This window comes from Danxiaibacter flavus (genome assembly GCF_041060425.1).
Taxonomy (GTDB): Bacteria; Bacteroidota; Bacteroidia; order Chitinophagales; family Chitinophagaceae; genus Danxiaibacter; species Danxiaibacter flavus.
On record NZ_JAULBC010000001.1, the window covers coordinates 336,800 to 394,470 of the forward strand.

The 57,671-nt window shown below is 40.6% G+C and carries 50 protein-coding genes and 1 other RNA gene (2 of these 51 running past the window's edge); 28 read left to right on the forward strand and 23 right to left on the reverse strand.

The window, feature by feature from the left end; translation table 11 throughout:
* Positions 1-382, forward strand: the 3' portion of a protein-coding gene (gene ade, locus QTN47_RS01340; protein ID WP_369327504.1) for an adenine deaminase. Its footprint begins 1,250 nt before the window's first position; the window shows 382 of its 1,632 coding nt (coding positions 1,251-1,632); its start codon lies beyond the left edge, outside the window; it ends in the stop codon at positions 380-382.
* Between the two features lie 11 nt (positions 383-393).
* On the opposite strand, the gene QTN47_RS01345 is transcribed toward ade, so the two are convergent.
* Complete coding sequence (locus QTN47_RS01345) at positions 394-816, reverse strand: FxLYD domain-containing protein (RefSeq protein ID WP_369327505.1); 423 nt, start codon at positions 814-816, stop codon at positions 394-396.
* Positions 817-978: 162 nt separating this feature from the next.
* Positions 979-2,070: an anhydro-N-acetylmuramic acid kinase gene (locus QTN47_RS01350; protein WP_369327506.1), complete on the reverse strand. Its 1,092-nt coding sequence runs from the start codon at positions 2,068-2,070 to the stop codon at positions 979-981.
* A gap of 403 nt (positions 2,071-2,473) precedes the next feature.
* Between QTN47_RS01350 and upp the strand changes: the two genes are divergently transcribed.
* From upp to QTN47_RS01365, 3 genes are all read left to right on the forward strand, one after another.
* Entirely contained in the window at positions 2,474-3,127 is a 654-nt protein-coding gene (gene upp, locus QTN47_RS01355; RefSeq protein ID WP_369327507.1) for a uracil phosphoribosyltransferase, read from the forward strand.
* A gap of 70 nt (positions 3,128-3,197) precedes the next feature.
* Complete coding sequence (locus QTN47_RS01360) at positions 3,198-4,208, forward strand: PorP/SprF family type IX secretion system membrane protein (RefSeq protein WP_369327508.1); 1,011 nt, start codon at positions 3,198-3,200, stop codon at positions 4,206-4,208.
* 64 nt (positions 4,209-4,272) lie between these two features.
* Complete coding sequence (locus QTN47_RS01365; RefSeq protein WP_369327509.1) at positions 4,273-4,746, forward strand: nucleoside deaminase; 474 nt, start codon at positions 4,273-4,275, stop codon at positions 4,744-4,746.
* Positions 4,747-4,959: 213 nt separating this feature from the next.
* Here the strand turns inward: QTN47_RS01365 and QTN47_RS01370 are convergent, their stop codons facing one another.
* From QTN47_RS01370 to QTN47_RS01390, 5 genes are all read right to left on the reverse strand, one after another.
* Complete coding sequence (locus tag QTN47_RS01370) at positions 4,960-5,781, reverse strand: sugar phosphate isomerase/epimerase family protein (protein WP_369327510.1); 822 nt, start codon at positions 5,779-5,781, stop codon at positions 4,960-4,962.
* Between the two features lie 147 nt (positions 5,782-5,928).
* A complete protein-coding gene (locus QTN47_RS01375) occupies positions 5,929-6,417 on the reverse strand; it encodes a bestrophin family protein (protein ID WP_369327511.1) in 489 nt (162 codons plus the stop codon).
* A complete protein-coding gene (locus QTN47_RS01380) occupies positions 6,417-6,809 on the reverse strand; it encodes a bestrophin family protein (RefSeq protein WP_369327512.1) in 393 nt (130 codons plus the stop codon). The genes QTN47_RS01375 and QTN47_RS01380 overlap by 1 nt, the downstream gene beginning before the upstream one ends.
* A 29-nt stretch (positions 6,810-6,838) precedes the next feature.
* A complete protein-coding gene (locus QTN47_RS01385; RefSeq protein WP_369327513.1) occupies positions 6,839-7,711 on the reverse strand; it encodes a fructosamine kinase family protein in 873 nt (290 codons plus the stop codon).
* A gap of 36 nt (positions 7,712-7,747) precedes the next feature.
* Entirely contained in the window at positions 7,748-8,572 is an 825-nt protein-coding gene (locus QTN47_RS01390) for an RHS repeat domain-containing protein (protein ID WP_369327514.1), read from the reverse strand.
* Positions 8,573-8,687: 115 nt separating this feature from the next.
* Between QTN47_RS01390 and QTN47_RS01395 the strand changes: the two genes are divergently transcribed.
* From QTN47_RS01395 to QTN47_RS01410, 4 genes are all read left to right on the forward strand, one after another.
* On the forward strand, positions 8,688-9,803 hold the full coding sequence (locus QTN47_RS01395) for a DUF3667 domain-containing protein (RefSeq protein WP_369327515.1): 1,116 nt from the start codon (positions 8,688-8,690) through the stop codon (positions 9,801-9,803).
* A 13-nt stretch (positions 9,804-9,816) separates the two neighbouring features.
* Positions 9,817-10,590 carry a nucleoside triphosphate pyrophosphohydrolase gene (gene mazG / locus QTN47_RS01400; RefSeq protein ID WP_369327516.1) on the forward strand — a complete coding sequence of 258 codons (774 nt, stop codon included), beginning with the start codon at positions 9,817-9,819 and terminating at the stop codon, positions 10,588-10,590.
* On the forward strand, positions 10,587-14,360 hold the full coding sequence (locus QTN47_RS01405) for a sensor histidine kinase (RefSeq protein WP_369327517.1): 3,774 nt from the start codon (positions 10,587-10,589) through the stop codon (positions 14,358-14,360). Before mazG ends, QTN47_RS01405 begins: the two co-directional genes overlap by 4 nt.
* Before the next feature lie 119 nt (positions 14,361-14,479).
* Positions 14,480-15,612 (forward strand): IS630 family transposase gene (locus QTN47_RS01410; protein ID WP_369327518.1). Its coding sequence is split into 2 segments (ribosomal slippage): positions 14,480-14,897 and positions 14,897-15,612, totalling 1,134 coding nucleotides; the frame shifts between segments, so codons are not numbered across the junction.
* A 119-nt stretch (positions 15,613-15,731) separates the two neighbouring features.
* On the opposite strand, the gene QTN47_RS01415 is transcribed toward QTN47_RS01410, so the two are convergent.
* From QTN47_RS01415 to rplU, 6 genes are all read right to left on the reverse strand, one after another.
* Positions 15,732-17,408 carry a DNA polymerase/3'-5' exonuclease PolX gene (locus tag QTN47_RS01415; protein ID WP_369327519.1) on the reverse strand — a complete coding sequence of 559 codons (1,677 nt, stop codon included), beginning with the start codon at positions 17,406-17,408 and terminating at the stop codon, positions 15,732-15,734.
* 173 nt (positions 17,409-17,581) lie between these two features.
* Positions 17,582-17,746 (reverse strand): hypothetical protein, encoded by a 165-nt coding sequence (locus tag QTN47_RS01420; protein WP_369327520.1) that lies wholly within the window; start codon positions 17,744-17,746, stop codon positions 17,582-17,584.
* Positions 17,743-18,201 carry a DUF6934 family protein gene (locus QTN47_RS01425; RefSeq protein ID WP_369327521.1) on the reverse strand — a complete coding sequence of 153 codons (459 nt, stop codon included), beginning with the start codon at positions 18,199-18,201 and terminating at the stop codon, positions 17,743-17,745. The genes QTN47_RS01420 and QTN47_RS01425 overlap by 4 nt, the downstream gene beginning before the upstream one ends.
* 413 nt (positions 18,202-18,614) lie before the next feature.
* Positions 18,615-18,842: a hypothetical protein gene (locus QTN47_RS01430; protein ID WP_369327522.1), complete on the reverse strand. Its 228-nt coding sequence runs from the start codon at positions 18,840-18,842 to the stop codon at positions 18,615-18,617.
* Between the two features lie 76 nt (positions 18,843-18,918).
* The gene (gene rpmA, locus QTN47_RS01435) at positions 18,919-19,185 is read right to left on the reverse strand and encodes a 50S ribosomal protein L27 (RefSeq protein ID WP_369327523.1); all 267 of its coding nucleotides are present in this window, start codon (positions 19,183-19,185) and stop codon (positions 18,919-18,921) included.
* Between the two features lie 44 nt (positions 19,186-19,229).
* Positions 19,230-19,535: a 50S ribosomal protein L21 gene (gene rplU, locus QTN47_RS01440; RefSeq protein ID WP_369327524.1), complete on the reverse strand. Its 306-nt coding sequence runs from the start codon at positions 19,533-19,535 to the stop codon at positions 19,230-19,232.
* Positions 19,536-19,910: 375 nt separating this feature from the next.
* Here rplU and QTN47_RS01445 point away from each other — a divergent pair, with 375 nt between their 5' ends.
* From QTN47_RS01445 to rseP, 5 genes are all read left to right on the forward strand, one after another.
* Positions 19,911-21,407 carry a GH3 auxin-responsive promoter family protein gene (locus QTN47_RS01445; RefSeq protein ID WP_369327525.1) on the forward strand — a complete coding sequence of 499 codons (1,497 nt, stop codon included), beginning with the start codon at positions 19,911-19,913 and terminating at the stop codon, positions 21,405-21,407.
* A 195-nt stretch (positions 21,408-21,602) separates the two neighbouring features.
* Positions 21,603-22,922, forward strand: coding sequence for a M16 family metallopeptidase (locus tag QTN47_RS01450; RefSeq protein ID WP_369327526.1), 1,320 nt, complete (start codon positions 21,603-21,605; stop codon positions 22,920-22,922).
* Positions 22,923-22,954: 32 nt separating this feature from the next.
* Entirely contained in the window at positions 22,955-25,036 is a 2,082-nt protein-coding gene (locus QTN47_RS01455; protein WP_369327527.1) for an insulinase family protein, read from the forward strand.
* 149 nt (positions 25,037-25,185) lie between these two features.
* Positions 25,186-26,340, forward strand: coding sequence for a 1-deoxy-D-xylulose-5-phosphate reductoisomerase (locus QTN47_RS01460; RefSeq protein WP_369327528.1), 1,155 nt, complete (start codon positions 25,186-25,188; stop codon positions 26,338-26,340).
* 132 nt (positions 26,341-26,472) lie between these two features.
* Positions 26,473-27,822 carry an RIP metalloprotease RseP gene (rseP, locus tag QTN47_RS01465; protein ID WP_369327529.1) on the forward strand — a complete coding sequence of 450 codons (1,350 nt, stop codon included), beginning with the start codon at positions 26,473-26,475 and terminating at the stop codon, positions 27,820-27,822.
* Between the two features lie 281 nt (positions 27,823-28,103).
* Here the strand turns inward: rseP and QTN47_RS01470 are convergent, their stop codons facing one another.
* Positions 28,104-29,903, reverse strand: a complete 1,800-nt coding sequence (locus QTN47_RS01470; RefSeq protein WP_369327530.1) for a MutS-related protein — start codon at positions 29,901-29,903, stop codon at positions 28,104-28,106.
* Positions 29,904-30,200: 297 nt separating this feature from the next.
* On the opposite strand from QTN47_RS01470, the gene ssrA reads away from it, so the two are divergent.
* The 4 genes from ssrA (at position 30,201) to QTN47_RS01490 (ending at position 33,380) form a co-directional block, all read left to right on the forward strand.
* Positions 30,201-30,576, forward strand: a transfer-messenger RNA (tmRNA) gene (gene ssrA, locus QTN47_RS01475).
* A 72-nt stretch (positions 30,577-30,648) separates the two neighbouring features.
* A complete protein-coding gene (locus QTN47_RS01480; protein WP_369327531.1) occupies positions 30,649-30,831 on the forward strand; it encodes a hypothetical protein in 183 nt (60 codons plus the stop codon).
* 347 nt (positions 30,832-31,178) lie between these two features.
* Entirely contained in the window at positions 31,179-32,543 is a 1,365-nt protein-coding gene (locus QTN47_RS01485) for an FAD-binding protein (RefSeq protein WP_369327532.1), read from the forward strand.
* A gap of 318 nt (positions 32,544-32,861) precedes the next feature.
* On the forward strand, positions 32,862-33,380 hold the full coding sequence (locus tag QTN47_RS01490) for a hypothetical protein (RefSeq protein WP_369327533.1): 519 nt from the start codon (positions 32,862-32,864) through the stop codon (positions 33,378-33,380).
* A 114-nt stretch (positions 33,381-33,494) separates the two neighbouring features.
* On the opposite strand, the gene QTN47_RS01495 is transcribed toward QTN47_RS01490, so the two are convergent.
* The 3 genes from QTN47_RS01495 to QTN47_RS01505 all read right to left on the reverse strand — a co-directional run bounded on the left by QTN47_RS01495 (position 33,495) and on the right by QTN47_RS01505 (position 38,343).
* Entirely contained in the window at positions 33,495-34,109 is a 615-nt protein-coding gene (locus QTN47_RS01495) for an HD domain-containing protein (protein ID WP_369327534.1), read from the reverse strand.
* 93 nt (positions 34,110-34,202) lie between these two features.
* The gene (locus QTN47_RS01500; RefSeq protein ID WP_369327535.1) at positions 34,203-34,865 is read right to left on the reverse strand and encodes a DinB family protein; all 663 of its coding nucleotides are present in this window, start codon (positions 34,863-34,865) and stop codon (positions 34,203-34,205) included.
* Between the two features lie 367 nt (positions 34,866-35,232).
* On the reverse strand, positions 35,233-38,343 hold the full coding sequence (locus QTN47_RS01505; RefSeq protein ID WP_369327536.1) for a T9SS type A sorting domain-containing protein: 3,111 nt from the start codon (positions 38,341-38,343) through the stop codon (positions 35,233-35,235).
* Between the two features lie 248 nt (positions 38,344-38,591).
* On the opposite strand from QTN47_RS01505, the gene QTN47_RS01510 reads away from it, so the two are divergent.
* The 3 genes from QTN47_RS01510 to QTN47_RS01520 all read left to right on the forward strand — a co-directional run bounded on the left by QTN47_RS01510 (position 38,592) and on the right by QTN47_RS01520 (position 42,727).
* A complete protein-coding gene (locus tag QTN47_RS01510; protein ID WP_369327537.1) occupies positions 38,592-39,893 on the forward strand; it encodes an amylo-alpha-1,6-glucosidase in 1,302 nt (433 codons plus the stop codon).
* A gap of 135 nt (positions 39,894-40,028) precedes the next feature.
* Positions 40,029-41,735 (forward strand): HAD-IIB family hydrolase, encoded by a 1,707-nt coding sequence (locus QTN47_RS01515; RefSeq protein ID WP_369327538.1) that lies wholly within the window; start codon positions 40,029-40,031, stop codon positions 41,733-41,735.
* Between the two features lie 47 nt (positions 41,736-41,782).
* Complete coding sequence (locus QTN47_RS01520; protein WP_369327539.1) at positions 41,783-42,727, forward strand: nitrilase family protein; 945 nt, start codon at positions 41,783-41,785, stop codon at positions 42,725-42,727.
* Positions 42,728-42,865: 138 nt separating this feature from the next.
* Here QTN47_RS01520 and QTN47_RS01525 read toward each other — a convergent pair whose 3' ends face one another.
* From QTN47_RS01525 to QTN47_RS01535, 3 genes are all read right to left on the reverse strand, one after another.
* A complete protein-coding gene (locus QTN47_RS01525; RefSeq protein WP_369327540.1) occupies positions 42,866-43,969 on the reverse strand; it encodes a Fic family protein in 1,104 nt (367 codons plus the stop codon).
* A gap of 100 nt (positions 43,970-44,069) precedes the next feature.
* Entirely contained in the window at positions 44,070-44,453 is a 384-nt protein-coding gene (locus QTN47_RS01530; RefSeq protein WP_369327541.1) for a DUF3037 domain-containing protein, read from the reverse strand.
* Positions 44,431-45,228 (reverse strand): HipA family kinase, encoded by a 798-nt coding sequence (locus tag QTN47_RS01535; RefSeq protein WP_369327542.1) that lies wholly within the window; start codon positions 45,226-45,228, stop codon positions 44,431-44,433. Before QTN47_RS01535 ends, QTN47_RS01530 begins: the two co-directional genes overlap by 23 nt.
* A gap of 382 nt (positions 45,229-45,610) precedes the next feature.
* On the opposite strand from QTN47_RS01535, the gene QTN47_RS01540 reads away from it, so the two are divergent.
* The 3 genes from QTN47_RS01540 to QTN47_RS01550 all read left to right on the forward strand — a co-directional run bounded on the left by QTN47_RS01540 (position 45,611) and on the right by QTN47_RS01550 (position 49,369).
* Complete coding sequence (locus QTN47_RS01540) at positions 45,611-46,597, forward strand: ABC transporter ATP-binding protein (protein ID WP_369327543.1); 987 nt, start codon at positions 45,611-45,613, stop codon at positions 46,595-46,597.
* Positions 46,598-46,983: 386 nt separating this feature from the next.
* Complete coding sequence (locus QTN47_RS01545; RefSeq protein WP_369327544.1) at positions 46,984-48,630, forward strand: T9SS type A sorting domain-containing protein; 1,647 nt, start codon at positions 46,984-46,986, stop codon at positions 48,628-48,630.
* 241 nt (positions 48,631-48,871) lie between these two features.
* A complete protein-coding gene (locus QTN47_RS01550; protein ID WP_369327545.1) occupies positions 48,872-49,369 on the forward strand; it encodes a DinB family protein in 498 nt (165 codons plus the stop codon).
* Between the two features lie 129 nt (positions 49,370-49,498).
* On the opposite strand, the gene QTN47_RS28010 is transcribed toward QTN47_RS01550, so the two are convergent.
* Complete coding sequence (locus tag QTN47_RS28010) at positions 49,499-49,729, reverse strand: DUF6265 family protein (protein WP_500683527.1); 231 nt, start codon at positions 49,727-49,729, stop codon at positions 49,499-49,501.
* 139 nt (positions 49,730-49,868) lie between these two features.
* On the opposite strand from QTN47_RS28010, the gene QTN47_RS01555 reads away from it, so the two are divergent.
* The 4 genes from QTN47_RS01555 (at position 49,869) to QTN47_RS01570 (ending at position 55,613) form a co-directional block, all read left to right on the forward strand.
* Positions 49,869-50,228, forward strand: a complete 360-nt coding sequence (locus tag QTN47_RS01555; RefSeq protein WP_369327546.1) for a BlaI/MecI/CopY family transcriptional regulator — start codon at positions 49,869-49,871, stop codon at positions 50,226-50,228.
* 10 nt (positions 50,229-50,238) lie between these two features.
* Positions 50,239-51,618, forward strand: a complete 1,380-nt coding sequence (locus tag QTN47_RS01560; protein ID WP_369327547.1) for a M56 family metallopeptidase — start codon at positions 50,239-50,241, stop codon at positions 51,616-51,618.
* A gap of 178 nt (positions 51,619-51,796) precedes the next feature.
* Positions 51,797-55,186, forward strand: coding sequence for a glycosyltransferase family 117 protein (locus QTN47_RS01565; protein ID WP_369327548.1), 3,390 nt, complete (start codon positions 51,797-51,799; stop codon positions 55,184-55,186).
* Between the two features lie 190 nt (positions 55,187-55,376).
* On the forward strand, positions 55,377-55,613 hold the full coding sequence (locus tag QTN47_RS01570) for a hypothetical protein (RefSeq protein ID WP_369327550.1): 237 nt from the start codon (positions 55,377-55,379) through the stop codon (positions 55,611-55,613).
* Positions 55,614-55,622: 9 nt separating this feature from the next.
* On the opposite strand, the gene QTN47_RS01575 is transcribed toward QTN47_RS01570, so the two are convergent.
* On the reverse strand, positions 55,623-56,309 hold the full coding sequence (locus QTN47_RS01575; protein WP_369327551.1) for a DUF1345 domain-containing protein: 687 nt from the start codon (positions 56,307-56,309) through the stop codon (positions 55,623-55,625).
* A gap of 66 nt (positions 56,310-56,375) precedes the next feature.
* Entirely contained in the window at positions 56,376-56,957 is a 582-nt protein-coding gene (locus QTN47_RS01580; RefSeq protein WP_369327552.1) for a pentapeptide repeat-containing protein, read from the reverse strand.
* A gap of 296 nt (positions 56,958-57,253) precedes the next feature.
* Between QTN47_RS01580 and QTN47_RS01585 the strand changes: the two genes are divergently transcribed.
* Positions 57,254-57,671: the 5' end (the start) of a TIM-barrel domain-containing protein gene (locus QTN47_RS01585; protein ID WP_369327553.1), read on the forward strand. The gene runs 2,447 nt beyond the window's last position; 418 of the gene's 2,865 nt are visible here — the first part of the coding sequence; its start codon is at positions 57,254-57,256; the stop codon falls past the right edge of the window.

Consider the following 57,671-nt stretch of genomic DNA (forward strand, 5'->3'; position numbering starts at 1 on the left):
TAAGAATTTCGGAATAAAACAGGGTGCGATCGCATCAAGTGTGGCGCATGATAGTCACAATGTAATTGCTGTTGGGGCTGATGATGAGTCTTTGGTCCGGGCTGTAAACCTGGTCGTAAAAGAAAAAGGCGGGCTTAGTTGTGTGTCTGAAAATGCCGAGAAAATACTGCCGTTACCGGTAGCGGGCTTGATGACCACAGATGATGGCTACAGCGTTGCTGAAGCTTACACATCACTTGATAATATGGCTAAAATTACCTTGGGTTCAACCCTGGCATCGCCTTATATGACATTAAGCTTTATGGCTCTTTTAGTTATTCCGCATTTAAAGTTGAGTGATAAAGGCCTGTTTGATGGGGATACTTTCAGCTTTGTTAACTAAGTAAAGTGTCGTTATTTCTTTTCTTCTGCAGCTGCACTCATAATACTCAGCGCAACGCTGTCGGTGCCTTTTGGAGTGCCATAACGCGCTTTAAATTTCATGGATTGTCCGGCTGGTAATAACTTTCCATACACATCTTCATGGTTGGCTACCAATGCTCCTGCTTTGTTGTAAAAGAGCATTTTTACCCGGATGTTTTTATAGCCGGTAACCGTTGCTTTGTTCATTATTGTTCCTTTCACCACTGTTTGGCCAAACAGGTTGCGCCGGTCATCCCCTGCAATCTGCAAGAAGTTTACAGGATTTTTTTGTTCCTTTTTCGCCAGGCTTTCCTTTTGTTGTGCATAAACCTGGTCCTCAGTAGAGTCGGCGTTTTTGCAACTATAAAAAAAGGTGATTATTGATAAAAACAGCAGAGCTGGAATTCGCTTCATGAATGATGGGAGTTTAAATAAAGATAAGGCGGAAAGAGCGTAAGATGTGTAAGACATGTAAGACCGTAAGATAGTAAGACAGTAAGATGGGGGGAAGAAAAAGGGTTCTGGAGGTTGTGGCCTTTCAAAACCCTGGAGAAGTTAAAATGTACATTATCTGAATTAAGCTTCCTGGCCGATCCATACTGCGCCGCCGATGCTGTCACGGGTGGCACCGGTAACCGAACTCAGCGTAGTGTTTTCTTCACGCCATCTCAATATTCCCAGGAGCGCCATAATCAATGCTTCTTTGTATTGAATTGTCAGTTCATCCGGAACAATCACTTTTATGTTTAACGGACTTAATACTGCAGAAAGTCTGTTTACCAGGAAAGTATTAAATGCTCCTCCGCCGGTAACAAGGAGTTGTTTTTCAGATGAAGGCTGATGTAAGCCATTCAGGCTGTATGCGACCTGCTGAGCTATGTGCTCGGTATATGTTCTGAGCGCATCAGGAGTTGAAAGGCCAAACGACTCTACCAATGGGTAAATAACGTCTGTTCCAAATGTGTTAGCAAGCGATTTGGGGTATGATTTCTTATAATACTCCTGGTTGTTTAGTGCCGTAAGAAGAGGTGTATGAATTGCTCCGGCAGCTGCCATCGCGCCATTTTCGTCAAATTCTTTTCCTTCTTTCGTGGCAAGCATATTCAAAATACGGTTGGCTGCACAGACATCAAAAGCAACTGTCCCGGATTCTTTTTTTACTGAGATATTGGAGATTCCGCCGATGTTTAGCAAATAATCATAGTCGGTAAATAGCAATTTCTCACCCATGGGAACGATCGGCGCGCCCTGACCATTTAGCGCAACGTCCATCGATCGAAGGTCGCTTACGACATTGATACCAGTTAACGCGGCAATCACTGATCCGTCTCCCAATTGTGCCGTTAATCCCAGTTCTGGTTCGTGGAAGGTGGTATGACCGTGTGAAGCTACCAACTGAATGCGATGATGCAGATGATTGGTTTCGACAAATTCATTAATCGAGGTGGCAATATATTTCCCAAGATCTTTATGTAACAGCAGATAGTCTCTTGCATTCAGCGAAGTGGCGTTTTGTAATCTTTCTTTCAGTTCCAGTGCGAATGGATAACAATGCGCTTTTTTTATCTCATAACTCCATTTTCCGCCGCTATCATCAAGTTCGGTGAAAGCTACATCAAGCCCGTCAATAGAAGAACCGCTCATTATGCCAATTACTCTGTAAACCATATTCAAATATTTATAACTCAAATAATATTGCTGTGCGATCTCGTTATTGTAATTTCCTGCTCTGCATCAGCAATTACGCCGCAAAGGAAAACTATAATGTTTAAAGTTTAGATATAATGTTTTAAACCATTTTTTCCTGCGTTCAGAAAATTGTACCGATCAACTATTTTTTTTGAAGGGTTGAGGAATTTTTAACCAAAAAAACTGACTGATGAGGATCACTGAATTGCCAGCTTAAACAATTAAATTCCAACGGGCTGCAACAGCTTTTTAAAGGCTCTTTTTGTTGCAGGGAGAGCAAACTGGTCCCGGGTGTTAAAAAAAGCTATTTGGCAGGGTTCCAGATGGTCGTTTTTTTCTTTTCTGACTTATCGCTTACCATTATTCCGCTTATCTTAGCGGCATGGTAATCAACCTTAGCGACGAGCATAGCCTGGTTAGCAACTGGGTGAGCGAATTAAGAAATGTTGAAATTCAAACCGATCGCATGCGTTTCAGGCGTAATCTTGAGCGCATAGGAGAGGTAGCCGCTTATGAAATAAGCAAAACGCTCGCGTGGAAAGAGGAAGAAGTACAAACGCCATTGGGCGCTCATACAGCTAAGGTATTGCTGGAACAACCGGTAATTGCGACAATTTTACGCGCAGGATTACCGTTACACAACGGAGTTCTCAATTATTTCGACAAGGCAGACAATGCTTTTGTATCAGCATACCGCAAACACCATCGTGATGGTTCGTTCGATATCAATCTTGAATACTTGAGCTCTCCTGCGATAGAAGGGCGTGTGTTGATAATAAGTGATCCGATGCTGGCTACCGGCGCATCCCTGGTTAAAACTATTGAAGCCATAAAAAACGAAGGTGAACCCGCCGAAATTCACGTTGTAGTGGCTATTGCCTGCACTGTGGGCATTGAGTATGTGCACCGCGAAGCTGGCGAGGAAATTAAGATCTGGTGTGGAGATATTGATGATGAACTGACAGCCAAAGGCTATATTGTTCCCGGATTGGGAGATGCGGGTGATCTTGCCTTCGGCCCTAAAAATCAGTTCTAATTAAGATCTTTTTCCTAATTTTAGCGACCATAGTTTTTGTCTATATTTACAATATCCAAGAATAACTCAAATGAGAAAAGTTGCATTTTTATTATGTACATTCATTTGCATTAAATGGAGTTTTGCTCAGGACCCGCATTTTTCTCAGTTCTACGCATCCCCATTAACCCTTAATCCCGCTTTCACCGGAAAATTTGAGGGTGCTTTTCGTGTTGCAGGGAATTACAGAAATCAATGGCCCACAATAAACAGGGCTTACCAGACATCCACCGTTTCAGCAGATTTTCATTTGCTGCCAAATGTGCTTAGCTACCGGGATACCTGGGGTGTTGGTGTAATGGGGTTCACTGATAAGAGTTCTGCCGGTGCACTCAATTTCAATTATTTTTCTGTTTCAACAGCCTTTCACAAAGGGTTGGATGAAGACGGTTACCATCAGTTGGGACTAGGATTCCAGGCCACTTATGCCAATATGATTATTAACACATCGCAGTTAAAGTTTGAAGATCAGCTTACATCAAACGGATTTACGGGTGTTACCCAGGAAATGTTTAATGGAATGAGCCTTAAGAAAAACTACATGGATGTGAATGCCGGTGTATTGTACACTGCGAGTACCACCGATAAAAATAATTTTTATGCCGGTGTGAGCATGTATCACATTACCCGTCCCAAACAACAATTCACCACCGGGCCACTGTATTTGCTTGATCCGCGGATTACCGTACATGGTGGAGGATACGTACCTTTTGGGTTCAATAATACGTTCCATTTTAGTGGGTTGTATAGCAGCCAGGGAGGTGCAAGTGAAACTGTAATTGGTGGTTCGGTTCAGTTCCCTGTTAGTGAAGAGGGTGTAGAAAAGCCGACCAGCTTTTATGCCGGCGCATGGATGCGGTTGAAAGATGCCCTGATCCCCTATATCGGGTTAGAATACAGTGATTTTAGACTGGGTGTAACTTATGATATAAATGTATCAAGCCTGAAAACAGCTTCACAGAGCAGGGGAGGAATTGAAATATCTCTGATTTACATAAACAGACCTTCCGGTTCCAAAGGAATACCCTGTCCTAAATTCTAGTAAAGTACAAACCGTCTGCCCGGAAGATTCACTACTTGGATCTATCATTAAATCGTATGATTGTATGACGAGAGAAGAACAATTCATGCAGGAAGCTGTGCGTATTGGAATTGAAGGTATGCGCAATGGTCTTGGTGGTCCTTTTGGCTGTGTAATAGTAAAAGGCAATGAAATAATAGGCAGAGGTTGCAATACGGTGTTGTTATCCAATGATCCAACCTCTCATGCTGAAATTGTTGCTATTCGCGATGCTTGCAATGCGTTACAGGATTTTCAGTTGACAGATTGTGAACTTTATACGTCTTGTGAACCATGCCCTATGTGCCTTGGTGCCATTTATTGGGCCCGGCCTCAAAAAGTTTATTACGCATGTTCCCGCGGAGATGCTGCAGATGCAGGGTTTGATGACTCATTCATTTATGATGAGATTGCAAAAGAAACGGACTCCCGCAAAATACCTATGATACCTTTAAATGCGTCTACGTCCAAGCAGATGTTTGAGGAATGGAAATCTTTGGAAAATAAAAGGCTTTACTAGCAGCATTTTTGAGCCTCTCTCTGTATACTTCTGTATTTCCTCCTATGAAATAATAAGTACCGTTACACAGAGCCACTGAGAAGACACGGAGCAGCACAGAGAATAGGTTCAGATCTTTCTAAATCAGTCGAGATCTCTTAATAGTAGGAGCGTTTTTCTGGAGTTCGATGGTTTTATTAAATCCGCATTTTCTGAAAATAAGATGTGTACGGCTTATTGTTGAAGCAGGTATCTTTCCGCTAATAATTCCTTCATGTAATAATTGATTTCAAATTGATCAGCCACTGGCTTATTGCTGAACGGCAAAACCGGCATGTATGGTGGAGGTCCGAATTCTGTAGTGATGGTAAATACCGGTGCTTCCTGTTTTTTGCGATTTTCAATAATCAGATCCCACCAATTGAGAAAGCGACCAAGCGCGCCGGCCCACTCCAGAGCCCTTGGGTCGGGAACCTGCGGTCCCTCTTCATAACCAACTCTTGCATGAATATGTCTCGTCCGGTTAATAGTTTCAGTAACTGTATGGGAGAAATTTTCAAGATAGCTTTCGGTTACACAAACCCAGTGAGAAAGATCTGCCGTTATGGAAAAGTCATTCCTTGCTTCAAAATATTTTTCAGTCGCCGGAGGGCTGTATGCAAAACGTCCCCGGTGCGTCTCGTGTGCAATTGTAATGTTATGCTTATAGGAAAATTCTGATGCTATATCAATCAATTGAAGATTTTCCTCAAACGTAAAAAAGTCACGGCCCGTGTGCGAATTGATCATAAAAGGATTCCCTTCCGCACTCAGGTTGAGATAATGAATAAATGAATCTTTGAATTCGTTGAAATTTTTTCCGTGTGCCTGATGTTGATGACTTACGAGTAAAAGGTGATGCTTGCTGATTAAATTGAAAAGTTTTTCTTTTTGAACAGGATCTTCCGGAATAGATGTTTCAATGCCATCATATCCTGCATGTTTTATTTTCGCAATAAACAGGTTAATGTCAAGATGCTCATATCCCCATAGTGGACTCAGGATCTTAATTTGCATAGTTCCGGCGGTATAGCTAAATAAGATACAACAGATTTATTGCAGATAAAATATTTCAGCCTATATATAATTAAATATAATAGGTGAATGCCGATGCTATGTATGCTTGATAGTGTGCGATGACTAATGTGTGTGTTATTTCGATTCTCATGACAGTATTTCATAGATGTTCTTCCTGATTGTGTCGCTGATCTTTTGCATAGGAAGATCATTCGCATCCTTTCCAAAAGGTTCTTCTATTTCTTCCGCAATTAATTCAAGGCTGGCTAATACGTAGCAGATAAATGCCACAACCGGAATAACCATATAGCCGAGTGAAAAAACATATCCGATGGGTAGTGTGATAATATACACCATTATAAACTTTTTTATGAATGATGTATACGAGTAGGGAATAGGCGTATTCTTAATCCGTTCACAAGCACCGCACACATCCAGAAAGGATTGCATCTCGTTGTTGAGGACGATCAGTTGGTCACCGGTAATTTTTCCGTTTTTATACAGTGCAGTTATCCTGTTTATAATTAACGATGCAACCTGGTTAGGAACATGTTTGGTATTATCAAAGTCGGGAATCTCCGGATGCGGTTTTTCATCCAGTGAAAACCTGGTGGATTCAGCCTGCAAATGCAGCATCAGCTCCTGCGAAAACGCGGTATGATTGTTTTAAAGAAAGAACGTTCTCTGGCATCATCATGCGGCAGAAAACTATTTAATTTAACAGCCATATTCCTGCTGTTATTTACAAGGGAACCCCATAGCTTACGTCCTTCCCACCATCTGTCATAAGCCGTATTTGTTCTGAACACCAACAGCATTGAGATTGCAAAGCCTAAAAGACTGTGCATAATGGGGACATTTTTAACAAGGGTATTTTGAGAGAGTTTGAAATATTCCATTTCCAGGTAAGCGACCAGCCATGAATAAAGGCAAACAAAAATAAGCAGCGGAAAAAGTTTTCTTATTGTATCCGTCTTGTGTATGCTAAAAAGAAATTGTGCCCAATCCTTTGGATTATAACTGATCATGCTTGCAGGTTTAGGTAAAAATAAATCAATCAGGCGTATTTGCGGATAATTGATCTCACGGCGCTAACATAATGCCCGCCGAATAAAATGCAATGAACAAGCAATGGATAAAGCTGGCAGAGGTCAATACGTTGCTGCCAGTTTTGTTCCAAAGGATAAAAATCATTGTAGTGATTGTAGAAAGAACGGTCGAATCCTCCAAAAAGCATTGTCATTGCAATATCCATTTCCCTGTGGCCATAGTAAATAGCGGGATCGAAGATTTTAATATCACCTGTAGTTGATATCATGAAATTTCCGGACCATAGGTCACCATGTAACAAAGCGGGCTTTTCTTGCGGGAAGATCTCAGGTAAACGCAGGCAGAGTTTCTCCGCAAGCAATGCATCTTTACTATCAAGTTTGGCCTGGTCAATTGCCATGCGTACTAAGAACAAAATGCGGTGCTTTGCATAAAACTCATGCCACGTAGTTTCAAAGGTATTGTGTTGTTGCAGGCTGCCGATATAGTTGTCAAACGACAAGCCATAACGGTTGTGGGTTTGTGTATGCAGGGCCGCAAGTTGCTGCGCAAAATTCCTCCAGCTGGCAGGCGTTATATTTCCTTTTTCCAGGAATTCAAGAACAAGAAAAATACTTTCTGGTGTATTGCCGGCAAGAATAGCTTGTGGAAATAAATCATTAGATGCATTCTTTAGCAATCGTAAACTTTCCAGTTCCATCTTGAACATATCTCCATGAACTGAGTCATTCAGCTTAACAAAAAAATCACCTTTGTTTGTTGTTAAACGGTATGTTTCGTTAATGTCTCCACCATAAACTCTTTTTGCATCAAATGAAGTTATTTGTATGCCGCGTTGTGCATTTAACTGTTGTACAATATTGCTGAAGATTTGCCGCATTCTTATGGATTACCTGCAACAATTAAATAAAAGGGTCTACTGGTAACGGTAAACTATTTTACCTACCGGCTGATTTTGTTTGTTGGTACAAATTTCTGCAGTTTTTAAACCCTTATCATCAAACTGATAGCTCCATACAAGGTAATTGCTGCTGCCTGCAGGTATCTGGGTCATTTTCATCAGCTTTCCCTTTTCATCATATTCAAACAAATAATCCGGAAGCATTCTTTTTGCCTTTGTATTGTAACGCACAATATCAGTCAGTCTGTGATTGGCATCGTAGTAATAGAACCAGTGCTCCAGCTGCATATTTTTCTTTTTCCAGAGCTCTTCAGCAACATTGCCCTGATCATCGAATACGAAAGAAATTACAGTTGTATCTTTTTTGTCTTTGATACGCAACATCTGCTGTGGTTTTTCAGCATTATAAGTCCATATATGCTGTTCCTGGGATTGACCTCCCATAAAAGCATCCCTGGATTCGGAATTGATGGATAACAATTTTCCCCTGCTATCGTAACGATAAACGGAAGTTGTTTTTATGTTCCGGCTGCTGTCTATATTTTTTACAACACGGCCGTTAATGAAACTACTTTCCGAATAAGTGTTCACGCCTGCTCCATCCGTGCTATTGGTAATTATTAGATCACCATCCTGTGTAATGGATTGTTCCACTTTAAAAGTTTCGTTTACGGAGTTATCACTTTCGTAGCTAACAGCAGAAACCTTTTTTATTTTGTTCTCTTTTAATAATTCATTCTGGATTTGTGTTTGACGTGCAGCGATAACATCATAGTAATAATACTGGCCAAAACTTGCGCTTCCCGTAACTAATAAACTAACGAACAATAACCACTTCATTAAAAAAACAATTTAACTTCAAAAATACTTGCTTGCCCTCAAGAAAAAATGTAAAAGATTGAAGAATATTGTGTGATTAAAGTTGTTAATTACTTTTAGTTAAATTTTAACACGAATGAGCCATTTTAAAGAGCGTAAAGAAAAGATCTGTTTAAACTGTAATACGGAGGTTGTAGGGCGATATTGCCATGTTTGCGGACAGGAAAATATCGAGCCTAAAGAATCAGCATGGCACCTGATCACACATTTTGTTAACGACATTACGCATTTTGATGGCAAATTCTTCAGCTCTCTTAAATATCTGATATCAAAACCCGGATTTCTTTCATCAGAATACCTTAAAGGGCGCAGAGTGTCATACCTGCATCCAATTCGGATGTATGTATTCACTTCCTTTATTTTTTTTCTGATTGTATTCCTCGATACAGGAGACCATAATGTAAAGGATCCTGCCCTGATAAAGCAAGAATATGCGCAAGAGAAAGATAGTTTGATGAATGTTTTAAAACAGGAAAAAGACACCGCCAGGCAAAAGAAAACACTGAGTAAACTTGATCGCCTGAACAGAAAAATTATTACGCTGCATGAAATGGGACAGATCAGGAATTACGAGGGTATAGATACAAGCGGCTTTGCGAAAGCAGCGGCAGAGAATGCAGACGTGGTATTTACTGTTAATGACCGCGATTACAGGAGTCTTGAACAATATGATTCAGTTCAAAAACAACTCCCCGCAAAAGAACGTGACGGTTGGTTTATGCGACAGGTTGCCAAAAGGGGAATGGGCATCAATAAAAAATTTCAACACAACAGCGAAGAATTTGTAGAAAAGTTCAAGGAGAAATTTTTGCATTCCATTCCTAAAATGATGTTTGTGTCGTTGCCACTGGTAGCGCTGCTATTGCAACTGTTATACATAAGGAGGAAAGAGTTTTTCTATGTGAGTCATGGCATATTTGTGATTCACGTATACATAGCCATTTTCATTTTGATACTGGTAACCTATCTTTTTAGCTGGTTGGGTGATGTTTCAGGCTGGTCCATTTTTGGTTGGCTAACAGCGATAACGGTAATTGGAATGTTTTACTATCTATATAAAGCCATGCGAAATTTTTATCAACAGGGACGCGGCAAAACAGTGCTTAAATTTGGGCTGTTTAATCTGATGGTTTTTGTTGTGTTTATGTTGCTCGCTTCGGTTTTTGTTGTGAACTCATTATTGTCAATTTAAAAAATTTGATGTTATGTCAGTAGATGCGTCCTTCTTAAGACTAGTTAGAATAATGGATGAACTGCGTGAAAAATGTCCATGGGATAAAAAACAAACCATTCATACATTGAGAAGCATGACAATAGAGGAAACGTATGAACTTGCAGACGCAATCACACTGAATGACTGGCAGGGAATTAAAGAGGAATTGGGTGATATCTTATTGCATATCCTGTTTTATTCTAAAATAGGGGCTGAGCAACAGGAGTTTACGCTTGCTGAGGTTATTGAAGAAATTTGTGACAAACTGGTGATCCGCCATCCGCATATTTACGGTGATGTTCAGGTAAATGATGAAGAAGATGTGAAACGTAACTGGGAAAGAATAAAAAAGGAAGAAGGTAAAAAGAGCGTGCTAAGCGGCGTGCCTGTTTCGCTGCCGGCAATGGTAAAAGCGATGCGGATACAGGAAAAAGCAAAACAGGTTGGCTTTGAGTGGGAGAAGAAAGAAGATGTCTGGAAAAAGGTTGAAGAGGAAATGCAGGAGTTAAAAGAAGCTGAAAACGAGCAAAATAAGCACAATATTGAGGAGGAGTTCGGCGATTTGCTGTTTAGTTTAGTAAACTATGCACGGTTTTTGCAAGTTGATGCGGAGACTGTACTCGAAAAAACGAATAAAAAATTTATATCCCGATTTACGACAATGGAGCAGATTGCAGATTCCGAAGGAAAAGATCTCCGAAAAATGAGCCTGGAGGAAATGGACGCTATCTGGAACCAGGTTAAAAAAACAAACACTATACCTTGATAAAGGCATTGAAGGATGGAATATTGAAACATGGGTACCTGTTTATTACAGCTGCATGGTTGTACACTATTTCGTTTGTTCTCACCAATTATATCTCTTTTAATGCCTCCCCCGGCAGTGTTAAGAAAAGGCTTGAGGGAATAATCACGTCATATGAAAAGGATTTTAATGCCATTCTTGATAATGATGCCGTAATTGAAGATCTGCTGAAAGATGGCGGCAACGCAAACAAAGTTGCCGTTGGAAGCAGGAAATTTGGCGTTTTTACATACACGTTAAACGATCTGGGCAATCCGCTGCAGGTTTATTGGAACACCAATAGCATGGCGGTTAATCCAAAGGATCTGAAAAGAGAAGATGGTTCATATGCCGTGGAATATCCGAATGGCATGTTTGAACTGATCAAAACCAGCCGCCAGTATAAAGGTTCAACGTACATTATTGCCGGGCTAATACCCTTTCACTGGAACTACTTTATACAAAACAGCTATCTGCAAAAGAAATTTGAAGGCTTACCATGGCTCGATGAATATTATAAGATAAGCAAGGATGGAACAGGTGTGCCGATCAAGAATTCAACAGGGCAGATTTTGTTTCATATCAACCAGGTTCAGGATGTAGATACCGATCAGCCCACCGGTTTGTCTATTGCGTTACGTGTAATCGCCATAATACTTTCCTTTGTTTTTATTCACGCCATTGCAAAAGATATTGCAGATAAGCGGGGCTTTATTGCCGGCTTAATATTTTTTGTTGTGGTAATTTTTGTTGTTCGTCTTTGCAGTTACCTGTTTCCGTTTCCGTTTCATTTCAGGAACTATACACTATTCTTTTCGGGTATATATGGTTCGAATATTATTAATAAATCCCTGGGTGATTTATTGATAAACATTACCCTGCTTTTCTGGATCATTGCATTTATAAAGTACAACAACCTTCATCTTTGGAAAACGTCTTTTTCAGGAAATAAGAAATGGATGCATGTATTGTCAATCACATGCCTTTGTTTATTGCCTGTTATCACCTACGAATTTGTAGAGTTGATCAGAACGCTTGTAGTAGACTCAACCATATCGTTTGATGTTACCAATTTTTTCAGTCTGAATATTTATACAGTGATCAGTTTCCTGGTACTCTGTCTGATTATTCTCTGTTACTATAATCTGTCGCACCTGCTCTTGCTTCCCGCCATCCGCATGAATTACTCATTATTTGTAAGGTTATGCGTGGTAGCGGTGTTCGGCTTGCTGTATATTATGATGAATATTCATGCAGGCTCTATCGATCTCAAAATAATCACATTGCTCTGGCTGGCAGTATTTCTCATGCTGATGGAAGTGAGAAGCAATGACTACACGATAAGAATTATCAGGTCCTCCTTTTTCTTATTCTGGGTTATATTTTTCTCCGCGTCTATAACACTGCTGGTAGTAACACAGAATTCCCAGGTTGAAATGAAAAAGCGCAGGGCTACTGCTGAGCGTCTTGCTCTTCAAACGGATCCGCAAGGAGAGAACCTGTTTAGTTTTGCCACTACAGATTTTTCCAAAGCATTTGACAATTCTGATTTTAGCACACTGAGCAATGAATCTGTTAACAGGCGTTTTAAAGACAGTTTGCTAAAAGAGAATTTCTCTGGCTATTTAAGTAAATATGATACGCGTATTTACACGTTCGATAGCAGCGCCAATCCATTGTACAATGACGACTCTGTTTCTTACTATGCGCTTAGGTCAATTTTAAAAAACAGGGGTAAAGAAACGCGTATCCCGGATCTGTATTATTATGAGAACATGGCCGAGAAGTTCACTTACATTTATGAACATGAGATAAAAAACAGGCAGGATACTTCAATTGGATACCTGTTTATCGTGGCCCGTCCAAAATTGTATCGTAGTGAATCCCTCTTTCCTGAACTCTTCAGGCAGGAAAATAATATAAGCACGGAAATTGCCAGCGGCTATTCCTATGCATTATACAGCAAACAAAAATTAATTGCCAATTATAACGACTACAGTCTTTCAGACACCCTCACTAAAAAACAGTTGCCCAGCCTGGAGTTTGAGATAAGAAAGAGAGGCGATAACAGTGAATTGTGGTACGATGCCGGAAAAGCCAAAGTTGTGGTGTTGGTTAAAAAGAACAATTGGTTCGCAGAATCACTTACATTCTTCGCGTATGTATTTACAACGTTTATAGTTGCTGTAGTATTATTTCACTTTTGTGTAATTGTGTTCAGATCTCAGTTTCAATGGAAGAATATTCGTGCTATTTTCAATTTCAATATCCGGACACAAATACAATCTACCATCATCTTTATCAGTCTGTTTTCATTTATAGTGATCGGTATTGTTACTATATCTTTTTTTATATCCAGGTATGACAGAAATAATCGCGAAAGATTATCAAAAAACATACAGGTTATCGCAAATGAGGTAGAGAAGCGGATTAAGAGTTCCTTAATGTTTGAAGAAGCAACTGAAGCGGGGGACAATGCACTGAACAGTCCGAATGGCGTATTGGAAAAAAACGTGATCAGTATTTCCGAGGAGCATAACGCCGAAGTAAATATTTATGACAAGTCGGGGAATTTGAGAGCTTCTACACAGCCGATGATCTACAGTAAACAGATCATGAGCAATAAGATGCAGCCTGTTGCATTTTACAATCTGCGCTATGACAGACGGCTGGTATTCGTGCAGGATGAAGCTATTGGAAACTTTACATACCTCAGCGCATACATTCCGATTCGCGAGACAAACGGAGATGTGATAGCATATCTGAATATTCCTTATCTGAATACTGAAAGCGAGTTGAACCAGGAGATCTCCAACTTTCTTGTAACACTAATAAGTCTGAACGCCTTTATATTTTTGCTTGCCGGAGCCATCGCGATGTTGTTAACCAACAGGATCACGTCTTCATTCCTGTTTATTACTAACAGAATGAAAGAGATCAACCTGCGGAAATTAAATGAAGAGATTGTATGGAACAGAAATGATGAGATCGGTGTATTGGTAAAAGAGTATAACAAAATGGTGCATAAGCTGGAAGAGAGTGCCCATGCCCTTGCACAAAGTGAAAGAGAAGACGCCTGGCGTGAAATGGCAAGGCAGGTAGCACATGAAATTAAGAATCCGCTTACGCCCATGAAGCTCAGCATTCAATACCTGCAAAAAGCAATTGATAACAATGCGGCGAACGTAAAAGAGTTGTCAAGACGCGTGGCTGATACTTTGATTGAGCAAATTGAGCAACTGACAAAAATAGCCGGTGACTTCTCGCAATTTGCTAACATCGGAAGTAATATGCTGGTTGAACGTTTTGACATTACAGATGTATTACAATCTGTGATCAGCCTGTACAAAACTGACAGCCGCCTGTATATTTTATGGGACAGAGAAGACTCCGAATACTTTATTAATGCCGATAAAGTACAACTCAACCGCCTGTTTACAAATCTCATTAAGAATGCAATAGAAGCATCGATGGAGAACAATCCTGTTAGGATAATGATCCGGCAGTATGCAAGTGACGGATTTGCAATCATTGCTATACAGGATTATGGCGTAGGTATACCTCCCGAAATGCAGCCGAAAATCTTTGTGCCCAACTTTACCACCAAATCTTCCGGTACCGGCCTTGGCCTTGCTATCTGCAAAGCCATCGTCGAAAAAGCCAATGGCCACATCTGGTTTGAAACCCAGGAAAGCATCGGTACAACGTTCTATGTATCCATTCCGTTGAGCGATGAAGTGCTTGAGGGGTGAGGTGTGAGGTGTGAGGTGTGAGGTATCAGGTATCAGGTATCAGGTATCAGGTCCGGCAACTAGTGTTAAGTTAAGTATATTATGACGTATTATATTTGTATATTTGGCAAACTATACAAATGATACGTTATACAATTAAGCTGACTAAAACAGAGGTAGAAGAACTAACGGAAATAATTAGTAAAGGCACCCATACCTCGCAAACTTTCCGGACTGCCTATATTCTTTTGAACTGTGACGAGGGAAAATATTCCGAAAAGATAACCAATGAGCAAATAAGCAAAGTACTCAAGGTTGGAATGCGCACTATAGACAGGGTAAAGAAAAAATTTATTGAAGAAGGTTTTGAGTCTGTGCTAGAAAGACGTCCAACTACCCGTGTTTATGAGAATAAGGTAGATGGAGATGTTGAAGCGAAGTTGGTAACCCTATGTTGTAGCGAACCACCTAAGGGATATGCTAAATGGTCTTTACGGCTGTTAGCAGACAAAATGGTAGAATTAAAGTATGTTGAAAGCATCACACATGTCACGGTTGGAAACGTCTTAAAAAAAATGAACTTAAACCCTGGAAAGTAAAGGGCTGGGTAATTCCACCACAGGGCAATAGTGAATTTGTGGCAAACATGGAAGCGGTATTGGATGTATATAAAAGGCCCTATGATGCAGATTTTCCCGTAGTCTGCATGGACGAATCGCCAAAGCAACTGATAGAGGAGCTGCGGCCGTCCACTAAAATGAAGCCGGGTCAGGATGCAAGAAGGGATTATGAGTATGTACGCCACGGAGTGGTGAATATATTTATGGCTAACGAACCCCTGAAAGGAAACCGAATGGTGAAAGTTACAGAATTCAAGACCAGGAAGCAATGGGCTGCTTTTATGAAGTGGATAGCAGACAAGCAATACCCGAATGCCAAAAGGATAACGTTGGTGATGGATAACTTTAAGACGCACACAGCATCAGCATTTTACGAGACCTTTGAGCCCGCAGAAGCGAAAAGGCTTTGGGATAGATTTGAATTTGTATATACCCCAAAACATGGCAGCTGGTTGAATATGGCTGAAATAGAACTGCACGTATTGAATGGCCAATGCTTAAACCGGCACATCTCAACGATGAGAAAAATTAAGGAAGAAGTTGAAGCATGGGAATCCGACAGGAATAACAGAAACAGTAAGATAAACTGGCAGTTCACTAACAAAGACGCACGGATAAAATTGAAAAAACTTTATCCGTCAATTTATGATTAACATAACACTACCACATACAATTGCCGAAAACTCCCCGATGCATAAAAACTCTTCTTACTGTCTTACGATCTTACACGTCTTACTATCTTACTGTCTTACAGTCTTACGGTCTTATGGTCTTACGGTCTTTTCTTCTTCTGTTCTTCAACAAATTTTTCAAATTCAGCCAATGAATAGCTGCTCAGGTTTTTATCTTTTGTAAGTCCCGCTTTTTGCGCCGCCAGTACGCCGTACTTTGTATCTGCAAATCCTTCTATGCTGTGTGCATCAGGATCGATAGAGATTAGTACGTTCTTTTCAAGTGCATAATCAATCCATCTCCAGTCAATATCCAGTCTTCTTGGGTGAGCGTTTAATTCAATCACCACATTATTTGCCGCACACGCTTCAATGATCTTTTTATGATCGACAGGATAGCCATTGCGGCTAAGCAATAATCTTCCGGTCATATGGCCAAGAATACTTGTGTAAGGATTTTCAATGGCTTTCAGAAGACGCATCATTGCTTTTTCTTCTGTCATTTTTAAGTTTGAGTGAACAGAAGCGATCACGATATCGAATGTGTTCAGTACTTCATCTGCATAATCAAGGCTGCCATCGTTTAAAATATCAGACTCAATGCTTTTGAAAATTTTAAAAGGAGCAAGTTTTTTATTCAGCTCATCTACCTCGCCATGCTGTGCAATAATTCGCTCTTCTGATAATCCGTTTGCGTAGAAAGCTGTTTTGGAGTGATCGCTTATTACAAGATATTGCAAGCCCAGCCTGACGGCTTCTTTGCCCATTTCTTCAATACTGTTTACACCGTCGCTCCATTTGCTGTGACTGTGTATAATAGCCGTAATATCAGCAGGCTCAATAACTGCAGGCAATGCGTGTTGTTGCGCTTTGGCAATGATTGCGGCGGTTTCTCTTAAATAAGGTTGAATATAGTCGACTCCGGCGTTAGCAAAAATTTCTTCTTCAGAATTATATGTTTTGTTCTTGTCAAACAAACCCTGCTCTGCCCATTCCGTTAAGAAGCTTTCGCTGCAGCTTGTGATGAATTGTTTTAAATAGATCTCTTCTTTGGGAGAATAATAGAAGACCAGCTCCACGTGTTCTTCTCCGGTAAACGATATCTGTTCTTCTGATTGAGTAACTGTGGAAAAGTTGTTCTTTTCGAAATATGTTTGAAGCTCAGTTAATGGGCTGTCTGTAACCCATTCCAGTTTAGTAATGATCTCTGTGTGTTTTCTTATATCGCCGGTAGGTAAGAATAAACTTCCCGGAAATGCTTCCTTGATTTTATTCTGTACAGCGGCAGCATACGACTCAATTTGGGCATACAGGTAACTGCCTTTGTTGCCGAGATAAAACTCAATGGACTCTTTGATGTTTTTCTGTGTCTTTTCTCCAAAGCCTTTATATAAGGTTAATCTGTTTTCGTTGCATGCATATAAAAGCTCACCCAGGCTTTCAACCTCGAGCTCCTTCCAGATAGTTGAAATTTTTTTCGGACCAATACCCTTAATATTCAGCATTTCAATGATACCTGCAGGGGTACGTGTTACATATTCATCAAGTATCGGAAGTGTACCTTTTTGTAACTGTTCAATAATTTTCTGACCAACACTTTCTCCAATGCCCTTAATGGAAAAGATCTTATCCTGCGGTAGTTCCGCCAATTGCATGGGCAATTTTTCAATGGTAAATGCAGCCACTGAATAAGTCTTTGATTTAAAACTGTTCTCGCCATGAATATCCATCAATTTGGAAAGCATCGAGAAGTTATCGGCAATTGCGTAGTTGTCCATTGTTAAGAAGCTTTTAGCAATCAGCTATCAGCAATGAGCTTAAGCATTTTCCTAATCATTGTTGATACCGGATGTTCGTCCCAAAAATAGGTAAGATTGTTGTTGAAAGAAAAAGAGAATAAGGCGGGAGTGTTTGTGGGTTTAGCCAACTAATATAATTGCGAATAAATATATTATAGTGGGAGTGTATGCTGCAATTTTTTTAGAGTAGCATTTGCCTCGTCCAGTTTTTTGGGTGCAAGCGTTTTTCCTCTTAATTTATTCAGATTTTCATCAACTATAAGTGTAACTTTTTTGCCGAAAAGATCGCTTTTATATTTAATGATTCTTTGTTTCATATATCGAAATTACTTAATTTTTTCTTGATTAAAAAGCCGTCTGTAGTTACATTTTTTTGAAAAGGAACAAACTTATTTTGCTGTTCGCCGTAGATTGTAAATTTAAGTGATAACTCATCCAGATTCAGGCTTATCGCCATTCTGTATAACCTCGTGCGTTCTTGTGTGCTTCCCTTAAAATAAACCCATCTCTTCGGATAATTACTTAAAAAGATGTCAACAGCGAATGCAACTGTTGAAAGTATCTTATTCCGGTCTCCGTTGTTGCTTGTATGGATATCATTTATCTGATTATCCTCGTCCACGTCACCAAACGCAAGGTTATAAATATTGGAGACAGCCGTCTCACTAAATTCTATACGCTTAAATATATATCCATTTTGACCATCGCTTATAAATTCGAACAAACAGTAATCTTCAGATACTTTAATGTTCCGGTAGATCTCATATTTCATTTCCTGTACTATTTCCGCCCTATTATGCCAAGGTAGAGAGGGATTCTATAAATGAATAACCGGATAGTACAAATTATTAACGTTGTTTTGGGCTTAGTAAAAAGTTAAAGAATGAAAAGTTGTGATTTCAAACACGCTGCAATTACGCGCCTTAAAATCATCTTAGTACTGTAGCGATGGACAATTATAATTACAGAGAGAAAAGGCAGGAAAAGATAAGAGAACCACAGATTTTTAAACTGCACATCATTGTCAATTTTCAAATTTCAATCGTCCATTAATCCAATCGCTTCCTGGCAATGTCGAAGCTTTAATCTTTGTGCCCCTTCGCGCCTTAGCGTTTTCGTGACAGGAGCAAAAAAAATCCCGGGAGATTATCCCGGGACCTTTAAGTATTTGAGCTTGTTATAAGCTTACTTTTTAGCGGCTTTTTTAGGAGCAGCTTTTTTAGCAGCAGCCTTTTTAGGAGCGGCTTTCTTTACAGCAGCTTTTTTAGGAGCAGCTTTCTTAGCAGCAGCCTTTTTAGGAGCGGCTTTCTTTACAGCAGCTTTTTTAGGAGCGGCTTTTTTCGCAGCAGCTTTTTTAGGAGCAGCTTTCTTTGCAGCAGCTTTTTTAGGAGCTGCTTTTTTTGCAGTTGCCATGTTCATTTAATTTAATGGTTAGTAAATATTGCATAAAATTAAATGTTTTATGGGAACTGCCAAATTTTTTTAGGAATTAAGCAGTTACTTCCGCAGGCGTAACAGAAACTACAGTTTTGTTTGCAGTAGTTTTTCTGAATTCTACGATACCATCTGTAAGTGCAAACAGTGTGTAGTCTCTTCCTACACCAATGTTTTTACCAGGATGATAAACAGTTCCGCGCTGGCGAACGATGATGTTACCAGCTACAGCTGGCTGACCACCATATATCTTTACTCCTAAACGTTTACTTTGTGAATCACGGCCGTTTTTTACACTACCTTCACCTTTTTTGTGAGCCATAGTAAATGAGTTTGAATGTTAATTACTTTTTTGCTCCGCTCTTACTAAGCGATGCTTTCAATTTTAATTTGAGTGAATTGAGTTCTGTGCCCGTGTTTTTTACGGAAGCCTTTTCTTCTTTTCATTTTGAATGCGATCACTTTATCATCCTGCACAAATTCATTCAAAACTTCAGCTTTAACTACAGCTTTAACATCAGTTCCAACAGAAAGACTGCCGTTGTTGTCAACCAGCAATACTTCGCTGAACTCAAGTTTATCTCCACTTTTTGCTTGCAGGTGAGGAACATACAGGCTTTGACCTTCCTGTACTCTAAATTGCTGACCTGCGATTTTTACGACTGCGAACATGGCTTATCCAAAATTAGGACGGCAAAGGTAAGGTTTTACAATGGAATAAGGCAAGGATTTTTCAAAAAAATTGCTCCAAAACACAAAAATACCTGATTCTAATCTTTATCTGATTGAAAGTGAATAGGTTTTTAGCCTTGTCTAAGGGCTATTTTATTCCTTTGTCACGGCGCAACAATGAATTGAATATAAGTAAGGCAAATTCGCCATTTTCCGTGATACCCACAAGACAACGTGCTTAAAATTAAGTACTTCGTACTTCAAAGATCGTACTTGACGAAGTGAATTTCGTCTTAAGGAGACGGTATTGTATCCACTATTGACTTTTTTCCCTTTTATGCGCCTATTTTTGTTATCCCCAATCAATACTAGATTATGAATTTAAAATCTTTACTAGCGAAGCCGTTTGCCGGATATATATATAACAGAATAAAGAAGGGGATGGAGACCGCTGTTGCAGACCAGGAGGTGATTTTTAAGGATTTGATCAAAACAGCAAAAGACACCGAATTCGGAAAAGATCACGGTTTTGAAAATATAAAGACCTATGAGGATTTTAAAAAGCAGGTTCCCATACGCGACTATGAGCAGATTAAAAGTTACATCACCAAAGTAAAACAGGGCCAGGCAAATATTCTATGGAAGGGAAAGCCCATTTATTTTGCCAAAACGAGTGGTACCACCAGTGGCGTAAAATATATTCCTATCAGTAAAGAATCAATTTCCAATCACATTGATTCCGCCCGCAATGCATTGCTTTGCTATATCGCTGAAAGTGGAAACGCGAATTTTACAGAAGGGAAAATGATCTTTTTAAGTGGATCGCCCGAGCTTGACAGGGTTGGCGGCGTTCCAACCGGCCGCTTAAGTGGTATCGTAAATCACCATGTTCCGAAATATTTGAGAAGTAACCAGCTTCCTGACTATGAGACCAACTGTATTGAAGATTGGGAAACTAAGCTGGATAAAATTGTTCAGGAGACCATTAATGAGGATATGGCGCTGATCAGCGGCATACCACCATGGATGCAAATGTATTTTGACAGACTAACGCAGGTTAGCGGAAAGAAGATTGCCGACCTGTTCCCCAACTTTTCAGTGATGGTTTATGGCGGTGTAAATTTTGAGCCTTACAGAGCCAAGCTGTTTGATAGCATCGGCAAGAAAATCGATTCAATCGAAACATTCCCTGCCAGCGAAGGATTCTTTGCCTTCCAGGATTCACAAAATGCAGAGGGATTATTATTAAATACTGATTCCGGTATCTTTTTCGAGTTTGTGCCCGCTGGTGAGATCTTCAATGAAAATCCGACACGTTTATCATTGAAAGATGTAAAGGTGGGGGAAAACTATGCCCTCATCATCAATAACAACGCAGGGCTTTGGGCATACAATATCGGCGACACGGTGAAGTTCGTGAGCACAAAACCTTATCGCCTGGTAGTTACCGGCAGAACCAAGCATTATATTTCTGCCTTTGGTGAGCATGTTATTGGCGAAGAGGTAGAGCAGGCTTTAATGAAAGCTGCTAATGAAGACAATGTGAAAATTATTGAGTTTACAGTTGCGCCGATGGTTCAGCAGGGTGAAGGAAAAAGTTACCATGAATGGTTTATAGAATTTGAGAACGCCCCCTCAGATCTGCAAGGCTTTATAGAAAAGGTAGATAATAACCTTCGACAGAAAAACGTTTATTACGACGATTTAATAGCCGGCAATATTCTGCAGAAACTTAAAATAACGCCGATCGTTAAAAATGGATTTATTGATTACATGAAATCCATTGGTAAGCTTGGTGGCCAGAATAAGCTTCCACGCTTAAGCAACGACCGGAAGATTGCTGACGCACTGCAACCGTTCGTCAATCAATAATAAGAGCCTGTATAATTTTTTATGAAAAACACCGGATTGCAAATGCGCCGGTGTTTTTTTATGCTGAAATTGTAAAAAGTTTATTTTCATGGAATTATCAGGATTTGAAATTTGTTTACTACGGTTCGTAATCAATTTCAAATCGTTATAATTTCAACTGTGCTCCTTACTCTAATCAATAAAAACGAAGAATGAATGAGAAAAAAAAGCTTTAAGCTCACTGTAGCGCTTTTGTTTACAGCTGCTTTTGTAAATGCACAGAAAGTGCAATACAAAGAGTTTGACCTGGATAACGGCCTGCATGTAATTCTGCACCAGGATAAAACAGCGCCAGTTGTAGCAGTTTCGGTTATGTATCATGTGGGGTCTAAAAATGAAGACTCTGCCCGTACCGGATTTGCGCATTTCTTTGAACATTTATTGTTTGAAGGAACAGACAACATAAAGAGAGGTACGTTTATGAAGATCGTTTCATCAAACGGCGGTCAGAACAATGCCAATACAACACAGGACAGAACTTTTTATTATGAAGTGTTTCCTTCTAATCAGCTGGAGCTTGGCCTTTGGCTGGAAAGTGAGCGCATGCTGCATCCGGTAATAAATGAAGTTGGTGTGAAGACGCAGAATGAAGTTGTAAAAGAAGAAAAAAGACAGCGCCTCGATAATCAGCCTTATGGAAAGTTCGCGTATGAAATCTTCAGACGTTTGTTTACGGAGCACCCTTATCGCTGGCAGACTATCGGTTCAATGGAACACCTGGATGCTGCCAGGCTGGACGAGTTCAAAGCATTCTTTAAAAAGTATTATGTTCCCAACAATGCGGTTTTAAGTATTGCTGGCGACATCGATGTAGACAAAGCAACAACTCTCGCAAAACAATATTTTAGTGCGGTGCCACGCGGCGCAGATATACAGCAGCCTCATATACAGGAACCGCCGCTTGCTCATGAAATCGTCGACTCAGTTTATGATGCCAACATTCAAATTCCGGCTATCATGGCTGCATATCGTACACCGGGAATGAGCACGCATGATTCCAAAGTGCTTGGGTTAATCTCTTCCATTTTATCCAGTGGAGCAAGCTCTAAACTGTATAAAAAAATGGTGGATGATAAAAAAGATGCATTGGAAGTGGGCGCGTTAAACTATGCGTTGGAAGATTACGGCGCTTATATCACTTATGCATTACCAAACAACAATGCGCCATTAACGCAGTTGTTGCAGGATATTGATGAGGAAGTTGCTTCTCTGCAAGCCAACCTGATCAGCGAATCAGATTACCAGAAAATAATGAACCAGTTTGAAAACGGTTATGTAAGCGCTAATAGCAGGGTAATTGGTGTAGCTGAAAACCTGGCAGAGGGATATACCTTCTACAACAAGAACACCAATCAGATCAATGAAGAGCTGGACCAGGTACATAAAATAACGCGTGAAGAGATAAGAGATGTTGCAAAAAAATATCTCAACAAAGATCAGCGCGTGGTATTGTATTACTTACCTGCTAAACAGTAATTCCGATCGTAACCTTTAAACTATTTATTATTATGCGAAAAATAACTTTATATATAGCTGCGGCCTTTCTCATTCAGTCTGTTCAGGCGCAGACAATAGATCGCTCCAAACCGCCAAAAGCAGGTCCGGCACCCGTTATCACAATAGCGGATCCCGTTATTTACAAACTTTCCAACGGCATAACTGTTTTGGTAGTTGAGAATCACAAGTTGCCAAAAGTAACAGCTACTTATACTGTTGATGCCGGTCCTATAAAAGAAGGCAGCAAAGCAGGTATTATGAATCTGATGGGACAAATGCTGAATGAGGGAACGACCTCTAAAACAAAGGCCCGGTTTGATGAAGCGGTTGATCAGATCGGTGCCGACGTGAGCCTGAATTCTTCAGGAGGTTCAGCTTCCGCTTTAACGCGTTATTTTGATCAGGCCTTTCTTTTGATGGCAGATGCTTTGCAACATCCTGCATTTAAAGATGAGTCTTTCGATAAATTGAAATCTCAATATATCACTGGTCTTAAGGCCAACGAACGCAATGTAAAAGCAATTTCAGCGCGCGCCGGAAATGCTTTGTTGTATGGTCTGGATCATCCTGCTGGCGAATTTGCTACGGAAGAAGGCGTACAGAAATTGACGTTGGATGATGCCAAACAGTATTATGCAAAATATATTACACCGTCAAGAGGGTTTCTCACTTTTGTCGGCGACATCAAACCAGAAGCTGCAAAGGCGCTGGCCGAAAAAGGCTTGGATACGTGGAAAGGAGCTGTGCTAACATTGCCTCAGCTTGCTAACGTAAAAAACGTTGCAGCTACCGAAATTGATTTGGTCGATGTGCCGAATGCAGTTCAATCAGAGATAAACGTTGCCAACCTGGTTAACATGCCAATGAGTAGCCCTGATTATTTCGCTACACTGATTGCTAACCAAATTTTGGGTGGAGATTTCAACAGCTATCTTAATATGAACCTTCGCGAAAAACACGGCTTTACCTATGGCGCAAGATCGGGTATCAGCGGTGGGCGTTTTCAAACAACATTTACGGCTACCTCATCTGTACGTAATGAAAAAACGGACAGTGCTGTTGCTGAATTTGTAAAAGAGATCAAACGCATCAGAACAACGCCGGTTTCCGCAGAAGAACTAAGTGCAGTAAAAACATGGTATACCGGCAACTTTGCATTAGGCATGGAGAATGCTTCGCGCATTGCCACTTTTGCAACCAATATTTTACTAAACAATCTTCCTAAAGATTTTTACAGAACCTATCTCCAGAAAATAAACGCGGTAACTGCGGCAGACGTACAAAAAGCTGCTCAGAAATATTTTACCATCAACAATGCGCGCATCGTTGTAACAGGTAAAGCTTCACAAGTTGGAGAAGGATTAAAGAAACTTGGATATCCGGTTAATAATTATGATAAATATGCGAAGCCGGTAACTGCAGGCGCTTCATCTAACATTGCAGTTCCTGATGGTAAGAAAGTAGTGAGTGACTTTTTAACGGCCATTGGTGGCATTGACAATATCAAGGGCATAAAGTCCACAGTAACAAAAGCAACAATGAGTATGCAAGGAATGAACCTTGATGTGGAAGAACGCAAAAAAGCGCCAAACAAAACACTAAGGACAATTAGCATGGGTGGCAATGTGGTAAGCAAAGAAGTGTTTGATGGAAACACAGGCTTCAGATCGCAGGGACCAAATCAAATGCCTTTGACCGATGACGAATTGAAAGAGAAGAAGATTCAACAAAACATCATTGAACAGGTTGACTACGTAACTGGCAACAATTATAAACTGGCTACCGGAAAAACCGAAAAAGTTGATGGAAAAGACGCTTATGTAGTTACCGTAACAGTTCCTTCAGGCAAAACCAGGACAGAATATTATGATGTAAATACGCATCTGCTGGTAAAATCTGAACAGGCAGTTGAAGTAAATGGCATGAACCTGTTACAAACCGTTGAATTATCAGATTATCGCAAGGTAAATGCCGTGATGATGCCCTACAAGATCAATCTGACCATTAAAGTTGGGGAGCAACAGCAGAACATGGAAATGAATGTGACCGATATGCAAATGAACACCGAAGTTGCTGATACTGAATTTAAATAGAGGCTAACGCTTTGAAAATGAAGACCGTCTTACTAAATAAGACGGTTTTTCTTTTCTTTGAGGCATCAAATTTGGTAATCAAATAAATCATCTATTCCTTCGTAATAGATTCTATTATCTTTACCAGTCTTATTATAGAAAAAAGTACTATGACAAAGCGTATTGCAATATTTGGTTCTACTGGTTCAATTGGCACGCAGGCACTGGATGTGATCAGGACAAATCCGGATAAATTTTCGGCCGAAGTTCTTACTGCGCATACCAATGAGGAATTGCTGATCCGCCAGGCGCTTGAGTTCCAGCCCAACATAGTAGTGATCGGTGATGAAAGAAAATATCATAAAGTAAAGGAGGCGTTAGCCAAAACACATATAAAGGTTTTTGCAGGTGAACAATCGTTAGATGAAGTAGCCGCTATGGATTGTTACGATTTTATGCTGGCCGCGATTGTTGGGTATGCAGGATTGAAACCTACGCTCCAGGCGCTGGAAAACGGCAAGGCCATTGGTTTGGCTAATAAGGAAACATTGGTGGTAGCTGGAGATCTGGTGATGCAAAAAGCAATGGAAAAGAAAGTGCCGGTTATTCCTGTGGACAGCGAGCATTCCGCGATCTTCCAATGCCTGATTGGTGAGTCGCGCAACAAAATAGAAAAGGTAATTTTAACGGCGAGCGGTGGTCCTTTTCTTGGAAAGAAACCAAACTTCCTGGTAAATGTTAAGCGTGATCACGCGCTGCAGCATCCGAACTGGAGTATGGGCGCCAAAATATCTATTGACTCTGCAACACTGATGAATAAAGGTCTTGAGATGATTGAAGCCCGTTGGTTATTCAATCTTCAACCTGATCAGATCCAGGTGGTTATCCATCCGCAAAGCATTATCCACAGTATGGTTCAATTTGAGGATGGCAGTATTAAAGCTCAAATGGGATTGCCGGATATGAAGCTGCCTATTCAGTACGCAATGGCTTTTCCGCATCGCATTCCCAATAAATTTCCGCGATACGATTTCAGAAAGCCTGGTACGTTAACCTTTGAAGAGCCAGACATCAGAACGTTCCGTAACCTGGTGCTTGCTACTGACGCCTTGTTTAAAGGAGGAAATGTACCCTGCGTGCTAAACGCAGCCAATGAAATCGCTGTTTTTGCTTTCCTGCGCAATCGTATTGGATTCCTGGACATCACAGAAATGGTGGAAAGAACAATTGATAAAATACCTTTCATTGAAAAGCCAACCCTGGAAGAGTACTTTGAAAGCGATGCAGAGGCGCGTAATTTCGCCGCTTCACTGATTCAGATGTAAAACATTGTTTTTGCCATTCGTGTAAAACACGCATTTATAAGATTACATTTAGAATACTGTAGATATATTTGAGACCGTTAAACTCAACATTAATTAATAAAACATATCCCTGCGGGGCATAACAAACAAGCAATGATATTATTAGCTATAGACTGGAGTAGTGTTGGAATCAAGGCTTTGCAATTTATCCTCTCTTTTTCCATTCTCGTTACCCTACATGAACTTGGACACTTTGTTACGGCAAAATGGTTTGGTTGCCGGGTTGAAAAGTTCTACCTGTTCTTTAACCCCTGGTTTAGTCTTTGGAAGAAAAAAATTGGTGAAACCGAATATGGTATCGGTTGGGTTCCGTTTGGCGGATATGTGAAAATATCCGGGATGGTGGACGAAAGCATGGATAAAGAACAAATGAAACTTCCTCCTCAACCTTATGAATTCAGAAGCAAGCCGGCCTGGCAGCGCCTGATTATCATGGTGGGTGGTGTTGTAGTAAACCTGTTATTGGGATTCTTTATTTATGCAATGATGCTGTGGTCATGGGGTGAAGAATACATTCCAACGAATCAAATGACATATGGCATTGCTGCAGACTCTTTGGCACAGACAATTGGCTTAAGAGACGGCGATAAAATATTGAGTGTTGATGGAAAATACGTTGAGAAATTTAAGGCAATTCCTTTCAACGTTATTCTTGATGATGCCAAATCTTTACAGGTTGACAGAAATGGTGAGCATGTAAATATCAATATTCCGGACAAGTTTGCCGGCACGTTGATCAGTTATAAGGATCTGAATTTTATTGATGTCCGCATTCCTTTTACTGCCATTGACAGTGTGATTGATACATCGGTGGCAAAGAGAGCTGGCCTGATGAAAGGTGATAAGATCATTAAACTGAATGAAAACAAAGTTGAATTTTTTAATGATTTTAAACGACAAATAGCGGCCAACAAAGGCAAGCAAATTTCGTTGACTTACCTGCGTGGTGCGGATACATTAAATACGTCTTTAACTGTGCCACAGGCCGGCGCAATTGGATTATTTAATACCGATCCTTCCAAATTGATTAAGATCAAAGAGATTAAATACACTTTCTTTGAATCTTTTCCTGCAGGTTTCCGTAAGAGCATCGAAACCCTGCGATCCTACTGGTTGCAGCTGAAACTTATTTTCAGCGGTAAAGTGAAAGCAAGTGAATCAGTGGGAAGCCTGATCAGCATCGGCAACATGTTCTCTTCTCAATGGGATTGGCAGAACTTCTGGAGCCTGACGGCATTCTTCTCCATAGTGCTCGCGTTCATGAATATATTGCCGATTCCGGCACTGGATGGAGGACATGCTTTGTTCTGCATCATCGAAATGGTCACCGGCCGCAAGCCAAGTGACAAATTCATGGAGTATGCACAAATGGCGGGTATGGTGTTGTTGCTGGGATTGATGGCTTACGCGTTGGGATTGGATTTCTGGAGACTGTTTAAATAATTGAAAATTGAAAGTTGACAATTGAAAATGTGCGAATGTGAGAATGTGCAAATATGCAAATGTGCAAACTATTCTGACGCAAGAGCAAGATTTTGCTCGATAAGGTTATAATAAAATGGGCCCGATTTAATCGGGCCCATTTTATTTATTTAGAAACTTCCTGGGTAAACACGACGCAATGGAGGTTTAGATCGTTCATCATTTACATATTCACCCATCTGCACATTCGCTCATTCGCGCATCTGCACATTCGCACATTTGCAAATTCACCCATCTGCACATTAAACCTCTATTCCGATCTTCTTCATCAGTATCGACGCATTGAGGCTTTGGCAGATGCCTTTTTTTAATTTGTAGTCGAAGAATAATTCGTCATGGGCAACCTGTACATCAAAATGATAATTATGGATGGCTTCCGGAAAACTATTTTCCAATTGCGCCAGTTCCACATCATGTGTTGCAATAACGGCCACGGCTTGTTGATGGATTAGCTGTTTGATCAAAGCTTTTGAACCAGTATGACGATCGAGTGAGTTTGTGCCACGGAGTATCTCATCCAGCAAAATAAAAACCTGCTCTTTGTTATTCACCGCTTCTATAATGAGGCGAAGCTTCTTCAGTTCAGCATAGAACGTTGAAGTGTTGTCAGCCAGATTATCCGCAATGCGCATACTCGACATCAGTTTAATAGGTGATATTGTAAATGATGCGGCACACACAGGGGCTCCCATTAACGCCAGAACAGCATTAACACCAATGCTCCGTAAAAATGTACTTTTCCCACCCATGTTCGAGCCGGTGATGATGCTGACTTTTCCCAAGCCTTCTAACCCAAAACTGTTGTCAACTCTTTTTCCTTCCGCAATCAAGGGATGGCCGATGTTATGGCCATTCAACGTGAAATGCGAAGTTGAAATGGATGGAAAGCTCCATGCTGGTTGATTGAAATGGAGTGTCGCCAGGCCAGATATTACTTCCATCTGGGCAATGGCATTAAACCAGTGAGAGGTAGTTTGTTGATTGTTCTTTTTCCATTTGTTCAGTGCCAGGATCTGGTGAAGATCCCATAGCAAAAATGTATTCAAAATGTAGAAGGCAAAAACATTCAGACGTACGTCAAAGCGGCCAAGAATATTTTTGAGACCAAGAATTTCAGCAGACGCTTTTGACGAGCCTTTTACCTGTATGTTTCTTTTGATGGATTGAATTAACGGGGACGAGAAGCTGTTGTTCTCAATATGTTCCAGTTGTTTGTGCAAGGTGTTTACTTCCGTTACAATTCTGGAAAGTAAGTTGTAGGTCTCATGCAGTTTTTTGCTAATGGAAAAAGCAAATATCATGAAGGCGAAAACAAGCGTATAGAACAAAGGCGCACTGATTATATCTGCAAGATGAAGAATGGTCACTGTAATCGTAATCACCGGAAAACCATATGCCAGCAATTTCCATGCTTTATGATCGTACAATGGCGGAAGTTGCATCCAGTTTTCAATTCTTTTTTCAGTGCGAAGCGACAGTGGTTCAGCCGTTCCAAACGATTGGAATTGATGCCGCCATGTTGTGTCCTGTGCGACTTCCTTTACTGCTTGCTGCGTCAACAGGATCTCTTCTTTGGATTGATGACTCAGCAGACGATCTGCCAGCAACTGTCTTCCTTGTTCACTCGTTGCCCGGTTGAGATATTGATAGATGGAGGCTTTACCGAAGATGTCAAGATCATGTGCATATACATGCTGTTCGGGCTCGTAATTTTTGCCGTCAAACCGGCTATGATAATTGCCATTAAGCAATGCTACCTCTTCTTCATTTATTTTTAAAAGACGCTCAAGGTTAAGCAGTTTATTTTTCAGATCGGTGTCAAAGGAAACTGCAATTAAAAAGACAGCGATACCCACAATTGCAGACAAAATGATGATCCAGCTGGAGAACTGCCAGGTAAATCTCACAAGCAGAATTGTCGCGACAACAATGAAAAAGCGCATCCAGGCAGCTCTTCTTCTTTTGGCGGCAATTGTTTCCAGCTGCGATTTTAGCGTTGTAATATTTTCCTGGTATGTCTGTAAGGGCATATTTACGTTCATAGCTGTGAAGATAAGAAGGAAGCTTAAAGCCCAAAGCCTAAAGCTTAAAGCCGGGACCAGAAACGGCGCTGCGTTTGCTATCTTTTAACAGGCGCGATTGTTTGAAATGAGGCAAAACCGGAAAACTTTCGTAAATTTGTCCTCCCATAAAAGTTCTTTGATAGGGAGGTGATGAGGTGTGAGGCGTAAGGTATAAGGTGTGGAGAGCTACTTTATTGAAAAGGTTGCCGACCAAAAACACAGTCGGCCTGCACTAAAACACATCTAACATCACACACCTAACATCGTACATAACCCGGGGCTGTACTGGTTTTGACAGCATAGGTTACGGTAGGTGTAAGCATGCAGTGCGTTGTATAATTAGCACTTTAATCTGAATATTCAAACTTCAAATGGCAATACACAGTATGCCATGGCTGCCTAATCAGTGATTAGATAGTCATTAGGGCCGCGTTGAGCAGGTTGTTCTGTTACCAGGCTCCGCCGCCGACTCAAAACTAAACACAGAATGCTGTAACGGAAGGCTGTGACCGTTACAAAAGACTATCCAGCTAAGCGACAGATTGGTTTGTTCATTTCCTGTTTGCCGCCGACAAGTAATAATGGAATAAGCATGTAGAAAGCTTATGGTAAATATGTTTGGACAGGGGTTCGATCCCCCTCAGCTCCACAAATGAGGTATATAGGGCCGCTCCAGGCCTTGTATACCTCAATTTTTTTCCTGACATTGAATAAATGACCTCTGATGAAATCCGGCAAAAACTTCGAGATATCGTTGGAGGAACTATCCTCGAGAAACAGAAGGATCCTTGCACAGCAATCAGAAACATCTTATGCCGAAGCTTTGAAACAGGTCCAACAGTTAAAAGCAAATTCGAAAGTAGGGCAATCATTGAAAGCCAGGGTTCACGCAACGAGCGCTAAGTAGCAGCGACGCGGCGATAAATTACGAGATACAACTTTTTTTGCTTGTGTCCCTACCGCTATCTGGCGCTTTTTCTTACTTTTCTCTTTTTAATTCTTTGTGTCGCTTAGTGTCTATTGTGTGGTTTAAAAAAAGAAACAATTTTATTGCCCAGGCCCCACTTATCCATCTACGGTTACAAATGCATATTCCACTTTGCCCCTCCAATGCTATTGACCATCCACATTATCGTTACAGAAATATATTCTTTATCGCTCCAGAAGAAGTAAATTTATATGCAAGCAATAACCAAACTGCTGATCTACAAATAATCGTTCCTCTTAATTGCTGACAACTTAAAAAAATAATCCATGGATAAAAGAACATTCATACAAACAATGTCGGTTTTAACCGGTGGTGTAATTTTATCAGATCTAACTGGCTGCAATTCTTCTCAAAAACCTACTCCAATGAACGGGCATCTTACAAACTGGGCTGGCAATTTAACTTACAGTACTGATCATGTGCACTATCCAACGTCGGTTGAACAGGTACAGGAAGTTGTTAAAAAGTGTAATAAGATCAGGGCGCTTGGATCAAGACATTCATTCAATACAATCGCAGACAGTACAGAAAACCAGCTCTCGCTACAGCAGATGAATAAGGTATTATCGTTAGATAAAACGGCAAATACGATAACCGTACAGTCCGGAACACGCTATGGTGATTTTGCCCCATATCTTGATGAAAACGGCTATGCTTTGGCAAACCTGGCTTCATTGCCACATATTACTGTTGCAGGAGCTTGTGCCACCGGCACACACGGCTCTGGTGTAGACAATGGGAATTTATCTACCTCGGTTTCTGCAATTGAATTTGTTAATGCCGCAGGGGATGTTGTTGCCCTTTCAAAGAACAAAGACGGAGATAAGTTTTATGGTGCCGTCGTTAATCTTGGCGCGATCGGCATACTCTCAAAAGTTACCCTTGATATTATACCAACCTTTAAAATGAAACAGGTTGTATATCTTAATATGCCAATGGAGGAATTAAGGAATAATTTTGCAGACCTTGAATCTAAAGGTTATAGCGTAAGCCTGTTCACCGACTGGAAAAATAAAAACATTAATGAAGTCTGGATAAAAAGCCGCGTTGTTGACGATGATAATACAACGGCCGCGCCGGAATTATATGGTGCAAAACTTGCCACAAAAAATATGCATCCTATAGCAGATCAGTCAGCTGAAAATGTTACCGACCAAATGGGCATTCCAGGCACGTGGTATGAAAGAATGCCGCATTTTAAAATGGGTTTTAAGCCCAGCGCAGGAAAAGAATTACAGGCTGAATATTTTGTGCCTATTGAAAATGCCTATGAAGCTATAATGGCTGTACAAAAACTAAATGAAAAAATATCACCCCACCTCTTTATAACGGAAATACGCACTATTAAAACTGATGAACTCTGGATGAGTCCTTGTTATAGGCAGACCTCTGTCGCAATCCATTTTACATGGAAGCAGGAGACAGACGCAGTAATGAGTTTGTTGCCGTTGATTGAAGCACAACTTTCTCCTTTCAATGCTAAGCCACATTGGGCAAAGCTGTTTACAATGCAGCCACGTATTTTACAATCACGTTATAAAAGGCTTTCAGATTTTAAACAACTGGTTGCTGAATATGATCCCTCCGGAAAGTTTAAAAATGAATTCTTGCAAAAGAATATTTATAGCTAACCAATTTATTGTAGTTGTTATTTTTTGTTTAGTTAGTTCACCGTTATATGTGACATGAATTTATATGTTCTGGTGCTGATGCCTGGTGGTATTGTATCCCTTAGTTTAACCTGAGCTCGCGCTTAAAGCCGGGCTTGTCAATCCTGTAAGCCTCTATAGAATGCATGGGCGATGTGTGGAAAAGGGTAGATGATTGGAATAAACGATTGATGCAATCTAAATAGATGAAAATTTTTTTAAATCAGGAACGAATATGGCAAATATACAGTCATGCTATTGGACAATATATAGTTAATCCTTTTTATTAAATCACCTGATATGAAATTACTTGTCGCGATAGTATTAATTACTTCGTTTTTTTCGTGTAAAAAAGACAGTATACAGTACGCCAGTGAATTTGAAAAAAGCAAGCAGGCCTGGAATAGCTATAAAGCATCAATAGGAAATTCCTATTCTTATATCATTTATAGCGGTTCAGTGTTTGGCGGTTATGCAGAGACTAAAATAACGGTGCGGAACGGAGCTGTAAAAGGCAGAAGTTATTTGGCCGGCAGTTATGTGTATAATCAGGGACAAGCACCCTTATTGCAAATCATGAGATCCTGGACTGAAGATAGTGCAGCCTTAAATACGCATCAGGAAGGTGATGCGGCGGTTCTGCTTGATGAAATTTATGCCCAGGCGCCCACAGTTTGGCTGAATGTAGAAAAGAAAAAGAATGATGTCTATTTTACTTCTGATTCAATTGGTCTGATAACGAGTTGCGGTTATGTGCCTAAAGGTTGCCAGGATGATTGTTTTATTGGGGTTCATATTAAATCAATAACTCCGTTGTAGTTTAATGACCGGAGTTTTGGTTTATATCCCTCAAGCCCAATGGCTACAAAAAAGCCCTTTGAAAAGATTATTACTCCAATTATATGGTGTAGATCTTATTAACGGTAAATGCATTTATGCTTTCTGTTTACTAAGCATCGGCTGATGTTTGATGATGAATGCTATCAATGTATCAAGTGAAATGCCGGCGCGTTCACACGCATCCTGGATGTCATCACGCGATACATTCGCTGCAAAGCCTTTTGATTTCAGTTTCTTTTTCACGCCTGCCAAATCCATACCTTCATAACCTGTTTCTCTCATTAGAGAATAAGCGTGGACAAGCCCGGATAGCTCATCAAATGCATACAACATCTTATCCATCGTTGTTACCGGATCAACGCCAAAATAAGATGGTCCGTGTGATGCTATAGCACGTATAATTTCAGGATCGACATTACGCTGCTCCAGTTCTTCCACTATTTTTCTGCAATGAAGATCCGGCCATTGTTCCCAGTCTGCATCATGGAGTAATCCAGCCATTTCCCAGCGCCATTGATCAGCTTCGTCAAGTCCTTCTGCTTCTGCCGCCCATCGTTGCATAAGATATGCTACCTGTTGCATGTGTACACGCAATTTCTCATTTGGTACCCAATTGTTAAGAAGCGTGTAAGCTTCATCTCGGGTTAAGACTCTATTCTTATTTTCTTCGTTGCCGAAAACAGTTCTATTGAGTAGGCGATCTGTCATGAAATTACGGTTAGGTTATCTGAGCCGGGCAAAAGTATCGCAAAGAAATTACGGTTCACCTTTTTGCCGATTACCAAACAATATTAAATTTTTTTATTCAGCCTTAGACTTACTCCCCGGCAACCTCTTTCTTATCACCGTTATCTGACCCCTGTGGTTTGATTCGTGTTCGCAAACATGAAACCATTTGCAAAAATTGTTGGTGGGTTGGTTATTAAAGAAATGTGGATCTACCTGAGCCAGCCATTTGTGATCCCGCTTTTTAAATTCGTCAAGTGTTTTCTGGCGAACTTCGTGTAGGGCGTTTAAATAATAATCCAGATTGTTGCCCTTGATCTGTTTTCTGCCTTCGTCGCCCAGTTCCATTGCAACACCCCATTTCTTTTTATTTTCATCGCTAAAATCCTTGAGGTTGTTGAATGTAAGATCCTGATACACTGTATCAGTCGCGGCAAGATGAAGCAACAGCGCTCCGATGGTGTTTGATTTGTCGTCAATTAAAAAGTCGAGATCCTGTTGAGTTAAGCCATTCACAGCATTAATGACAGACGCCCTGTTCCATGCCATCATGGAAACCAAAATGCCGATCTGCGGAGAATATCCTTCTAACGGACCAATAATGTTGAGATTATCGTCGGCATAAGGGCTGGCGTAACCAAGCATCGGCAGGGCGGACAATGAACTTGCTCCAGCTATGGTCAATGCGGTTTGTTGAATGAATGTCCTTCTGTGTAATGCGGTTGAATTGGTCTTCATACAATTTGTTTTGTGTGGTGATGAATGTTTCTATTTAGTGAGTAAAGAGAAAATGTTGTTGCCTTGCTGTACTTAAACGAGTAACTGTGTTAGAAAGAGCCTTTTAGTAACGGTGAAGCCTGCCTGTTAGCAATGAAAACGACATTGAAACTACAAAATCCACCGGGTATTATCGAATGGCCATGTTTAAAAAATTAATTACGCCAGGTCCCCATATTGCAATATTGCCTGTTCTGATACCTGATTTATGCCAACCAGCCTGTGCCTGCATTGCGCCCGATTCTTCACTACCCAGTACCCCGCGGCGCAAGCAAAGGGCAGGCAAGCTTTTTAGTCCGAGGCTTTTATGTTGTCGTTTTATAAAGTATTATCTGGCTATAAGCATGTTTTTGGTTGCTATTAATTTGCCATCAACATATAATGAATAATAATAAGTGCCAGACGCGAGTGTTCTTGTATTTACATTCAAGGACCCCTTTCCGCTTCCGCTTACATTTATGGTCTGCAATACTTTTCCACCCTGTTCTGTAATAACTATCTGCGCCTTTGTGAAGGCTGTTGGAAGTGTATAGCCAATGGTAGTTGAGTTGTTAAATGGATTAGGAACATTTTGATCAAGAGATGCGCTGCTAACGTTTACACTGGTAGATGAAGGCATTTTTAACATTGCCTCAATTCTGTCAAGTCTCGATTGAATAGCATCATTCTCTTGTTTGAGAGAGAGATTTTCCTGCTTCAGATCCTCATTTTCTTTGTTTAGTTCTTGTACAGCCTTTACCAATGGTACCACAAAATCCGCATAACTTAGTCCGTATAGATCGTTGTCGTTTTGTGGTTTGTATAAGCCACTGAAATCATAGCTGATCTTTTTTGCAGCGGTTTCCACTTCCTGTGCAACAAAGCCTGTATATAGTTTTTTTTCTTTTGCAGCTATAGATTTATCCTCTACAGTTTTGGCCTGCACAAATCCATCCCCGTCAGCTGATTGATCTTCCGTTCTTCTTTGTGTAGTTCCCATCGCATCATTCATGCCGTGAATGTTATAGTAATAGGTGACCGGACGAAGCTTCAGTATAAATTCAAGTCCCGGCACATTTTCTTTCAAATCCTTTTTATAACGGCCATCAGAATAAATAACAAAACTGCCTGCTGCTTTAACGGCAGTAACAGATGTATTCCCCAGCATCACCTGGTTGCTGGCGGTGGCTATAGCCAGGTTGCCAAGTGCTGTGGAATTGGATAAATTATTTTTGCCGTCATCCGCACCATACCCGATAAAAGTATTTGAGCTGCCAATGGTTACAGTGTTGCCGGCGTGGTAGCCTATATAGGTATTGTTGGGACCAGTACTATTGTTGATGCCTGCTTTTGAGCCAAGTGCAGTGCTATGTCCTCCGCCAGTTAAATTATACAAAGCAGAATCGCCTATTGCTACCAGGTTGCTGACTCCATTGTTTTTATAGAGGCTCAGAATACCTATGGCTACATTTGAATTTCCATTTTTGTTGTTATACAGTGCAGCAAATCCGCTGGCGGTATTATAGTTACCTGATTGATTATTTAAAAGAGAATTAACACCAGAGGCTACGTTATCATTTCCGGATGTGTTTTGATAAAGGGAGTAGTCGCCGGTTCCGGTATTGTTAGATCCGGATAAGTTGTGAAAAAGTGAAGCTCCTCCCAAGGCTGTATTAGTATTGCCGTTTACATTGAGTCGTAAACTCTCATATCCAAGAGCAGTATTTGCATCGCCTGAAATATTGCTATACAATGAATAGCTGCCTACAGCAGTGTTCCCGCTTTCTGTAATATTGTTGTACATTGCCATATATCCCAAAGCTGTATTTAAATAACCGGTGGTATTAGAAAATAAAGCTTTTGAACCGATGGCCGTATTGAACTCGCCGCCCCCTGTACTTTGACTATATAAGGCAGAATCGCCAATCGCTACAAGGTTGTGACCGTCCACATTTTTAAATAGTGCATTCGTACCAATTGATACATTAGAATATCCTGTAGTGTTTGAAAACGCTGACTGATAGCCGTAAGATGTATTGGAACTGCCTGATGTGTTTCTTGATAAAGCAGCAATGCCTGTTGCAGTGTTGTTAGAGCCGGAAGTATTGGAATACAAAACAACTCCACCGATACCTACATTATTGCTGCCAGAATTGTTTGTATATAGTGCGTGGCTGCCATAAGCAACATTCTCGTTCCCTGCTACATTAGTATATAAAGTGTATGATCCTGTTGCCGTATTGTCGTTCCCCGTAGTATTTGAAAACAAGGATTTATGGCCTACCGCAACATTGCCCCCTAAGCCAGCAGACTGGTTAAACAGTGCGGAGTCTCCTACTGCAACCAAATGAGTTCCGGTTGTATTTAAATTCAACGCGGCCATTCCTAGTGCGACATTGCCGAAGCCGGTTGTATTTGAATAAAGGGAGGAGGTGCCCATGGCAGTGTTAAACTGCCCGGTGGTGTTCTTGTACATAGCCTGTGCGCCCACTGCAACATTGTAGTTGCTTGTTGTAGCGTTTGTTAAGGCGCCTGCACCAATTGCTGTATTTGAAAATCCTGAAGTGTTAGATAACAATACGTTGTGCCCAACCGCAGTATTATCATGCCCGTTTGTGTTGTTATAAAGTGAAAGACTTCCCACGGCAATATTAAATGATCCTGTAATGTTTGCCAGCATTGTGCTGGAGCCAATCGCAACGTTGTACGATCCCGTTGTGTTAGCATACAGAGCTGCCGATCCCAGGGCTGCATTATTGCTGCCGGTGCTTGTGCTGAACATAGCTCTGTAACCGGATGCGGTATTATTATTACCAGTGGTGCTACTGAATAAAGATTTCGATCCAACGGCTGTATTGTTACCTGTGCTGCCGTTCTGGTTAAACAATGCTGAATCGCCTATTGCAACGAGATTTCTGCCCGAGGTATTTTTAAAAAGAGCATTTATGCCAATTGCAATATTTGAATAACCGGTGGTATTTGAATACGCTGATTGCGTGCCTACAGCTACATTGTTATTTCCCGTTTTATTATTGTTAAGCGATCTGTATCCGATGCCCGTATTGGCAATGCCCGAAGTATTACTGGTTAACGCATATGTTCCTGCACTGGCGTTATAAGAACCTGTAGTCAGCGCATGCAGGCCCTGTTGGCCGATTGCGGCATTGTTTGTGCCTGTGAGCGATGTATTCCCTGCATTATTGCCCATAAAAAAATTACCTGTGCCTCTTGCATGGATTGTAAGTGTATTTTTGAAATAGATTTGGCTGTCCAGGTAAATTGTCCGCCATCCTTTTGTGTTGCTGCCAATATCTTTAGCGTTATCCAGCGAAGGTGTAAGGGATTGGTTTACCGAAGTCGGAGAAATAAGGTTTGATAAGGATGTGTTTGCCTGGGAAAAAGCAAAAAGGGCATTGCATAACGGTACAATTGATAACACTGCAGTGCGGAATGTTTTCATACAAATGAATTTAGAGTTATAAAAAAATGACAGAAAACCGGATGCAGATATTGTGGAGGTTGGAACAAAATAAATAATGTGCCTTATAAATGCAAGAGTGCTAATGAAAAATGGCTTTCAAAGGCTAAAATAGGACAGCAGCTTCGCAGGGAGGCGCAGGCTTCGGACAGTCAGGCCTTGTTACGAAAATGACACAGCTTTCATAATAAGAATTTCGGTACATTCGTGTAATTTTAATATGTCTGAACATGCGAACAAAGTTTATTCTATTATCTATTTTGATGTTTGCTTTCTCTGCATCTCTTGTTGCTCAAAACAAGAAAGAGCTTGCCAAAAAAATATTATCTGATAAGAAAATGGATACCGTTTATGCAATGGCTGAAAAGCTATTGGCTAAAGGGTTTAATGCGGGCGACGGATATCCGCAGGTTTGGATCCGGGACATGAATACGTTTATTGAAACATCATGTAAAGTGTACAATACCGATACTATTCGCAAAAATTTGCTGACGTTTTATCGTTTGCAGCAACCGAACGGAGAAATTGTTGATGGGTATGTGTTGAAAGGACATGTTACGTGGAATGATCCCAATATATACACAAGTGATCTCGACCCCGGGCACGTAGGATTTAAAAATACGGTTGAGACGGATCAGGAAACATCGTTGATACAGGCTATTGCCAAATACATACGTGTAACGGGAGATGCTTCAATTTTAAACGAAAAGATCGGTGGAAAAACTGTGTTGGAAAGGATGGCTTTTTCTATTGATTATTTATTAAAGAACAGGTATTCTGAAAAATATCAATTGTTAACCGGGGCAACCACACAGGATTGGGGTGACGTGCAAATTGAAGGAGGTGCTGTTGTGGATGTAGACGAAAATACGCACTGGGCAATTGACGTGTATGATAATGCAATGTTTGTAATTGCGCTAAATGATATGATTGGCTTTACAAAACTAACTGCCGGCAAGCAAAAATGGATGAATCTGAAGCAGTTAACTTCCACTAACATTCGCAAATATTTGTGGGATGAAAAGAATCACAAATTTATTCCGCACCTGTATGTTAATGGTTCTCCCTTTCCTGCTGATTTTGACGAGAACAAAATGCATTATCACGGCGGAACAGCAGTGGCTATTGAAGCTGGCCTTCTGTCAAAAGAAGAAATCGCGTTGGTAAACAAACAGATGTTAAAAAATGTAGCGTTGTCTGGTGCGCCTTCCATCGGGCTGACTATTTATCCGCCTTATCCTGAAGGGATCTACAAAAACTCCAATGCATCCAAACTGTATGTTTATCAAAATGGCGGCGACTGGCATTGGTTTGGCGGAAGAATGATACAACAATTAGTTGCCAACGGTTTTCCGCAGGAAGCATATGATGAAATTCAGCCAATGCTCAGTATCGTGCTCAAACACAGTAAGTTTTATGAGTGGTATGGTGTGCATGGAGAGCCAAGCGGTAGTGGTGATTTTAAGGGAAGTGCAGGGGTGTTGTCTACAGCTATTGTAATGCTTCGTGACTGGGCACAGAAAAATAAATAAAGCCTGGTTTTAGATAATGTATGCCGGAACTGTATTGGTCCGGCTTTTTTTATTTGGGGTGCTTCCGGTCGAATCTTTAATTATTAAATAAACTACGCATTTGAAAACTGGTATAATTGATGCTTTATTGATTATATGAGATATTTTGTACTCGCAACCGATTATGATGGTACCATTGCTCACAATAGCACTGTTCCTAAAGAAATTGTAGAGTCACTCAAAACATTAAAGGCAAGCGGCAGGACCATCATTTTAGTCACCGGCCGTGAGCTGGATGAGCTAAAAGACATTTTCTCCGATCACAATATTTTTGACAGGATAGTGGCCGAAAATGGCGCACTCGTTTATAATCCTGCAACACTGGAGGAGACCCTGCTGGGAGATGCTCCGCCGAAAGAGTTTGTAGAAGAACTTAAAAGGCGTGGTGTGCATCCGGTTTCAGCAGGCAGGGTAATTGTTGCTACCTGGGAGCCGCATCAAAATACTGTGCTGGAAGTCATTAAGCAGTTTGGCATTGAACGTCAGATTATTTTTAATAAAGGCGCAGTAATGATTTTGCCTCCCGGTATTAATAAGGCAAAAGGACTTAAAGCAGCGCTTATTGCTTTAAAATTTTCTTTTCACAATGTTGTAGCTGTAGGGGACGCTGAAAATGACAGCGCAATGTTGCAGGCGGCGGAATGTGCAGTCAGCGTATCGAACGCGTTGCCTGCGTTGAAAGATATGAGTGACCTGGTAACGGTTGCTGATCATGGTTATGGCGTTAAAGAATTAATTGAACAGATACGGAACGATGATCTGGCATCACTGGATGAAAAAATGCAAAGGCATTATCTTGAAATAGGTAGCCGCTTTGACAATGCGCCTTTTATGGTAAGTCCCTACGGTACCGGAATTGTAGTTGCGGGTAGCAGCGGGGGAGGAAAAACAACTTTGACCGCAGCGTTTATGGAATCATTAACTGCATCAGGATACCAATATTGCCTGATAGATCCGGAAGGAGATTACCTGGAGATGAAAGGCGCTGTTGCAGTCGGTGATGCTACGCAACCGCCGGCTATTGAGCCTTTGATGCAATTGCTTGAACAGCCACAACAAAGCGTGGTAGCGTGTACGCTGGCGCTTTCAATGAACGAAAAGCCGGTTTTTTTACAGCAACTCCTGGCTGAGATACTTAAACTAAGGCAAGATAAAGGTCGCCCACATTGGTTAATATTAGATGAAGCGCATCATCTTGCGCCGGTAGCCGCAGATGTGGATACATTTTCTTCCTTGTCCGTTTTTTCCAATTTTATGGCCATTACTACAAAACCTGAATTACTTCATAAACCATTATTGGAAAGGACAAATACTGTTATTGCAGTAGGTGAAGATCCGGAGCAGACAATCGATACTTATGCTGAAATAATTGGCGTTGAGAAACCTATAGTTAATAATGCGAAGTTGCAAAAAGGGGAAGTGCTCGTATGGCAAAGGGAATCAGGGGAAGTGCCTTTTCTCGTCAGGACAAAGGCTCCTCAACAGGTTTTGCAAAGACATAAGAGGAAGTACGCCACCGGGGATATGGCGGAAAATAGTTTTTATTTTACCGGTCCTGAAAATAAACTCAAGCTTAAAGCCAACAATCTTCAGACTTTTATGCAGTTGGCAGAAGGTGTGGATGATGACACCTGGTTGTTCCATTTGCGGAATCATGATTATTCAAAGTGGATGAGTGATAAAGTGAATGACAATGCATTGGCCGAACAGGTAGAGCGGGTTGAAAACATGGAGCCGGACGCATTGGCTTCCCGCGAATCTATTTCAAAGTTGATACAGTTACATTATACCGGCCAGGGTTAAGTTTGATGAGCTTGTGTAGTTGTATATTTGGAAAAACGAATATCGATATGCAGCCTGTAAAAATCGCTACTGCGCAGTTTGAAAATAGAAGTGGTGACAAATCCTATAATCTCTCTGTAATTGAAAAATTAGCCGCACAGGCTTCCAGTGCCGGTGCTGACGTTATTGCTTTTCATGAATGCTCTGTAACGGGCTATACTTTTGCACGCAATCTTTCGAAAGATCAAATGCTTGATCTTGCAGAATTCATTCCCGGTGGTAACACAGTGAGAAAACTAACGGAGATCGCATCTGCGAACAATATTGTTGTCCTGGCCGGTTTGTTCGAAAAAGATGATGCAGATAAATTGTATAAGGCGTATGTATGTGTTGATAAAAATGGCCTGGTTGCAAAATATCGCAAGTTGCATCCTTTTATAAATCCGCACCTTACTCCCGGGGATCAGTATGTAGTTTTTGATTTGCTTGGTTGGAAGTGTGGTATCCTGATTTGTTATGATAACAACATCATCGAAAATGTGCGTGCGACAAAGCTGCTCGGAGCAGATATTATTTTTATGCCGCATGTAACCATGTGCACGCCTTCTACAAGACCAGGTGCAGGCTTTGTTGATCCGCAGTTATGGTATAACAGGGAAAATGATCCTACCTCTCTCAGACAGGAATTTGACGGATTAAAAGGAAGAAGCTGGCTGATGAAATGGCTGCCGGCAAGAGCTTATGATAACGCGATTTACGCAATCTTTTCTAATCCAATCGGGATGGATGATGATCAGCTGAAAAACGGGTGCTCGATGATCCTGGATCCTTATGGAGACATTATTGCTGAATGCAGAAGTTTTAATGATGAGTTTGTGATTGCCACACTAACTCCTGATAAATTGACTCGGGCCGGTGGACACCGCTATATTAAGGCCAGAAGGCCGGATCTGTATAAAGATATCATTGGTCAGGATAACGTGCCGGAGCAAAAGGTTGTGTGGATGAATTAAGAGCTGGTTGCAGCCGTTTAAAACTGTCCTACACTTAAAAGTGCAGGACAGTTTTAAACAGCCAATTAAGGGCTGACTGTAACGCGTAATTTGTCCTGCACTTTCAAGGTGTAGGACAAATTATGACGTATAGCAAAATCATATGTTCAACGAATAATTTGTGCTTCGGCCGCCACCTTCAACACGCAATGCCTTGGTTTCAAGAAGCAATTGCAAGTCTCTTGTGGCTGTAGCTTTGGACGATTTTGTGATCGACATATATTTTTTTGCAGTCATTCCTCCCTTAAAACCTTCAGGGCCTGCATCAAGCATTTTATTGATCACTTTGAGCTGGCGTTCATTCAATACCTCCTTATGTCTGTCGAAAAATCTTGATTTTGTAAGAGTGAACTCAATTAATTGCTTAGTTTCTCTTTGAGCGCTCAGTAAAGTTTTAGTGAAATATTTTATCCAATTAGTGATATCCGTACTTTTTTGGGCTTCTTTCAAAGCATTATAATAGCATTTTTTGTCGGCCTCAATTGTTCGCGAAAGGCTTAATACTACCGGCCGGCCAATAGTTTGGGATAGCGCTTTTTCTGTTATTGCACGACCTATTCTTCCATTTCCATCTTCAAATGGATGGATGGATTCAAAGTATAAGTGAGCAATGGCTGATCGAACAGGCGCCTTTTTTATTTCTTTTATACTTCCGGGAGCAGTTTCGTTAAACCACTGGATAAATTGTTTCATCTCAGAAGCAACTGCGGTAGAAGGCGGTGCTTCAAAATGGATCGTTTCTTTTCCTATTGGTCCCGAAATAACCTGCATGGCGGATCTGCCTTTGCGCCAGGCTCCGGACGTAATGCCAGGGCTGCCTTTCATTAACAACGTGTGCCACTCAAATAGTTTTTCCCCTGATAAAGTTTCGGCATACGTTTCTCTTATGTTTACCATGAGTTCGCCGGCGCCTTTTGCTTTAACATCTTTGATGATGTGAGATGCTTTGTGAATGCCAAGTCTGTTTTTTATTGATGAAACCACATCCTGTCTGCTAAGATTCTCTCCTTCGATCTCTGATGTTTTAATGGCTTCAGTAACCATGATATTTATGATTGTCGCTATTTGTAAGTCTATGGGGATAGCCTGTAGTAAGCCCGAAACAAGCCCGGTTTCCCCGGCAAATGCGAAAAGATCATCTTCAATTTCTGTAAGATTAAAATTAAAATCAGGCCAATTGGGAAGTTGCCAATTATATTTCATGAGCCGATTATTTAACTTATTCGGCTCAAATATAACAAAAAATGAGCCGATTAGTATTGCTAATCGGCTCATACAATTATTATCAAAATCCCGCGGCTGACTACAAAACCAGTTGTGTAAATAGTTTATCCAAGGCATGTTCCATATCGCCGCAAAGTCCGGGATGTGTTTTTGATGTTTGTACAATTGTGCTGCGCGTTGCAGTAAGCCACCTGAAACGGGAAGGTGGATCCAGTTTGCTGATAGGTCCGCCGTTTTTATTTCCTTCTGCGATTAATAAGAATGCATTAAGGTATTCTTTTAATTGTGCAATGTCTGCATCTCCATTAAAAGCTTTTATCTTTTGCTCGTCTATGTTAAACCTCGCCTGCAGAAATTGGAGTCTTTTGCAAAAAAGAATAACACCCACGTTGAGAAATTCCTCCCGCTCAACCAATGGCACATAGCGTATTACAGCGTACTCAAATAAGTGTTTTTCTTGCATGTTGGGCCTCATTTACAAAGATGTGAGAATTGTTTATCCTGGTGTTGATGAATTGCGCATAAACCTGCCTCATTTCTGCCGGCGTTTCATCTGCTGCTCCATTTACCAACCATTCATCCGGAATCAATGATACAATGTGTTCAATACGTTCCGGTGTTAGCCTGCCACGCATTTCCGCATCTATTGATTCAAGCTTCGAGGCTTGTGGTAATAACACATGATCCTTAATCTGCACAAAAGGGCGTTCTGCCTGTTGTTGCCAGTTGTGCCATGAGTGGTGAAAATATAAAGATGCACCATGATCTATTAACCAAAGTTCCCTGTGCCACATCAGCATATTGGTATTGCGTGCGGTGCGGTCAACATTGGTGAGCAGGCAATCCATCCAGACAATTTTAGACGCCAGCTCCTCATCAATTTTTGTTACTGCGGGATCGTAGGTAATAGCACCAGAAAGATAATGCAGTGCAAGATTCAGCCCTGTGCTGGCCTTTAACAAATCCTGGATTTCCTCATCAGGCTCGGTCCGGCCGAAAGATTCGTCAAGTAACGCAAAGACCAGTTCCGGAACTTTTATTCCGAGTATCCGCGCAACTTCTCCCCCTATAAGTTCTGCAACGAGGGCTTTTGTTCCCTGCCCGGCACCCCTGAATTTTAATACATACATAAAGCCATCATCCGCCTCGGCAATAGCCGGCAACGAACCTCCTTCCCGCAACGGCGTAACATAACGTGTTACCTGTACGGTTCTGATCTCTGGTTGTTTGTAATTCATGGTGCGAAAATAGGGAATGGCTGTGAGCTGTGAGGTATCAGGTTTCAGGTATCAGGTATCAGGCGTGAGGTTTAAGGTATGAGGTGTGAGGAGTGTGTGCAATTGAGATGTGAAGTCGACGAGGCGCGGTTTGATATTTATCTAATTGTAAATTTTTATAGAGTTGAGGTGTCCAGCGATATTGGTTGTAGATATCATACTTGTATGGTAATCAGTTTTTATCGGTCCTGCTGATAATATGAGCTATTCTTGCCCCTTGCAAAAGCTGTTAGCCGCCTGGCACACCTTATTCCTCAAACTTCATGCCTTATACCTCACTCCTGATACCTGAAACCTGATACCTCACACCCCACACCTCCTCGCTAATCCTTATTTTTGACGAATGAATTTTCTACAAGTCGCCAATATATCACGGACAGAAAGAGATGAACAAGCCTTATCGAACGTAAGCTTTACGCAACCCGCTTTTCATAAGATTGCGGTGGCTGGGGAGACAGGATCTGGGAAAAGTTCCCTGCTTAAAATTATTGCCGGATTGACGCAGCCGGATTCCGGAAATGTTTTTTTTGAAGATGTTCGTATTGAAGGTCCGGCGGAAAAACTAATTCCCGGCCATAAGGGCATCGTGTATTTATCTCAACAATTTGAATTGCCTAACTTTTTGACTGTCGCGCAGGTGCTTGAATATGTGAATGAATTACCCGAGGAAGAAGCGCAGGCCCTATTCAAAATATGCCATATCAATCATCTGATGAAACGCAGGACGGATCAGCTATCCGGCGGTGAAAAGCAGCGTATAGCCCTGGCCCGTTTACTGATCACTTCTCCAAAACTATTGTTGCTGGATGAGCCGTTCAGTAACCTGGATATGATTCATAAAAGCACACTTAAATCTGTAATTCATGATATCGGCGAGCATTTAAAGATTACGTGCATACTCGTATCTCACGATCCGCTCGATACATTATCCTGGGCTGATGAAATTATTGTTTTAAAAGAAGGTAAAATTGTGCAGCAAGGTTCGCCACAGGAAGTATATCAACATCCCATAAATGAGTATGTAGGAGGATTGTTTGGAAAGTATAACCTCATTGCACCGGATAAAACAAGCGCTTTTGCAGCGCTATCCATAGAACAGCCCGCCGGTAAAAAAATGTTCATAAGACCGGAAAACTTAATTGTCACGGAGGACACATCAGCCAGTCACTCAATAAGAGGTGTCGTAAAAAATAGTTCTTTCTTTGGACACGATTACGAAATAACTGTCATGTTGCCGGAGAATAATATTGTAATCAAGCATTCAGAGCCTTTAGTTAAAGGGTCTGTAGTCAGTCTTCAGCTGAGAGAAAATGGTGTGTGGTTTATATAACGGTCCGCGCATTTATGCTGTTGGCAGGTAGTTTGGTTTAAATTTAATACCTCTCCAAAGGAGTATCCTGTCAATTCGTTTTGGAAGATCTGCGTATTTGCTCTGTGACGCTCAGTGTTTTCTTCGTGTGCCTCTGTGTAACTGTATTTTTTGTTTTACAGAGGAAAGTCAGAAATAAAAACGGACATTTAGCCCTAAATGAACAATAATTTGTCCTCCATAATCTATTGTAGTTGTCATAGATCAATACAAGCATGACTTACTCCAGCTTAAAATCCCATCAAGGTTCATTAAAAATCTACTGTAAATCGATGAATGGATATTCCAGGTTGTAAAAAATCCTAATTTTTGTTACGGTTACTTTTAAAATCTAATATCCAGCCAAAATGACGAAACCATTCATTGGCGTCATACTGTTGCTTCATGCAATGGTGTGTTGCTATGCAAAAACAATTTCCTTAACTACCCCTACAACTGTCGGAAAGGTTTATATAACGAATCCCGACGTTTACAATTACACTCCCGGAGACACTTTTTTTATCGGACACTCTATTAGTGGCCTCAATCTTTACAATGTAAAAGGATCACCGGACAAATATGTAGTTGTTACAGCCGCCGAAGGAGTTACAATTAACGGCGGAGTAGTGATCGCGTCTGCAAAGTTTGTAAAGTTTCAAAACCTCAACATAAATGCAGGGCGGTTAACAATGGGGTTTAAAGCGCAGTATTGCTCTGATATAACGCTTGACAACATCCAGGTTACGGACGCTACTATTGGTATTTCTATCAAGAATGACCCGAAAGACAATGATCCTTCAACGTATTACCCGGTAACAATAAATAACCTGGTGATCAATAATTGCAGCGTAAAGAATTGCAATAATGAAGGGTTTTACCTTGGTCACACATTTTCTGCTCCGTTGTACAATCAAATTCCATCGCCAATTATGGGGCTGACAGTTTCTAATGTGTCAGTTGAAAACACAGGCTGGGATGGCCTCCAGATCACAAATGCACAGAATTGCAAGGTAAACGGAGTTACTACTGTTAACACCGGCACTGCCAATCAAACAGGACAGAAAAGTTGCGTGGCACTTCAGGATGCAGTTACCGGTTCATTTGAAAATATTAATTGTAAAGATGCTACAGGTGGATTGACAATTTTAGGAAAAGGTGAATTTGTAATAAAAAATGTGACGCTTGATCATGTAGCTACGTCAGCAGGTGCATGCGCTTTTTTTGTCGACAATAGAAGTGACAGGGGGCTTAATTTACCTCCCCGGAAGTTAATGGCTGAAAACATAAGTATTCTTAATGGAAATAAAAGTGCCAGACTTCCAGTGTACGTGCTGAACAGTAGTGGTTTCGGAGCATTGGCACAACAGGGCATTGTAAAGAATTTAAAATATAACGCTGAAGAATGGGCCGCACCGGGCAAGGTTGTTGACTATGTTCCTAACGTATATATAACTGATACTACAAAACAAGTAGAGCAAGCTCCGCCTGTCGACTCATCTTCGTCAACATTGCAACCGTCGCCCGTTTCTCCTGTTGATTCAGTAATTGCTCAGGCTCCGCCGGAACCGTTACCACCGGTAGATTCAACTTCGTCTACAGTGTCGGTATTGCCAACGGCGCCCATAGGTTCAGCATCTCCTGGTCAGTCGTCAAATCCAACATTGCCAACGGAACCCGTATTGACGTTAAATCCTTCAAAACCACTGGAGCCAACAAAGCCTGTTAGCACATCGCCAGGAACCTCAGTGCCAGCAGCAAAAAAAGATACAGGGTTTATTAAATTGTATTCCAATCCCAATAACGGAAGATTCCGGGTTGCCTTTACGCTGCCTCAAAAGAGTAAAATAAAAATGCTCATCGTATCTATGTCCGGCAATGTTGTATATCAAAACCAATGGAACAAAATAGATTACCTGGATCAGATGATCAGTTTGCCTTCAACCGGCATGTACATATTGAAAGTTATGTCAGACAGCGGTTTCGAGGATATGAAAAAAGTAATTGTTGTCAAATAGGATGAATTAAGTAAGATGCCAATGCAGGCATATTTTATGTACTCATTTAATTATTATAAAAGAAGCTTTAGGGCTTCTTTTTTGTTTATGTCACTATATTTTCCGCTTGTTGATTATAGAACGCGAACTTTTCAAATTATCATTTGTATTCAGAAGAGATTTTTTTAAATAAAAAAAACTTCCTGCCATAATGTTGTCACAAGGCGGTGGTTTCTTTGAGGTAACAACAAAATCAAACGATATGTCTACTATTCAAATCTTCTTAAAAGAGTTAAAAAACGAGTCAGAAACTACACGTAAAATGCTGTCAAGAATTCCGGATGACAAATATGATTGGAAACCTCATCCTAAGAGTATGAGCATAAGACAACTTAGCACGCACCTGGCCGAGTTGCCAACATGGATAACCATGACGTTGAATACAAGTGAGCTTGACTTTGCAACTAGCCCCTACAATCCAAAACCTATCGACAATACAAAGGAGTTGATGGCGTATTTTGAAGAGTCATATCAGGATGGTAGATCTCATTTGGAAAAGGCGAAAGAAGAACAGCTTGCGGAAAGCTGGACACTACGTAACGGAGATCAGGTTTATTCGACTTCTCCAAAAGCTGAAGTAATAAGAATGACTTTAAACCAGATTGTCCATCATCGCGCACAAATGGGCGTATTTCTCCGTTTGCTGGATGTTCCGATTCCCGGAAGCTACGGGCCAAGTGCAGATGAAATGAGTTTCTAGAAGTTGTTGAATAGTGATACAAATGCTGTTTCCAGGCAACATGGACTGTTGCCGGGAAACAGCATTTTTGACTTTTGACTTTTTAATTTTTACTTTGACTGAAGACCAGGTAAATCGTACTCGTGAAGCTTATCTCGCCTCATAATTAAACACTATCTTCTCCCACTTACCTTCTTTATTCATTTCATCCAGCTCAATATCCATATGTGCTTCATCACGTCTTATATAAGACAGGCGAACTTTTTTATCAGGTGCTTCAAAAACAGCTTTATTGTCTTTACATGAAATCAGGGGATAAGCACTGCGAGGTCCGTTATTTTGGGTTTCGTTTGTTGAGCGTCTGTTTGTTGAAGAATGAATAAGTTTAGGCTAAACAACAAGATTTTCATTTGCATAAGTTTAGACAGAGATAAAAGCCTTTCTAAGTTATAATTTTCATAATACAGAATTTGGTTTTTTTTGTTTACGAAATGTTCGTAGGTTTACGAAAATTTCGTAAATGGAAAAGTTGAGTCACCAGGAAGAGGATGTTATGCATGTGATCTGGAATGTTGGAGAAGGGAATGTAAAAACCTTCCTGGAAGCTATGGATGAACCAAAGCCACCCTATACCACGTTGGCGTCAACAGTGAAGAATCTTGAGAAGAAAGGCTTTTTACAAAGTTCACTTGTTGGTAATACCTATTTATACAAACCGCAGATAACCGAAGAAGACTATAAGAAGAAGTTTATGCAGGGATTTGTTCAGAATTACTTTAACAGCTCTTACAAGGAAATGGTTAATTTCTTTATTCAGCAAAAGAAGTTAAAGCCTAATGAACTGAAGGAGTTGATTGCCATGATTGAAGAAAAAAAATAAAACATTCTATATGCCTGCGTTATTTGAATATATATTGAAAATGTCGCTTTGCATTGGAGCGACTTACCTGTTTTATCATTTTGCGCTAAGGCGCATTACGCATTATCAATGGAACCGCTGGTTTCTGCTTTTATTTACGCTGTTTGCATTTATGATACCGGTGATTAATATTGGCATATTGATGCAACCTGAAAAATTGCAGAATGTCGTCTTTATAAGAAGTATTCCCACAATAAATAGCACAACGTTCAACAACAATCAGGGTCCGTTAGGTCCACATATTGATTGGTGGAAATGGATTGGCATCGCATTCATGGTCGGAACAATTGTATTGGTTGTAAGATTGTTGATCCAGTTGTATTCATTGAAGCGCTTGCAAAACAGGTCTGAACTTTTAAAAAGCGGCCCTGTTAAAATTTTTCATGTAAACGATAATATAGCACCGTTTTCATTTCATCAAAGTATCTACCTGAATAAAGATGAATACAATGAACAAGAGCTTCAAGAAATCGTTCAGCATGAGTTGGTACATGTACAGCAAAAACATACCATTGACATGCTGATAGCTGAATTTGTATGTATTTGTAACTGGTACAATCCTTTTGCATGGCTAATAAAAAAGGCCATCAAGGAAAACCTTGAATTTATTGCCGATGAACAGGTGTTAAATGCGGGTGCCGATCACAAAGCCTATCAATATCTGCTGTTAAAGGTCGGAGGTAATACACCATTACAAATAACCAATAATCTGAATTTTTCTTCGTTGAAAAAAAGAATTTATATGATGAACAAAGGGCGCACCGGTAATGCTCATCTGCTTAAATTCTTTTTTATTGTTCCTGTCATTTGTATGTTGCTGGTGCTATTTCGCGGGCAACCGGATAAAAGAACAACAGCTTCAAGAGAACGTACGCTTTTAACTGCCGAGTCATTCAGCGTGGGAAAACTTACCTACTTTATAAAAGATCCGGCTATTGAAGCTATCATAAAAAATGATCAACCAAACTCTTTGCTGAAGCCAGGCGGCGAGCTGAGTCTGTCCTTAATGCAGGATGAAAAAAGCAGGCTAACATCATTACTGAAGAAAAAAGGTTATTCAAATATTGATAGTCATGCCATCACTTTTATGATGGATACTTCCTTTTCGGCAAAGAATTTTTCGGTTCAAATAATTATCGATCTGCCGGCTAATAATACTGCTGTCAGACAGAACAAATCAAATGAAGACAATGCACGTATCAGTGTAGATGAAATTTTGCAGGCAAGAAATAATGAAAGTGTTGCTTACAGTACAGTTGAAGAAAAAGATAATACAAGGATAGAACATGCAGTTCAAAAAAACACAGGTGATAAAACTGTAAACGATAAAACTCAAACAAATCTTAGGTAAGTTACTTAGCTAAATCAATCAACAAACATATAAGATCTGATTTGCGATGGTTGTGGCCAATTATACAGCCGTGTAATTCTATTGCTAATCAACTCTTTTTTTTGATTCGAAAAATCAAATAGTAGAGTTATGTCCATAGCTGAAAGCTCAGAGCTTAATAAAATTAAAATAAGCATACATGAATTTTAGAAAGATCAATAACATTGCCGGATGGCTTGTGTGTCTTGCCGCATGCGCTGTTTATTTGCTGACCATTGAGCCAGGAGGAAGTTTGTGGGATTGTGGTGAGTTTGTAAGTACTTGTTTAAAGCTGCAAATACCGCATCCGCCGGGGGCGCCGCTGTTTGTGTTGCTGGGCCGTCTTTTTATTGTTCTGTTCGGTGATAATCCTATGACGGCCGCAAAAGCTGTAAATGTTATGTCTGCAATGGCAAGTGGGTTTACTATTCTCTTTCTGTTCTGGAGCATTACACACTTTGCACGGAGAATGGTGGTAAAAGATAAAACACTTGCAATAGATTTTTCGCAAGTCATTACAATCATAGGTGCAGGCGTTGTAGGTGCAGCTGCTTATACTTTTTCTGATTCGTTTTGGTTTAGTGCAGTAGAGGGTGAAGTATATGCGTTAAGTTCATTCTTTACAGCCATTGTATTTTGGGCGGCGCTTAAATGGGAGGAACAGGCAAACGAACCGGGTGCGGACAAATGGTTGATATTTATATTCTTTCTCATTGGCTTGTCTATCGGCGTGCACTTATTATGTCTGCTGTGTATCCCGGCCATTGTTATGATTTATTATTTCAAAAAAGCAGCAGGGTTTAACTATGCGCGCCTGCGTAAATATTTTATCAGAAGTGTGATCATTCTTGGCGCATTGGGTTTTATCGGTGCTATATTAAGTGCGCAGGGAGAAGCGAATGAGGAACGCGGAATTCCGGCAGATAATACGGTGGCTGCGTTGATATTTTTTGGAGCGCTAATATCCATCGCTGTTCTATTCATCATCGAGAGAGTTGGCAAAGCAAGAAAAACATATTACGGCGGAGCTTATATTTTCCTGGTGTTGAGTGTAGTTATTCTCGGTATTGTTCAGGTGGGGTTGATCCAGTATACCGTAAAAGTTGCTGGTAGTTTTGATGTGTTTTTCGTTAACAACCTTGGGCTGCCATTCTTTTCCGGATTTGCGTTTTTCTTCATCCTGTTAGCAGTACTTATCTGGTTTGGGTTACGATATGCAGGTAAAAAGGATCTGCCATATTTAAGGTTGTCGTTATGGGGCGTCGCGTTTATATTGATTGGCTATAGCATGTACATCACTACCATGTTGAGGAGTAATGCCGATCCCGGCATTGATGTCTTTAATGTTGATAATCCGCAAAGTCTTGCAGGTTATCTTGGACGCGAACAGTATGGTGACTTCCCGATTCTTTATGGCCAAAAATTTAACGCGCAGCCTGTAGACTATAAAGAAGAATCAGAAAAATTTCAAAAAGGCGAACATAAATATATTAGTGCGGGTAAGCGTGGTCATTATGTTTTTATGCCGCAGGATAAAATGGTATTTCCGCGTATGTGGGATATGACCAATGATCAGAATCATGCTGATTACTACGCGTTCTTTATGAATGTAGGTAAGTTGAAAGATGGTAGCTACGCAATAGATAAAGATGAGAATGGCTTGTATACCAAACCTGGTTTCTATGATAATATGCGGTTCTTTCTTAACTACCAGACCAGTTTTATGTACCTCCGTTATTTTCTCTGGAATTTCAGCGGCAGACAAAATGATATCGAGGGAGTTTTTTCAGCGAATGTTCGTGATGGTAATTGGATAACAGGTATTCCGTTTGTTGACAACTCCATGTATGGAGATCAAAAGTTAATGCCTGACAGCCTGAAGCAAAATAAAGGCCACAACAAGCTATTTATGTTGCCGCTTGTTCTTGGTTTGCTTGGCTTGTTTTTTCAATACAAAAAGAATAAGGAAGATGCATTTGTTTCTACACTGCTTTTCTTTATGACGGGTTTTGCCATTATAATCTATCTCAATCAACCAGGCTTTCAGCCAAGGGAAAGGGATTATGCTTATGTAGGTTCATTTTATGCGTTTAGCATATGGATAGGATTGGCGGTTCCGTTCTTTGCAGAGATGATCGTCAACCGGAATATGAAGATGATAAAAGATGTTGCATTGTACGGATTGCTTTGCAGTCTGCTCATAGTATTTACGGCAGCATCCGGTAACGGAGGCGCATTTGTGGCAGGTGTCGGTTTCGTAATTGTCTTTATGCTTACAGCCATCGCTTTGCCATCTGCATTTCGCGCATTATCCAATAAAAAAGCAGTGGCATCAGTATCATTTATTGTTGCATTTGCCGTTCCGGTATGGATGGCAATACAGGAATGGGATGATCACGACAGAAGCCACAAACAAACAGCTCGGGACTTGGCGAAAGATTACCTCGAAAGCTGCGCACCAAATGCCATCTTGTTCAGCTATGGGGATAATGATACGTATCCGCTTTGGTATGCACAGGAAGTGGAAGGGATTCGTCCGGATGTCCGGGTTGTTATCACTTCGTTGCTTGCATCGGACTGGAACATTAATCAGCTTCGCTACAAAATAAATAATAGCGATCCGGTTGACGTGATCTGGTCCAAAGATCAGATTGAGGGCGGCAAGCGGGATTTTGCAGTGTATCGTCCTCAACCGCAATATCCTGAAAACAAATTTTACGATCTGTATAGTGTTATGAAGAATTATGTGGGCGACGATCGCAATGTTGATGAACGGGGATACAATATTTTTCCCGTTCGTAGTTTAAGCATTCCGGTAGATGAGGCTACAGTGCGCGCTAACGGCACAGTAAATAAAAATGATAGTATTGTTAAAAACATCAATTTCACAATTCCCACAACTACGCTTTATAAAAATCACCTGGCTATTCTAAGCATCATTGCAGCTAATCAATGGAAGAGGCCCATTTACTTTACAATGCCTTATAGCGATTTGGGTTTTGGCGAATATTTTAGGAGAGATGGACTGGCTTACAGATTGGTGCCGGTTTTAAATTCAAATGTCAATACGGCTCGAATGACCGATGTGGTGATGAATAAGTTTGGCTTCGGAAATGCAAGTCATCCAAATGTATATTTTGATGAAGAAAACCGGAGGCAGCTATCCATTATAAGAAGGGCGGATGCAGAGCTGTCATTAAATCTGTTTTTTGAAGGAAAAAAAGAAGAGGCAAGACGTGTTGTTCAATACACCGATAAAATGATACCTGACACAAATATGCCATATGGCATGGTTTCGCGCGGCAATGATCACAACCGCGTGTCAATGATGATGCTGGAGGCCTGTTATCGCGCGGAAGATAATGTGCTGGCGGATAAAATATATGATTCTGTAAAACGCGATCTCGATCAGCAGATCAGGTATTATGACTCGCTTGATGGTAACATGGCCGATGCAATGGAATACGAAAAAAATAATGCCCGGGACATGCTTTCCCAGCTCAATAAATTGAAATCGGTTTTAAAAGACAAAAAGCCGGTTGCTATGTAATAGGACTTAAAATTTTATTATAGGTTAAAAAAGATAAATCCGCATAGTGCCGGTGGATTAAACAAATAGACATTAAAATGAAATCAAAATCGGTCTGTAGTGTTTGAACAATCGACGTGAAATAATTGCTATTTGTGTTTCATTGCTTGTATTTTATGAATGATAGTAGTATTTTCATAAAAACGCTTTTATGACTGCAAAAGACTTTTTTGAAGAACTGATGCAGCGGCCGCTGGAAACAATTCAGCAGAGTTTTAAGGACCAATATCCTGACATTAATGTGGCCGGTGAAGTACAGTTTTCTACAAAAGGCAAAACAGTTGTCGTTCAGACTCCGGAAACATATCCGAAGCCTGTAATCCGGGAAATAGCAAGGCAGATAAGGCAGCGAGCCAAGTTTGTAAATTTTGAAATAGAGGCGATGTAAAGATGGTAGCTACGCTTTTAAGCCGGCAATTAAGTTGACGGTTAAGGCGACTACAAACGTGTTTAACACGAAGGAAAGTAAGCCGTGGAAAAGTACTGTGCGCCTGATAATACGCGACGTAACTTCCACATCTGATACCTGGAAGGTCATTCCTATTACAAATGAAAAATAAGCAAAGTCTAGAAGGTCTGGTTTTTTCTCGTTGGGAAAGTCCAGGCCTTCTGCGTGCCTGGTAGTGTCCTCTTCGTCATCATCATAAAAAAGATATGCATAGTGCAGGCAAAATGTAGTATGCACAATCGTCCATGAAAGGAGCATGCCGGCAATCGAAACCGGAAGATACAGTCCGGATTGTGAACCATCTTTACTGACAATAAGCAACACAACCGTACACATGCAGGCTATAGATGCGATAATGATAGATGAAAAAACAAAAATTCTGCTGCCGTCTTCAATCCGCGCCTGTATCCTTAATTGTATTGTAGATCTGGTGAGAATAATGAGCCACGTTGCGAGTGTATAACAAACCGCGAAGACATCCCACAACAGAATAGCAAGCAAAGGGGCACTGAAAGAATTTTTCCTTATAAAAATGAACGTAAGGATTGTTGCTGCAGAAGCAATTAAAACCCTGTGCAAAGGTGTCATCCAGAGTAAAATATCCTGCCACTTGTTTTTTGTTACGTCTTTGGCCATGCAATTTATCTGCTTTTTGTTTAAAGTTAGTACAAGAAATTGAATAGCAGCAGGAGATGAGGTGGTTTACTCAAGCAGAATAATGTTCAGGCTTTGCAATAAAGAAAGCGCCTCAGGTAATTTAAACTTCGCTTTCTTTATGTTATTCTCCTGTATATTGATGGTGTAATTTATTGCGTCGGTGAAATTGGCCAGAGAAAGATCCGTATTAACAAAACGCGCGTTTAACAGGTCTGTTCCCGAGAAATTGGCTGCCGACAAATTGCAGTTGGCAAAATCAACGTCATGTGCCACACTATCTGTGATATTTATTTTGCGGAGATTTTTTCCGTAAAAACTGCTATAGCTAAGGTTGGTATTGCTGAATTCCAGGTTTAACGGATTGTCTGCATCCTGCCATGTAATACCAATGGCCTTGGAGTTGTCTATTTTAATGCCATTGAACTGGGTTCTTTTAAACCGCAGAAGAGAAATGTCGCAGTTAATGAATGTGCAGTTTTCAAAGTGGCAATCTTCAAACATGCATTCTTTAAGGTTAGATCCATAAAAACGGCAGGTGTCAAAAAAGCGATCTTTTACCAGTTTCCCTTCGTAGGTTATATTACTAAAATCCTTATCATAATGTTCTATTTCTTTATCGCCATGCATGTGATCGTTTTTTAAAAGTGACGGCAAAAATAATTCGGAAGAGGAAGATTTTCTTCAACTATTTGATAAGTGCTTGCGGATGATTGTGTGAATGGTAATCTAACATCATCGCACTGATGATATTTCGGTCGCCATCGTTGTACGGTGTTGCCCATGCATGGCATTTTTGCGAAAAAGCCTGAAAACAGGCGCTTTGTAAACATTTTGATACCTAAAAATTTACATTTTAGTACCTTGTCCGGGAAACGCACCCCCTATTTTCGCTTTCCGATAGAATATTTTAAACCATTAACTAAATGATCAGGAAAAAGTTTCTCCAACTGCTTGCTGCGGGCTTGCTGATGGTTGCCACATTTCGTGCGTCCGCTCAAAATAGTCCGGCATATATTAAGAATAATAACGGTGTAACTATATATCCGGATGTGAATTTTTCAGGTAATGCCAGGGCTGTTAAGCTGGAAGTTGTGACCGAAAATATTGTGCATGTTGTTGCGGCTCCTTCAACAGATATTCCAAAGAGAAACAGTTTGTCTGTAATACCATATACAACAAATACTACGTGGAAAGTGGAGGAAGAGAATGGCAGATTGGTTCTTACTACCGCAAAACTTACCGTTACAGGCGATCTTAAAACTGGTGCTGTTTCCTTTGCTGATAATAACGGACATCCCATTGTCACCGAAAGAAACATGAATGGAAGGAAAATAGCGTCCG

Coding starts and splice junctions, on each gene's coding strand:
- upp (WP_369327507.1), top strand. CDS start 2,474: ATGGTAATCAACCTTAGCGACGAGCATAGCCTGGTTAGCAACTGGGTG.
- QTN47_RS01580 (WP_369327552.1), bottom strand. CDS start 56,957: ATGCATGGCGATAAAGAAATAGAACATTATGATAAGGATTTTAGTAAT.
- QTN47_RS01550 (WP_369327545.1), top strand. CDS start 48,872: ATGTCTACTATTCAAATCTTCTTAAAAGAGTTAAAAAACGAGTCAGAA.
- QTN47_RS01460 (WP_369327528.1), top strand. CDS start 25,186: ATGACAAAGCGTATTGCAATATTTGGTTCTACTGGTTCAATTGGCACG.
- QTN47_RS01470 (WP_369327530.1), bottom strand. CDS start 29,903: ATGAACGTAAATATGCCCTTACAGACATACCAGGAAAATATTACAACG.
- QTN47_RS01485 (WP_369327532.1), top strand. CDS start 31,179: ATGGATAAAAGAACATTCATACAAACAATGTCGGTTTTAACCGGTGGT.
- QTN47_RS01500 (WP_369327535.1), bottom strand. CDS start 34,865: ATGAAGACCAATTCAACCGCATTACACAGAAGGACATTCATTCAACAA.
- rpmA (WP_369327523.1), bottom strand. CDS start 19,185: ATGGCTCACAAAAAAGGTGAAGGTAGTGTAAAAAACGGCCGTGATTCA.
- QTN47_RS01490 (WP_369327533.1), top strand. CDS start 32,862: ATGAAATTACTTGTCGCGATAGTATTAATTACTTCGTTTTTTTCGTGT.
- QTN47_RS01375 (WP_369327511.1), bottom strand. CDS start 6,417: ATGCTGCATTTGCAGGCTGAATCCACCAGGTTTTCACTGGATGAAAAA.
- QTN47_RS01420 (WP_369327520.1), bottom strand. CDS start 17,746: ATGAAACAAAGAATCATTAAATATAAAAGCGATCTTTTCGGCAAAAAA.
- rplU (WP_369327524.1), bottom strand. CDS start 19,535: ATGTTCGCAGTCGTAAAAATCGCAGGTCAGCAATTTAGAGTACAGGAA.
- QTN47_RS01515 (WP_369327538.1), top strand. CDS start 40,029: ATGAGATATTTTGTACTCGCAACCGATTATGATGGTACCATTGCTCAC.
- QTN47_RS01395 (WP_369327515.1), top strand. CDS start 8,688: ATGAGCCATTTTAAAGAGCGTAAAGAAAAGATCTGTTTAAACTGTAAT.
- QTN47_RS01535 (WP_369327542.1), bottom strand. CDS start 45,228: ATGAATTACAAACAACCAGAGATCAGAACCGTACAGGTAACACGTTAT.
- QTN47_RS01415 (WP_369327519.1), bottom strand. CDS start 17,408: ATGGACAACTACGCAATTGCCGATAACTTCTCGATGCTTTCCAAATTG.
- QTN47_RS01540 (WP_369327543.1), top strand. CDS start 45,611: ATGAATTTTCTACAAGTCGCCAATATATCACGGACAGAAAGAGATGAA.
- QTN47_RS01345 (WP_369327505.1), bottom strand. CDS start 816: ATGAAGCGAATTCCAGCTCTGCTGTTTTTATCAATAATCACCTTTTTT.
- QTN47_RS01445 (WP_369327525.1), top strand. CDS start 19,911: ATGAATTTAAAATCTTTACTAGCGAAGCCGTTTGCCGGATATATATAT.
- QTN47_RS01390 (WP_369327514.1), bottom strand. CDS start 8,572: ATGAAGTGGTTATTGTTCGTTAGTTTATTAGTTACGGGAAGCGCAAGT.
- QTN47_RS01565 (WP_369327548.1), top strand. CDS start 51,797: ATGAATTTTAGAAAGATCAATAACATTGCCGGATGGCTTGTGTGTCTT.
- QTN47_RS01530 (WP_369327541.1), bottom strand. CDS start 44,453: ATGCAAGAAAAACACTTATTTGAGTACGCTGTAATACGCTATGTGCCA.
- mazG (WP_369327516.1), top strand. CDS start 9,817: ATGTCAGTAGATGCGTCCTTCTTAAGACTAGTTAGAATAATGGATGAA.
- QTN47_RS01545 (WP_369327544.1), top strand. CDS start 46,984: ATGACGAAACCATTCATTGGCGTCATACTGTTGCTTCATGCAATGGTG.
- QTN47_RS01575 (WP_369327551.1), bottom strand. CDS start 56,309: ATGGCCAAAGACGTAACAAAAAACAAGTGGCAGGATATTTTACTCTGG.
- QTN47_RS01555 (WP_369327546.1), top strand. CDS start 49,869: ATGGAAAAGTTGAGTCACCAGGAAGAGGATGTTATGCATGTGATCTGG.
- QTN47_RS01525 (WP_369327540.1), bottom strand. CDS start 43,969: ATGAAATATAATTGGCAACTTCCCAATTGGCCTGATTTTAATTTTAAT.
- QTN47_RS01450 (WP_369327526.1), top strand. CDS start 21,603: ATGAGAAAAAAAAGCTTTAAGCTCACTGTAGCGCTTTTGTTTACAGCT.
- QTN47_RS01570 (WP_369327550.1), top strand. CDS start 55,377: ATGACTGCAAAAGACTTTTTTGAAGAACTGATGCAGCGGCCGCTGGAA.
- QTN47_RS01425 (WP_369327521.1), bottom strand. CDS start 18,201: ATGAAATATGAGATCTACCGGAACATTAAAGTATCTGAAGATTACTGT.
- QTN47_RS01480 (WP_369327531.1), top strand. CDS start 30,649: ATGAAATCCGGCAAAAACTTCGAGATATCGTTGGAGGAACTATCCTCG.
- QTN47_RS01455 (WP_369327527.1), top strand. CDS start 22,955: ATGCGAAAAATAACTTTATATATAGCTGCGGCCTTTCTCATTCAGTCT.
- QTN47_RS01370 (WP_369327510.1), bottom strand. CDS start 5,781: ATGCAAATTAAGATCCTGAGTCCACTATGGGGATATGAGCATCTTGAC.
- rseP (WP_369327529.1), top strand. CDS start 26,473: ATGATATTATTAGCTATAGACTGGAGTAGTGTTGGAATCAAGGCTTTG.
- QTN47_RS01510 (WP_369327537.1), top strand. CDS start 38,592: ATGCGAACAAAGTTTATTCTATTATCTATTTTGATGTTTGCTTTCTCT.
- QTN47_RS01365 (WP_369327509.1), top strand. CDS start 4,273: ATGACGAGAGAAGAACAATTCATGCAGGAAGCTGTGCGTATTGGAATT.
- QTN47_RS01520 (WP_369327539.1), top strand. CDS start 41,783: ATGCAGCCTGTAAAAATCGCTACTGCGCAGTTTGAAAATAGAAGTGGT.
- QTN47_RS01560 (WP_369327547.1), top strand. CDS start 50,239: ATGCCTGCGTTATTTGAATATATATTGAAAATGTCGCTTTGCATTGGA.
- QTN47_RS01350 (WP_369327506.1), bottom strand. CDS start 2,070: ATGGTTTACAGAGTAATTGGCATAATGAGCGGTTCTTCTATTGACGGG.
- QTN47_RS01380 (WP_369327512.1), bottom strand. CDS start 6,809: ATGATCAGTTATAATCCAAAGGATTGGGCACAATTTCTTTTTAGCATA.
- QTN47_RS01385 (WP_369327513.1), bottom strand. CDS start 7,711: ATGCGGCAAATCTTCAGCAATATTGTACAACAGTTAAATGCACAACGC.
- QTN47_RS01495 (WP_369327534.1), bottom strand. CDS start 34,109: ATGACAGATCGCCTACTCAATAGAACTGTTTTCGGCAACGAAGAAAAT.
- QTN47_RS01430 (WP_369327522.1), bottom strand. CDS start 18,842: ATGGCAACTGCAAAAAAAGCAGCTCCTAAAAAAGCTGCTGCAAAGAAA.
- QTN47_RS01360 (WP_369327508.1), top strand. CDS start 3,198: ATGAGAAAAGTTGCATTTTTATTATGTACATTCATTTGCATTAAATGG.
- QTN47_RS01505 (WP_369327536.1), bottom strand. CDS start 38,343: ATGAAAACATTCCGCACTGCAGTGTTATCAATTGTACCGTTATGCAAT.